The organism is Nocardiopsis coralli, from assembly GCF_014892575.1.
GTDB classification, from domain to species: domain Bacteria; phylum Actinomycetota; class Actinomycetes; order Streptosporangiales; family Streptosporangiaceae; genus Nocardiopsis; species Nocardiopsis coralli.
Window position 1 is genome coordinate 1 of the sequence record NZ_JADBGI010000036.1, and the last position, 41,187, is coordinate 41,187.

The 41,187-nt window shown below is 72.0% G+C and carries 31 protein-coding genes, 2 tRNA genes and 1 pseudogene; 22 read left to right on the top strand and 12 right to left on the bottom strand.

Going from position 1 to position 41,187, the window contains the following annotated elements; translation table 11 throughout:
• Positions 1–276: 276 nt before the first annotated feature.
• Positions 277–2,487 (top strand): NB-ARC domain-containing protein, encoded by a 2,211-nt coding sequence (locus tag IDM40_RS26250; RefSeq protein WP_193124766.1) that lies wholly within the window; start codon positions 277–279, stop codon positions 2,485–2,487.
• A gap of 39 nt (positions 2,488–2,526) precedes the next feature.
• Here IDM40_RS26250 and IDM40_RS26255 read toward each other — a convergent pair whose 3' ends face one another.
• From IDM40_RS26255 to IDM40_RS26285, 7 genes are all read right to left on the bottom strand, one after another.
• On the bottom strand, positions 2,527–4,251 hold the full coding sequence (locus tag IDM40_RS26255; protein WP_193124767.1) for a UDP-N-acetyl glucosamine 2-epimerase: 1,725 nt from the start codon (positions 4,249–4,251) through the stop codon (positions 2,527–2,529).
• 109 nt (positions 4,252–4,360) lie between these two features.
• Positions 4,361–5,245 (bottom strand): alpha/beta fold hydrolase, encoded by an 885-nt coding sequence (locus IDM40_RS26260; protein ID WP_193124768.1) that lies wholly within the window; start codon positions 5,243–5,245, stop codon positions 4,361–4,363.
• A 115-nt stretch (positions 5,246–5,360) separates the two neighbouring features.
• Positions 5,361–5,702, bottom strand: coding sequence for a DUF4873 domain-containing protein (locus IDM40_RS26265; protein WP_193124769.1), 342 nt, complete (start codon positions 5,700–5,702; stop codon positions 5,361–5,363).
• 12 nt (positions 5,703–5,714) lie between these two features.
• Complete coding sequence (locus IDM40_RS26270) at positions 5,715–7,229, bottom strand: flavin-containing monooxygenase (protein WP_193124770.1); 1,515 nt, start codon at positions 7,227–7,229, stop codon at positions 5,715–5,717.
• A gap of 238 nt (positions 7,230–7,467) precedes the next feature.
• Positions 7,468–8,379, bottom strand: a complete 912-nt coding sequence (locus IDM40_RS26275; RefSeq protein WP_193124771.1) for an AurF N-oxygenase family protein — start codon at positions 8,377–8,379, stop codon at positions 7,468–7,470.
• Between the two features lie 12 nt (positions 8,380–8,391).
• Positions 8,392–9,246: an SDR family NAD(P)-dependent oxidoreductase gene (locus IDM40_RS26280; RefSeq protein WP_193124772.1), complete on the bottom strand. Its 855-nt coding sequence runs from the start codon at positions 9,244–9,246 to the stop codon at positions 8,392–8,394.
• A 164-nt stretch (positions 9,247–9,410) separates the two neighbouring features.
• Complete coding sequence (locus IDM40_RS26285) at positions 9,411–10,340, bottom strand: AurF N-oxygenase family protein (RefSeq protein ID WP_193124773.1); 930 nt, start codon at positions 10,338–10,340, stop codon at positions 9,411–9,413.
• Positions 10,341–10,504: 164 nt separating this feature from the next.
• On the opposite strand from IDM40_RS26285, the gene IDM40_RS26290 reads away from it, so the two are divergent.
• Positions 10,505–11,287 carry a MerR family transcriptional regulator gene (locus tag IDM40_RS26290; protein ID WP_193124774.1) on the top strand — a complete coding sequence of 261 codons (783 nt, stop codon included), beginning with the start codon at positions 10,505–10,507 and terminating at the stop codon, positions 11,285–11,287.
• Between the two features lie 102 nt (positions 11,288–11,389).
• On the opposite strand, the gene IDM40_RS26295 is transcribed toward IDM40_RS26290, so the two are convergent.
• Positions 11,390–13,324: a GMC oxidoreductase gene (locus tag IDM40_RS26295; RefSeq protein ID WP_193124775.1), complete on the bottom strand. Its 1,935-nt coding sequence runs from the start codon at positions 13,322–13,324 to the stop codon at positions 11,390–11,392.
• Positions 13,325–13,546: 222 nt separating this feature from the next.
• On the opposite strand from IDM40_RS26295, the gene IDM40_RS26300 reads away from it, so the two are divergent.
• The 3 genes from IDM40_RS26300 to IDM40_RS26310 are packed head-to-tail and all read left to right on the top strand — an operon-like array spanning position 13,547 to position 15,673.
• Entirely contained in the window at positions 13,547–14,191 is a 645-nt protein-coding gene (locus IDM40_RS26300) for a DUF6230 family protein (RefSeq protein WP_193124776.1), read from the top strand.
• 4 nt (positions 14,192–14,195) lie between these two features.
• Complete coding sequence (locus IDM40_RS26305) at positions 14,196–14,816, top strand: DUF6114 domain-containing protein (protein WP_235997960.1); 621 nt, start codon at positions 14,196–14,198, stop codon at positions 14,814–14,816.
• Complete coding sequence (locus IDM40_RS26310) at positions 14,813–15,673, top strand: DNA primase (protein WP_193124777.1); 861 nt, start codon at positions 14,813–14,815, stop codon at positions 15,671–15,673. Before IDM40_RS26305 ends, IDM40_RS26310 begins: the two co-directional genes overlap by 4 nt.
• 1,024 nt (positions 15,674–16,697) lie before the next feature.
• Here the strand turns inward: IDM40_RS26310 and IDM40_RS26315 are convergent.
• Positions 16,698–18,464: a UvrD-helicase domain-containing protein gene (locus IDM40_RS26315; RefSeq protein ID WP_193124778.1), complete on the bottom strand. Its 1,767-nt coding sequence runs from the start codon at positions 18,462–18,464 to the stop codon at positions 16,698–16,700.
• Positions 18,465–19,396: 932 nt separating this feature from the next.
• Between IDM40_RS26315 and IDM40_RS26320 the strand changes: the two genes are divergently transcribed.
• The 3 genes from IDM40_RS26320 to IDM40_RS26330 all read left to right on the top strand — a co-directional run bounded on the left by IDM40_RS26320 (position 19,397) and on the right by IDM40_RS26330 (position 22,232).
• Positions 19,397–20,023: a DUF1707 SHOCT-like domain-containing protein gene (locus IDM40_RS26320; protein WP_328807135.1), complete on the top strand. Its 627-nt coding sequence runs from the start codon at positions 19,397–19,399 to the stop codon at positions 20,021–20,023.
• A gap of 55 nt (positions 20,024–20,078) precedes the next feature.
• The gene (locus IDM40_RS26325; protein ID WP_193124779.1) at positions 20,079–20,678 is read left to right on the top strand and encodes a SanA/YdcF family protein; all 600 of its coding nucleotides are present in this window, start codon (positions 20,079–20,081) and stop codon (positions 20,676–20,678) included.
• A 102-nt stretch (positions 20,679–20,780) separates the two neighbouring features.
• A complete protein-coding gene (locus tag IDM40_RS26330) occupies positions 20,781–22,232 on the top strand; it encodes a hypothetical protein (RefSeq protein ID WP_193124780.1) in 1,452 nt (483 codons plus the stop codon).
• Between the two features lie 1,255 nt (positions 22,233–23,487).
• Here IDM40_RS26330 and IDM40_RS26335 read toward each other — a convergent pair.
• Positions 23,488–24,177: a SanA/YdcF family protein gene (locus tag IDM40_RS26335; RefSeq protein WP_193124781.1), complete on the bottom strand. Its 690-nt coding sequence runs from the start codon at positions 24,175–24,177 to the stop codon at positions 23,488–23,490.
• Between the two features lie 93 nt (positions 24,178–24,270).
• Here IDM40_RS26335 and IDM40_RS26340 point away from each other — a divergent pair, with 93 nt between their 5' ends.
• A complete protein-coding gene (locus tag IDM40_RS26340; RefSeq protein ID WP_193124782.1) occupies positions 24,271–25,887 on the top strand; it encodes a DUF885 family protein in 1,617 nt (538 codons plus the stop codon).
• 343 nt (positions 25,888–26,230) lie between these two features.
• Here the strand turns inward: IDM40_RS26340 and IDM40_RS26345 are convergent, their stop codons facing one another.
• Positions 26,231–27,205: an N-acetylmuramic acid 6-phosphate etherase gene (locus IDM40_RS26345; protein WP_193124783.1), complete on the bottom strand. Its 975-nt coding sequence runs from the start codon at positions 27,203–27,205 to the stop codon at positions 26,231–26,233.
• Between the two features lie 36 nt (positions 27,206–27,241).
• The gene (locus IDM40_RS26350) at positions 27,242–28,201 is read right to left on the bottom strand and encodes a MurR/RpiR family transcriptional regulator (RefSeq protein WP_193124784.1); all 960 of its coding nucleotides are present in this window, start codon (positions 28,199–28,201) and stop codon (positions 27,242–27,244) included.
• Positions 28,202–28,406: 205 nt separating this feature from the next.
• Between IDM40_RS26350 and IDM40_RS28435 the strand changes: the two genes are divergently transcribed.
• The 13 genes and pseudogenes from IDM40_RS28435 to IDM40_RS28980 form a co-directional block, all read left to right on the top strand.
• Positions 28,407–31,043 carry a BTAD domain-containing putative transcriptional regulator gene (locus IDM40_RS28435; RefSeq protein ID WP_328807136.1) on the top strand — a complete coding sequence of 879 codons (2,637 nt, stop codon included), beginning with the start codon at positions 28,407–28,409 and terminating at the stop codon, positions 31,041–31,043.
• A gap of 147 nt (positions 31,044–31,190) precedes the next feature.
• On the top strand, positions 31,191–31,376 hold the full coding sequence (locus tag IDM40_RS26360; RefSeq protein ID WP_193124785.1) for a hypothetical protein: 186 nt from the start codon (positions 31,191–31,193) through the stop codon (positions 31,374–31,376).
• Positions 31,377–31,505: 129 nt separating this feature from the next.
• Positions 31,506–31,578, top strand: a tRNA-Lys gene (locus tag IDM40_RS26365).
• Between the two features lie 152 nt (positions 31,579–31,730).
• Positions 31,731–31,806: transfer RNA gene (locus IDM40_RS26370), tRNA-Lys, on the top strand.
• Between the two features lie 585 nt (positions 31,807–32,391).
• A complete protein-coding gene (locus tag IDM40_RS26375) occupies positions 32,392–32,868 on the top strand; it encodes a septum formation family protein (protein ID WP_193124786.1) in 477 nt (158 codons plus the stop codon).
• A gap of 203 nt (positions 32,869–33,071) precedes the next feature.
• Entirely contained in the window at positions 33,072–33,683 is a 612-nt protein-coding gene (locus tag IDM40_RS26380; RefSeq protein ID WP_193124787.1) for a septum formation family protein, read from the top strand.
• A 219-nt stretch (positions 33,684–33,902) separates the two neighbouring features.
• Positions 33,903–35,000 carry an ABC transporter permease gene (locus tag IDM40_RS26385; protein ID WP_193124788.1) on the top strand — a complete coding sequence of 366 codons (1,098 nt, stop codon included), beginning with the start codon at positions 33,903–33,905 and terminating at the stop codon, positions 34,998–35,000.
• A 12-nt stretch (positions 35,001–35,012) separates the two neighbouring features.
• Positions 35,013–35,891: an ABC transporter permease gene (locus IDM40_RS26390; protein ID WP_193124789.1), complete on the top strand. Its 879-nt coding sequence runs from the start codon at positions 35,013–35,015 to the stop codon at positions 35,889–35,891.
• A gap of 5 nt (positions 35,892–35,896) precedes the next feature.
• The gene (locus IDM40_RS26395; RefSeq protein WP_407940049.1) at positions 35,897–36,961 is read left to right on the top strand and encodes an ABC transporter ATP-binding protein; all 1,065 of its coding nucleotides are present in this window, start codon (positions 35,897–35,899) and stop codon (positions 36,959–36,961) included.
• Between the two features lie 50 nt (positions 36,962–37,011).
• Positions 37,012–38,037 carry an ABC transporter ATP-binding protein gene (locus IDM40_RS26400; protein WP_193124794.1) on the top strand — a complete coding sequence of 342 codons (1,026 nt, stop codon included), beginning with the start codon at positions 37,012–37,014 and terminating at the stop codon, positions 38,035–38,037.
• Positions 38,038–38,042: 5 nt separating this feature from the next.
• Positions 38,043–38,234, top strand: coding sequence for a hypothetical protein (locus IDM40_RS26405; protein WP_193124795.1), 192 nt, complete (start codon positions 38,043–38,045; stop codon positions 38,232–38,234).
• On the top strand, positions 38,231–40,042 hold the full coding sequence (locus IDM40_RS26410) for an ABC transporter substrate-binding protein (protein WP_193124791.1): 1,812 nt from the start codon (positions 38,231–38,233) through the stop codon (positions 40,040–40,042). Before IDM40_RS26405 ends, IDM40_RS26410 begins: the two co-directional genes overlap by 4 nt.
• An 841-nt stretch (positions 40,043–40,883) precedes the next feature.
• Positions 40,884–41,187: pseudogene (locus IDM40_RS28980) on the top strand (ATP-binding protein); the annotation flags it as partial.

Consider the following 41,187-nt stretch of genomic DNA (forward strand, 5'->3'; position numbering starts at 1 on the left):
TGTGGGTTGCGCGCAGGGCCGGCCGGGCTATCGTCCCCGGCCCCGACGAACCACCGACCCCGAGGCACCACCAACGACCCCCCACCCCAGCCCAGTCGCCACCGAGGCAACACCAACGAACCCCCCACCCCAGCCCAGTCGCCACCGAGACAACTGAAGCAACCTCAAACACCACAGGACCCCTCGCCCGTTCGAACGCAATCCCCATCAACGATCTAGGATCGGCGGTGGCCCTCGACCACCGCCGCGCCGGCGCGCAGACCCCCAGGAGGCCCGGTGTCCAACCCCCCGCACCACAACGAGTCCTCGGGCGACCCCGAGACCCTGTTGCAGTTCCGGGACGCCAACGGCGTTGTCAACGTCAACCAGTACATCCGGCCCCCCGAACCCCCGTCCCCTCCGCGGCAGGCCCCTGCTGCGGACAGCCGGTTCACCGACCGCACCGCCGAGCTCACCGAAATCGAACGCATCGCGCGTGAGGCCGCCGTGGCCGGCCGGGGTGCGGTCGTGGTCCTGGTCGGTGACGAGGGCGTCGGCAAGAGCGCCACACTGGCCGAGATCGCACACCGGCTCCACGGCCCCTTCCCCGACGGGGTGCTCCACCGGGACCTGGCCCAGTGGCGCGACGGAAGGGGCATCCTCGACCACGAGGCGGTCCAGCGCAGCCTCCTGCGCGACCTGCACGCACAGGACGTCACCGGAACCGCCACTGCCGACCGGTTGCGCACGGCCACCGCAGGCAGCGGCGTCCTGCTCCTCCTGGACGGGGTGGCGAGCTCCGCCGAACTCGAGGCCGTCTCCCTCGGCTCGGGCCCGCACCTGGTCGTGGCCACCGGTCCGCCGGAACTGGTCCGGGACGAAGAGCTGGTCGGGCGGGTCCGGCGCCTCTTCGACCTGCGGGAACTGCCGCCGAACGACTCGATGGAGCTCCTGCGTTCCTTCCCCGGGGTCGACCGGCGCCTGTCCGACCCGGACGAGCACGCGAGCGCCCGGCGGCTCGTCGAGATCTGCGGCCACCTCCCCGCAGCGGTCCGCATGGCCGGCGGCCACGTGGAGGCACAGGGCCTGAGCGTCACCGCACTGGTCCGTGCCCTGGAGTCCCGCCTGGCGACCGTCCCACCGCCGACCGGTGTGGACGCGGTCATCGAGCTCGCGCTGTCCGGGCTGGGCGAGACCGAGTACCGCGTTCTGGAGCTTCTCTCCGCCTACCCCGGCCGCCGGGTCCCCGGAGAGCTCGGACCTGCGGAACTGGGGGAGCCGGCCGCGCGGGCCCGCGCCGAGCTCGAGGGTTCCGGCCTGCTCCACCCGGGCGAGGCGGCCGAGACCGGCGTGGTCGAACTCGTCCGTGCCCGGGTCCGGGCGGACGCAGGGCCGCGGGCGCGTCTCGACACCGACGCACTCGTCCGCTTCTTCACCGTCACCCACCATCTGGCCGATCGTGCGAGCCTCGGTGAACGTCTACGCCTGGTCGATCACCTCGACGCCGACGACCTCACCCTCCCGCCGACCGGCCACCGGGCCCCCTTCACCACCCGTCGTGAGGCCGGTGACTGGCAGGACCGCCACCTGGCCGCCGTCCCCGAACTGCTCCGCCTGGCGGGGGAGAGGGAGGACCCGGCCGCCGTCTCGGCCGCCTACGTCCTGGCCGAGGCGGTCTGGCCGGTCTGTTACGGCCGGGGCCGCACCGCGGTGGGGACGCAGGTGTACGGGTACGCGCTCCAGGTGGCCCGCACGTACGGCCACCACCGGGCCCGCCTGCGCATGGCCTGCTATCTGGCGCGCCTGTGGGCCGAGGCGGGTGCGGGCGACCGTGCCGCGGCGGCCCTGGCCGGGGCCGAGGAGGCGGGTGGAGCTGCGGAGAGCACGGAGGGCCTCGACGGCGCGGTCCTGTGCGAGACCCGTGCGCTGCTGCTCCAGCGCTTTCCGGACGCGGTCGGCGGCGGGCAGGGAACCACCGAGGAGCTGCTTCTCCGGGCCCGCGACATCCACCGGGCCCACGGCCGTCCGCGCGGCGACGCCCTCCAGACCTACCAGCTCGGGAACGACGCCCGGGAACGCGGCGACCTCGACGGGGCCGAGCAGGAGCTCTCCCGCGCCCGGCGGATCACCGACCGGCGGATCGACGAGCTCGAGCGCGCCGGACGGGACGCCCCGCGCGGCGCTCTCGAGGACTGGAACCTGATCCGCGCCAAGGTCCGGCTCGCGCAGGCCAGGGTCCACCTCGAGCGCGGGGAACCCGACCCGGCCGACCACGAGGCGGGCCAGGCCCAGAAGGTCTTCTGCGAGTACCTGGAAACGGTCCGGTGGGTGCGGGCCGTGCGCCTGCTCGCCGAGGCGTCCGAGCTCAGGGGCGCACCGGACGAAGCCCGGGACCGGTTGCGCGAGGCGGGCAGGATCTCGCGGTACTTCCGGCTCGAGGAACAGGGCCGGGAGATCCTGCACCACTGGGAACGCCTGGACCCGGGCAACGGGTCCGGGGAGCGCTGACCCCAGCCGTCCGCGACGGACCCCGCCTCCGCCCACTGCTCACACGAGGGCCTGAGAGAACCCGAAATCGGGCGGGGGGGGGGTGGCCTCGACCAGCACCTCACGCTCGCCCACCACCAGCCGGACCCTGTCGTGCCACGCGCGCCACGGCAGGCCCGCCCGCGCCCACGCCACCGCCGCCGAAGCCACGAGCGAGGCGTCCGGGCCACCGGCTTCCGGGGCCGAGTACCACCCGGAATCCTCGTCGAGCGGGGTCCGGACCAGCATCGCCCCACCCGAGCGGTGCAGCACCAGAACGCCGTTCCCGCCGGGCCCGGATGCCGCAGCGGCCGCCACGACCGCCTTCGGGTACGCCTCCAACCGGTCCGCCGACCACGCCGCCGCGCCCCGGCCGGGCCTCGGGCGACGGTGCGACCAGGCGTCCGCGGCGGCCCAGTGCGGCATGGCGGTGTCCTCGGCGTCGACCACCAGGGGCAGCACCGCGGCCCGCTCCGGACCGGCCGACCCGGGGGCCGATGCGGGGCGGCGCCGCAGGTCCACGACACGGGCGTCGCCATCGGTGCGGGCGTCGACGCGCCAGGCGGTCACGTCCTCCGGGCGGTCGGGCAGGTCGGGGAGCGAACGGTACCGCGCGGGGCCGAGCCGGTCCTCCGGCAGGTCGAGAAGGTCGTAGAGCACGGAACGCACCCGCGCGGCCGACCCGCCGGGGTGTTCGATGAGCAGGTCCGCGACCGGGGCCGGCGGGGTGCGCGCCGCCCGGTCGACCTGCGCGGCGAGGTCCTCTCCGCCGTCGATCCGCGGCAGCCGGCCGCCGAACTCCAGCAGCGGGGAATCCGGGTCGAGGTCCCCGGTCTCGAAGGCGGCGAGCAGGACCGGACGCCTCAGCGCGGCGGCGTAGTAGGTGACCGATCCCTGGTCGCCGACGACCACGTCCGCGGCGATGAGCGCGGCCCGCCACCCCTCGGCGTCGGGGATCAGCGCCAGGCCGGCCTCGACCTCGTCGACGAACCACAGCTCGAGCTGGGACGGGTCGTGGTGGCGGTGCACGTTGGGGTGGGCGACCAGCGCCACGCGGTACTCGTCGTGGGGCAGGCGGGCCAGCAGTTCCCTGATCAACGCACGCCGCGAACCCAGCAGCGACCCCCGGTTCCACGTGGACGAGACCACCACCAGGCGGCGTCCGCGCAGGTCGAGGGCGTCACGGTAGCGGTCGCGGCGGCCGAGCGCGGCCAGCATCCGGTCGTGGGCCGGGTCGCCCACGACCACACCCCGCCCGCGCGCCGAAGGGAGCGCGGCGTCGAGGCGGGCGCTCTGCTCGGAATGGGAGAACAGGAACCGGGACGCGATCGGCTCGCCCCCGTGCAGGAGTTCCGCGGCGTCCAGCCCCGAGGCGTGGGTGAGCGAACCGGGGGCGGAGCCGACCCGGCGGTTGTGGCCGGCGCCGTGCGGCATGAGGACCAGGCGGGTTTCCAGCCGGTGCAGGCCGCCCTTGGTGCTGGCCGCCAGGGCGAGGTCGAAGCCTGAGGAGCGCTCCACCGCCTCTTCCCACGGCAGGATCCGCTCGACCCCTGCCGCGCGCAGGGCCGGGACCACGCCGCTCTCGGAGACCGAACCCGGGGTGACGGTGTAGGTGAGGCCGACCCGGTCGTCGGCCAGGAGCCCGGCCACGTCGAGGAGCCGCCCCGCGACGGGGACGCTGCGGACGACGGCGAGCACGTGGCGGTCGGGCTCGACGGTGGCCCACGGGTCGGATGGGGACTGCACGGAGGTCGGGGGCTTCCTCACTCGGGGCGGATACGGGGGCCGGTCGGGCCCGGTCCCGGAAGGTACGGGCGCCGACCGGTCAGCCTACCCCCGCCCGCCCCGGGCGGCGTCAGGCGGCGACGTGCTCGTTGGCGAGCTTGCCCACCTGCTCGGCCAGGTACTCCGGCATCTCCAGCGGTCCCATGTGGCCCACGCCGTTGATCTCCATGGGCAGGTCCGCGCCCGGGATCACCGACGCCATGTGGTGCGCGTGCCACGGCGGCGTCATCTTGTCGGCGGTCCCCGCCACGACCACGGTCGGCGCTGTGATGCGCGACGCACTGTGGTCCACGTCCAGTTCGTTCATCACCGCACCCCAGCGGCCGCGCACGATCCCGTTGCACTCGTGCACCATGCGCACGCACAGCTGCACCATGCGCGGGTCGGAGTCCTTGCCCATGGTGATGTACTTCAGCGCGGCGGTCGTCGCGGCGTTGCGCGGGCCCAGCGGCAGCGGGGCCTCCAGGAACGTCTTGGCCGCCACGGTCCCGAGCGGCCCGGGCAGCGGGAAGACGGTGGAGCGCTGCGGCAGCTCGACCGCGCCGGTGTTGGTCAGCAGCACGCCGCCGACCTTGTCGCGGAAGGTCTCCCGCGCACCGGAGGCCATGATCGTCATCCCGCCCATGCTGTGCCCGGCCACGACGGCCCGACGGCCCTCGGGCACGGTCGCCTCCAGCACGGCGCACAGGTCGTCTGCGAGCTTGTGCGGCCCGTATCCGGCCTTGGTCAGCGGGACCTGGGAACGCCCGTGCCCGCGCTGGTCGTACAGCACCACGCGCAGGTTCGGGTCGAGCTCCCGCACGACCGGGCCCCAGGAGGCCAGCGACGTCGACCAGCAGTGGGAGAAGACCACGGTCGGCCCGTCCTCGGGGCCGCGTACCTCCACGTGCAGGAGGGTGCCGTCGTCGGAACGGACTTCGAGTTCGCGGGCAGCGCCCACGTGTCGGGTTGCCATCGGGGGTACCTCTCGCTCGGGGGTCAAGAGAAGGGATCCCCCGGGCCGGCGCGTGGCCCGGGGGACGTTCACGGGGGACCTGCTCGGTGCACGGGGGATGTGCCGGGGGACCTGCTCAGTCGTCGATCACGATCTCCGGGACCGCGAAGGGCGGCGTTCCGGCCCCGCTCACGGGGTGTCCGCCCCACAGGTTGGGCTCGTCGAGGGTTCCGGAGCCCTCGTGCCCGTCGGGGGTGCGGAGCAGCACCTTGCGGACCCCCTTCTTGTACGCGGCGGTGAGGTCCTCGCTCGCCGCCAGCCGCCCCTTCCAGCGGTAGTCGCCGGTCAGGGGCGAGAAGTGGCCCGCGAGGTGGGCCCGCACGTCGACGGTCCCGATCTCCTCGCCCTCCTCGCTCTGCGGCAGGACGATCGTGATGACGCCCTGGTATTCCTCTTCCTCGTCGCCGAACCCGCTCATCGTCGTCCTTTCTCAGGCGGCCACGTGTGCGCGCCGGGTCCGCGAGCGGTCCACCCGCAGGTCGTAGTTGTGGGGGTCGAACCACCGCGTGCGCAGCGCGAAGTTCCAGGTGAAGGTGGGCCACAGGGTCGTGTTCCGGCCCTGCTCGTTCAGGTACCAGCTGTCACAGCCGCCGGAGACCCAGACGGTGCCCTCCATGGACTTGGCGACCATGTCGTTGTAGCGGCGCTGGGCCTCGGGGTGCACGTCCATGCGGTCGAGCCCGTTGCGGCACAGGTACTTGAGGGCCTGCATCGTGTACCGGATCTGGGCCTCGATCATGAACACCTGCGAGGTGTGGCCCAGCCCGGTGTTGGGGCCGGCGAGCACGAAGGCGTTGGGGAACCCGGCCACGGTCGTGCCGCGGAAGGCCTGCACGTCGGTGCCCCAGTGGTCGGACAGCGAGCGCCCGTCCTCGTTGAACACCCGCTTCGCCACGGGCGGGTCGGAGACGTGGAAGCCGGTGCCGAGGATGATCGTGTCGACCTCGTGCTCGGTCTCCTTCCCGGAGGCGTCCCGGGTGACCACGGAGTTGGCGCGCACCTCGACGATGCCGTCGGTGACCACGTCCACGTTGGGCTGTGCCAGCGCGGGGTAGTAGTCGTTGGACATCAGGATGCGCTTGCACCCGGCGCGGAAGTTCGGGGTGAGCTTGGCGCGCAGCTCCGGGTCGTCCACGCTCCGGTTGATGTTGGAACGCCCGAGCGCCTCCACCACCTTGAGGAGCTTGGGGTTCTTCGCGAACCCGAAGATGTAGTTCTCGCGGCCCCAGTAGATGCTCTTGCGCGCGACCTGCTGCGCGCCGGGGATGTTCTGGTAGAGCCAGCGCTCCAGCTTGGTGATGTCGCGGTCGTGGCGGTACATCACCCAGGGGGCCGTGCGCTGGAAGAGTGTGAGCTTGCCGGCCTTCGGCTGGATCTCGGGCACGAACTGGATCGCGGAGGCGCCGGTGCCGATCACGGCGATCTTCCGGCCCTCGAGGTCGTGCTCGTGGTTCCACTGCGCGGAGTGGAACATGGTCCCCTCGAAGGTGTCGATGCCCTTGATGTCGGGGACCGACGGGTCGGCGAGCGGGCCCGCGCCGGTGACCAGGAACTGTGCGGTGAGCGTGCCCTGGTTGGTCTCGATACGCCAGCGGTTGTGCTCCGGCTCCCAGTGGGCGGAGGTCACGTCGTGGTCGTAGAGCACGTGGCGGGGGATCTCGTACTCGCCGGCCACACGCTTCATGTAGTCCCAGATCTCGGGCTGGGGGGAGAAGGTGCGGCTCCAGGTCGGGTTGAGCGCGAACGACCACGAGTACAGGTGCGAGGGCACGTCGCAGGCGGCCCCCGGGTAGTCGTTGTCGCGCCAGGTACCACCGAGGTCCTTCGCGCGTTCCAGGATGACGAAGTCGTCGAGGCCGGCCTGCTTGAGCCGGACCGCCATCCCGATCCCGGCGAACCCGGAGCCGATCACGGCCACCCGGTGGTGAGGGGGTGCTTCGGTCACGTTCAGGTCCCTTCGTGCGAACCGGCCCGGTGCTGCGTCGGGTCGGGGGTGTGTGACCCCCCGGGGGCGTGGCGCGTTCCGCCCCCGGGGGAGAGGTTCCCCGGCAACGGCGTGGCGCGTTCCGCCGCCGCCGGGGAGAGTGCCCCCGGGAACGTGGCGCGTGCGTCCCCGGGGAGGGGGTCCACCGCCGGAAGACGTGGCGCGTTTCGCCTTCCGACGGTGGAGTCTGGGGGAAGGGCTAACCGAGGAGGCCGGCCTTCTTCCAGAAGTACTTGCCGAGGCCGGTGATGGCCTCGCCGGTGTTGAGCGTGGCAACGACCTTGCGGGCGGCCCAGGTCTTGGTCTCGATCCAGTGCGGGTTCTTCTTGGCGACCTTGTAGGCCTCCTTGGGGTCGAGCCCGACCTGCTCGTAGACCTTGGGGTTGATCAGCCGCGTGGCGGAGTAGTAGGTGATCAGGCCGAGCACGATCTTGCTGTAGGCCTTGTCGATCGGGCCGCGGTTCTGCCAGTCGCGGGCGAACTCCTCACGGGCGTAGCGCATGTGGCGCGCTTCCTCGACCACGTGGATGCGGGCGACCGAACGCACCAGCGGCAGGATCTGCTCGTCCGGGATGGCCTCGCGCTGGATCTGGTCGAGGACCTCCTCGACGAAGAGGGCCCCGGCGAAGATGAGCGGGCCGTGCGCGATGGTCTTGAAGAGGCGGCCGAGGTGGAAGGCGACCGGGTCCAGGCGGTGGGTGTGCCACCCGAGCTTCTCGACCATCTTCGCGAACATCACCGTGTGCCGGCACTCGTCGGCGATCTCGGTGTAGGCGTACTGGACGTGCTGGGTCGTGGGGTCGTTGTGGTACGCGTGCCGCACCAGCATCTGCATCAGGATCGTCTCGAACCAGATGCCGATGGTCGCGATGGAGGCGACCTCGAGGCGGGACAGCTCCTTCTGCTGGGCCTCGGTGAGCTGGTCCCACAGGTGGGTGCCGTAGAGCGAGATGCGCTCGGGGCGGATCCCCCACATGTCGGGGTCGACGGGTGCGTCCCAGTCGATCTCGATGAGCGGGTCGTAGGAGGCCTTGGCCGAACCGCGCAGCAGTCGCTTGGCGATGTCCTCGCGGTCGGTGATCTTGGGCTTGGCCGTGATCTCTGCGGTCATTGTCGTCCCTCCTCAGGACACGTTCTGCTGGGCGGCGGGGGTGCCGTGGCGCGCGTGCAGGCCCTGGGCGATCTCCGCGTCGGCGAAGGTGCCGTCGTTGAGGAGCAGCTGCATCTGCAGGGCGACGATGTTCTCGGTCGCCGTGGGGAAGTGCCGCGTCAGGTGCAGGGCCGCGGTGCCGAGGGCGGTCGAGGCCACGTCGCGGGGGGCGCGCTTGGCGGCAGCGGCGCGGACGACGGCCATGACGGTGTCGCGCTTCTGTTCGGCGGGGACGAGGCCGTCCAGGGAAGCGCCGGTGGCGCGCGAGCTGTCGTGGATCGGGGTGTCGACGTATCCGGGGTAGACCGTCGTGACGCCGACGTGGGTGCCGTACTCGGCCCGGAGCATGTCGGAGTAGGCGGTGACCGCCCGCTTGGAGACGACGTAGGCGCCGGCGAGGGGCAGCTGGAGGTTGGCCAGCAGCGACGCGGTGACCACGACCCGGCCCCGACTCTCCATCAGTGCGGGGAGCGCGGCGGCGGTCACGCGCCAGGTGCCGAGGAGGTTGACCTCGAGGGCCTGGTGGGCGTGGGCGTCGGGCATCCGGCCGATGTCCACGGAGGGGCCGACCCCGGCGTAGTTGATCAGCAGGTCGAGTCGGCCGTCGAGCTGGTCGACGGCCTCGGCGACGGCGTCGCGCACCTGGGCGTCGTCGGTGATGTCGCACCCGATGACGCCGGGTCCGGGCTTGCGGTCGATGCCGACGACGTTCACACCGATGTTCCGGAGGACGTCCACGGTGGCGCTGCCGAAGGCACCGGAGGCACCGGTGACGATGGCGTTGAGGCCCGGCAGACGGCGCAGGTGGTGCGGCAAGGGGGTCGTCATGTGATCTCCTCCACAGTCATTGCCGGAACGTTACAACGGGCATTGTCACAATGCAATGGGATGTCATCGGATATTTACCGGCGAGTAGGTTGTGCGGATCGCCCCTGCGCACCACCGGGACGCCGCCCCTCGGCAGGCGCCACCGGTGCTGTTGCAGGTCGGAGCTATCGGGGGTCGTGTCCGCGGCTGCTGGTGCCCAGGAGGCCGGCTCGGCGCCAGAAATATGCGCCCAGGCCCGAGATCGCCCCCGCCGTCGACAGGGTTCCGACGACCTTGCCGGCCAGGTCGGTCTTGCTCCGGACGTAGCCGGCGTTGTGGCGGGCGGCGCGGGCGGCCTCGCGGGGGTCGAGCCCGACCTCGGCGTAGACCTTCGGGTTCACCAGGCGGGTCGCCGAGAAATAGGCGATCAGGCCCAGGGCGATCCGGGAGTAGGCCTTGTCGATCGGGCCGCGGTTCTGCCAGTCGCGGGCGAACTCCTCGCGGGCGTAGCGCATGTGCCGCGCCTCCTCCACGACGTGGATGCGCGAGGTGGCCCGCACCAGGGGCTCGACCGAGTCGTCCTTGACGACCTCGCGTTGGAGGCGGTCGAGGATCTCCTCGACGAAGAGCGCCCCGGCGAAGATCAGGGGGCCGTGCGCGAACGTGCGGCACAGGCGGCCCAGGTGGAAGGCGAGCGGGTCGAGCTTGTGGGTGTGCCAGCCGAGCTTCTGCACGGCCTTGGCGAACATGACCGTGTGCCGGCACTCGTCGGCGATCTCGGTGTAGGCGTACTGGACGTGTTGGGTCGTGGGGTCGTTGTGGTACGCGTGCCGCACCAGCATCTGCATGAGGATGGTCTCGAACCAGATCCCCGTGGTCATGATGCTCGCGAACTCCAGGCGGCTCAGTCGGCGCTGCTGTTCCTCGGTGAGCCGGTCCCACAGCGGGGTCCCGTGGATGGAGACGCGTTCGGGGCGCATGCCCCACTTGTCCTCGAGCGGGGCGTCCCAGTCGATCTCGACGAGGGGGTCGTACGAGGCCTTCGCGGATCCGCGCAGCAGGCGCTTGGCGATGTCCTCGCGGTCGGTGAGCTTGACTCCGGTCGGTGTGGCCATGAGCGCTCTCCTCTGGTCGGGGGGTGGGGGGCCGATCGCGCCAGTGTGACCCCATTCACTATTCGTTTCACGAACGTTACAATGGCTGTTGTATCGGTGCAATGGGGTAAAGGGCGGCACGCTTACTGGGAAGTAACCTTCGCGGGGGTCTCTAGGCTTGGTCCATGGCCGAATACCGCATTGACGAACTCGCCCGGCTCGCCGAAACCACCGTGCGCAACGTCCGGGTGTACCAGGACCGTGGCCTTCTCGCCCCACCCCGGCGGGAAGGGCGCGTCGGTCTGTACTCCGAAGCCCACCTGGCCCGCCTGCGCCTGATCGGCCAGCTCCTGCGCCGCGGCTACACCTTCGCCAACATCGGGGAGATGTTCGAGGTGTGGGAGCGCGGCGGCGACCTCTCCGACATCCTCGGGTTCGAGTCCGCGGTCGGCGACGCCTGGAGCGACGAGATCGCCGACTACCTGACCCTCAACGACCTGAGAGGGCTCTTCGGCAAGGGCGTGACCCCACGGACGATAAAGCGGTCCCTGGACCTGAAGGTGATCGAACGCGACGGCCTGCGGTTCCGTGTGCCCAGCCCCCGCCTGCTGCACGCCGGCAGCGAGCTCGTCAAACACGGCATGACCGTCGACTCGGTCCTGGACATCGCCGAGAACCTGCGGGACAAGGTCGGCGACGTCGCCGAGCACATGGTCCGCCTCGTCGCCGATCACATCCTCTCCGAGCACCCCGTCATCACGACGATGGGGAGCGAGGAGATCGCCGAGGTCGCCGAACTCATCCGCCACGTGCGACCCCTCGCACAGCAGGCCGTGGACGCCGTCCTGGCCCAGGCCATGGCCGACCACATGAACGACGTCCTGGGCGAGCACTTCGCCGACGCGATGGAGGAGCTGCGCGCCGAACCGGGCGACCGCGACGGGGACAGCGCCGTGGGCACGTCCTGAACGTGTCCCTGCACAGCCCCGCCCCGGCCGCCCCCGATGCGCCGGTGAACCGCGTGGGCCCCGCCCGGGTGGGCGGTCCGAACGGGGCCGTCGGGTTCGGGGTCAGTCGGTGTCCGAGCCCTCCTGAGAGGTGGATCCCCCGTCCGCCGCGGACCCGTTCGCGGCCTGCGCACGCGCGGCCTCCAGCGGGGCGTCGGCGGTGACCGTGCCGCCGGTCTCGCCGTCCTCCTTCGAACCGACCACGGTCAACGGCAGCAACGTCGTGTAGCGCAGCTCGGCGAAGGCCCCCTTCGGCACGGCCGGGTCGTGCGGGTGCACCGGCTTCAGGCGCCGGTACCCCTCGCTCTGCGGCGGCCGGGCGTCCTCCTCACCCTTGTTCGGCCACAGCGACATCGCCCGCTCGGCCTGGGCGGTGATCGTCAGCGACGGGTTCACGCCCAGGTTCGCGGTGACCGCGGAGCCGTCGACCACGTGCACACCCGGGTGCCCGTACAGGCGGTGGTACGGGTCGATGACCCCGCTGTCGGGGGTGTCACCGATCGGGCAGCCCCCGAGGAAGTGCGCCGTCATCGGGATGTTGAAGACGTCGCCGATGGTGCCGCCGGGGAACCCGTCGATGCGCTCGGCCAGCCGGGTGGCGGCCTCCTGCCCCTCGGGGATCCACGTCGGGTTGGGGTCGCCGTGGCCCTGGCGCGAGGTGAGCTTCTTGCGCCCGCCGAACAGACCGCGCTTGACCGAGGTGGTCAGCGAGTTGTCCAGCGACTGCATCACCAGGCCGATGATGATCCGCTCCGACCAGCGCCGGTTGGAGAAACTGCGCGCGAAGACGTACGGGTGGCGCACGGCCTTGGCGAGGAAGTGCAGCCAGCGCGGCACCGGGCCGTCGCCCGGCACCTGCATCGCGGTCAGCAGCCCCATGGCGTTGGAACCCTTGCCGTACCGCACCGGCTCGATGTGGGTGTTCTCGTTCGGGTGGATCGACGACGTGATGGCCACACCGTGCGTGAGGTCCTCGTGCCAGGGCACGTGCCGGCTCATGGCGCCCACGAGCGCCTCGGAGTTGGTGCGGGTGAGGGTGCCCAGCTTCTCGGACAGGCGCGGCAGCAGTTTCTGGTCGCGCATGCGGTGCAGCAGCGTCTGGGTGTTGTAGGTACCCGCGGCGACCACGACCTGGCGGGCGGTGAAGGTGTGCGCGTGCTTGCGGCGGCGGGGCTTGTCGGTCCGCAGGGTGTCGACGGCGAACCCGCCGCCCTCGGCCTCGGTGAGCTCGCGGATGCGTTCGACGCTGGTCAGCGGGTGGACACGGGCGCCGCCGCGCTCGGCGAACCAGAGGTAGTTCTCCGTGAGGGTGTTCTTGGCGCCGTGGCGGCAGCCGGTCATGCACTCGCCGCACTCGGTGCAGGCCTTGCGGTCGGGCCCGGCCCCGCCGAAGTAGGGGTCGCCCACGGAGTCGCCGGGGGAGGCGCTGTTGCCCTCGCCGTCCTGGCCGTCACCGAAACACACGCCCACGGGGGTCAGGCGGAAGGTGTCCTCCACACCCATCTCGCCGGCCACGGCGCGCAGGTGCTTGTCTGACGGGGTGACGGTCGGGTTGGTGCGCACACCCAGCATGCGGCGGGCCTGGTCGTAGAAGGGCGCCAGCTCCGACTTCCAGTCGGTGATGTGCTTCCACTGCGGGTCCTCGAAGAACGCGTCCATGGGGTGGTAGAGCGTGTTCGCGTAGTTGAGGGAGCCGCCGCCGACCCCGGCCCCGGCCAGGATCATCACGTCGCGCAGCAGGTGGATGCGTTGGATGCCGTACATGCCGGCCTGGGGCGCCCACAGGAAGTTCTTCACGTCCCACGACGAGGACGGCAGGGTCTCGGGGGTGAAGCGCCGGCCGGCCTCCAGGACTCCGACGCGGTAGCCCTTCTCGGTGAGGCGCAGGGCGCTGACCGAGCCTCCGAAGCCCGACCCCACGACGAGCACGTCGTAGTCGAAGCGGTCGTCGGCGTCTGTGTTCTGAGCGGATGGAGCGTTCTGGGGGTCTGGGGACACGGGTTGTCTCTCTCCTGGTCAGTTGCGGTCGACCCGTGATGCGCCGGACACGAGTCCGCAACATTGAATGCGCCATCTGGAAATGTGACAATTCATATTGTAATCTCCCTCACTACCGCCGAGTAAGGTGTGTTCCACGTAACACGCGAGGCGTGCTTCGGCGCAAGTTTCGCTCCCCCTCACCGCCCGTCCCCCGGGCGGTGGAACTCTGGAGGTACTCCCATGGCCAAGGCTTCCGACGAGGCCGAAGTGTCTCAGGCTGGGCCTGAGCAGGCCGACGGCAGCGGTGGCACCAGGTGGCGCCGCTTCGCCCTCGTGGCGATCCCCGGGTTCGTGGCCGCCGCCGTGCTCGGCGGCATGACCACCCAGGGCCTGCTCGCCGCCTCGTTCGCCGTCTCCGGCGACAGCTTCAAGATGGCCGCGGACCAGCTCCGCGGTGACGGCTTCGCCCAGTACGGGGACGTGGCCGAGTCGGTCGACGGCGAATCCCGCCCGGTCGGCCTCTCCTACGTCGACAGCGCCGAGCTCGACAATCTGTGCATGTCCTCGCTCTGGGAACTGCCCATCGGTGAGGCCACGCTGGTCATCACCGCCGGCGAGAACAACCCCGTCGAGGGTTCCTCGATGGTGATCGACATCGAACAGCTCCAGGGCAACGCCGAGTTCAGCGAGATCGAGATCGGTCGCGACGCCAGCACCCTCGACAAGGCCGACGGTGCCCAGGGTCCGGCCGGTGGTTTCGGTCTGCAGTCCGACAACATCACGGTCGACGACATGGAGCTCACCTCCTGGGCCGTGACCGCCGGAACCCTGCGCCTGTCCGGCCTCGGGCTCGCGATCCAGCCCGGAAACAACGAGTGCTTCTGACGCCATGGCCGACGTAATGACCACGCTGCGCTCAGGGCGCACCCGGTTCCGGGACTGGCGGCGGGGCCGCCCGTTCTGGGGCGGCGCCCTGCTCGCGGCAGCCGGTATCGAGCTCCTGGTGGCCCCCGCCGCGCAGAGCCTGATCCTGCCCATCGACCTGATCATCTACGCAGGTATCGCCGGGATCTCCGGCAACCTCATCGGCGTGCTCCTGATCGGGATCGGGGTTCTGAGCTGGTTCCAGCCGGCACAGAACTCCTTCTTCGGGATGGTCGGGATCATGCTCGCCCTGGTGTCCTTCGTGACCTCCAACTTCGGCGGGTTCGTCATCGGGATGCTGCTCGGCATCGTGGGCGGGGCCCTCGTCTTCGCGTGGGGACCCTCGGCCCGGAAACCGCGTCCCGAGGGGCGCCACCGGGAGCAGGGTTCCGATGCCCGTGACGAGGACCCGACCGGCGACGACGGGACCGGCGAGGACACCGGTGAGGACACCGCGTCCGACGATCAGAACACCTCCGCCGGGGACGAGGACCCCGGCACCCGCACCGCGGAGAACCCGCCCTCGGACGAGGGCGGGCGCTCCCCGAAGTGGACTCGCCTGACCGGTATCCGGAGGCGAACGTGAGACGACCCCCCACGGAGAACCGGGCCCTCGCGGCCGCCGCGCTGCCCCTCGCCCTGGCGGTCACCCTGGCCTCCGCCCCGGCTCCCACTTCCATCTGGGACTGGCTCCTCCCCGACGACGAGGAGGAGCAGGGCGAGGAGGAACAGCCCTCCGAGGAGCCCACCGACGGCACCGAGGACGACGAGGAGCCAGAGGAGAGCCCCGAACCCGACCCCGAGGACGGCGACGACGACCCCGAGGAGGACGACGGCGCCGAGGAGGACGAGGAAGAAGAGGACGGCGACGAGGACGACGAGGAGCCCGACGCCGTCGAGTGCGAGTACCGCGTCGGCGAGGAGGGCCTCGTCGAGGACGAGGAGCAGTTCCTCGAGGCGGTCGAAGCCTGCCAGGCCGCCGAGGAGGACGGCACCCTTCCCGAGGTCGCCGTGGACGAGACGGACGACTGTTTCACCGGTTCGACCCGGACCTCGGGGCTGACCGCCGACCGGCTCACCATGACGGGGGCCAGTTACGACGGCGTGGTGGAGTGCTCGACCGACGAGGGGCCCCAGCGGTACCTCCGGCTCAGCATGAGCACGGCCGACCTCGTCGAGGGCGAGCTGTGGTTCGAGGACGCCGGGACCCGGATGTCCCTGGACCTTCCCGAGCTGTCCATGGACGGTGACGTGGTGCTGCACGTGACCGAGATGAACGTGAGGATCCTGGGGATCCCCCTGACCTTCACGCCGGACTTCCCGCCGCCCCTGCTCCTGCCGATCATGATCGTCACGGACGTCGACGTCAGCGACCCCCTCGCCGCCACCGACAGCATGACCATCCCGGGCCTCAACGCCCGGCACAACCCAGAACAACAGTGAGGGCCGCCGGTACGGCCTGAACGCAAGGGGGTCGGGGGCGCCACCGCGCGGTGGCGCCCCCGACCCGTGTGTGCGGCCCCGGCCGCCGGAGCTTGCCCCGTGCGGCCTCCGGCCGCCATTGGTGCGGGATCCCGCTGCTGCGAGCTCGGTCGTTCGGATCCGGTTCCTGCCGGGCCCGCTCGTTCCGGTCCGGATGATCTGCGGGCACCCCGGACACCCGTCGCCCGGTTCGGATCCTCCTCGGCTCGGCGGCCTGTGGCCGTCGTCGGCCTTGATCCTGACGTCGGGAACGTGAGCGGATTGCGGTCGCGGCCAGTCCGCATGGCGAAGGCCTCGCTGGAGCCAGGGGCCCGGTATCCGGCGGTGGGGCCGGTTCGGACTGCCTTCGGCCGTCTTCGGTAGCGAGCCCTGCGGCTCAGACGTTGGTGCCGTTCCCGGGAGCCCGGCCCAGGCAGCTTGCGGCCGCCGTTGGTGCGGGATCCCGCTGTTACGGGCTCGGTCGTTCGGACCTGCAGTCGGGCTGCGGCCTTCGGCCGTCTCGCATTCCGGTGTCTCGCCGTCCTGGTCGGGACAGCCGACCCCCCTCCCGGCGCCCCCCGGGAGGAGGGCCGGCGGAGTGGTTCAGGCGGAGCTCGTCGGGCTCTCGTGCAGGCCCCGGACGTCCGGACTGCGGTCCGGGCGGCCTGTCGGCCGAATGCTGCAGCCGACTCCGGTCACCTGGAGGTGCGGCCTCAATGGTCGTGACCGTCGTCGGCCGTGATCCTGACGTCAGGAACGTGAGCGGACCGCGGTCGCGGCCAGTCCGCATGGCGAAGGCCTCGCTGGAGCCAGGCGGCGCACCGCGCGGTGGCGCCCCGACCCGTGTGTGCGGCCTCCGGCCGGCCTTCGGCGCATGCCGGCTGCCCCGGACCTCTCCTCGTGCGGCCTTCGACCGCCGCCGGTCCGGTGCTGCCGGAGTGCAGTCGGTCGGGGCCGGCCGCGGCTTGCGCCGGAGCCCGGGGGTGCGGGCTCCGGCGACGGTGGCTCAGAGGGCCTGGGGCTGCACCAACCGGCTCGCGGGCCCCACGTGCGAGACGTAGAGGGCGTCGCGCGCCCGCGTGCAGGCCACGAACAACAGCATGCGCTCCCGCTGGACCGCCTGCTCCAGCGCCACCTGGTCACCCTCGGCCGCCTCGATCGCGGCCTTGGGCGGCAGCAGGTGGTCGCTCACACCGACCAGCGCCACACACCGGAACTCCTGGCCCTTGAGCCGGTGCATCGTGCCCACCCGCACCGCGTCGGCCCGGCCCGAGGTCTCCGACGGCACCGTCGGGACCCCGCGTGCCTCCAGCTCCTTGGCGACCTTGCGGACCACCCACTGGTTGCGGCCGGCGACCGCGATCCCGTCCGGGGCCACCCCCGCCTCCAACCAGACACGCACCCAGTCGCCCAGGGCACGCATCTCCTCGGCCGGATCGGAGCACCCGCGCACGACCGGCGCCGGGCCGCGCAGCAGCGAACGGTAACCGGCCAGGGTGTCGGCGTCGTCGTCCATGCCCAGCGCAGGGCGGTGGCCGAGCAGGGGCGTGGCCCAGTCGAGGATCTCCTGCGTGACCCGGTAACTGATGCGCAGCCGGTGTCCGCGCCCGCGCACGTTGATGCCGAGCGAGGCGAGCGAGACCCGGTTGTCCGACACCCGCTGGTGGGGGTCGCCGACCACGAACAGGTCGTCGGGTCCCTCCGGGACGGCCGCGCGCAGCATCCGCCACTGGGCCGGGTGGAGGTCCTGCGCCTCGTCGACGACCACGTGCCGGAACAGCGGCGCCCTCCGTCCGAGGATCAGGGCGGCCTCGGCGGCCAGCTGCGGGTGGGTCCACACGCCCTCGACGCGCATCGCGCCCACGAAGCGGCGCACCGTCTCCCACACCTGCCGGCGGTGCTCCGGCGCCAGGTGCTGCACGCGTCCGCTGCGCTCGCACCGGATGTAATCGGGCAGGGTCTCCAGGCCCTGGGCGAGCAGGACCTGTTCCCACTCGTCGACCAGGAAGCGCCCCGAGAACGGCAGCCCGTCGGACACCGCCACCGCACGCCAGCGCCGGGCGAGCTCGTCGCGGTCGATCAGCTGCGGGGCGGTGCGCATGTGTGAACGCACCACCGAGTGCGCCACCGCGTCGATCGTGTGCACCCGCACACGTGCGCGCACGGCGGGGTCGGGCAGGAGCTGGTCGAGACGGTCGGACAGCGTCTGGGCCAGCGCGCGGTTGTAGGTCGTGAGCAGGACCGATTCCCGGACCTGCTCGGGGTGGGCGGCGGCGTCGCGCACGGCCAGGTGGGCCGCGCGGTGCAGGGCGATGACGGTCTTCCCGGTCCCGGGGCCGCCGGTGACCTGCGCGGAACCGTTGTAGTGCGCCTCGGTGATGCGGTGCTGGTCCGGGTGGAGCGTCACCTGCCACTGGTCGAAGGGGGCCGACAGCGCGCCGGAGAGCTCGGGCGGGCCGGTCGGGGTCGGGTCGGTGGGGGTGGCGTCCAGGGGTTCGGGGAGCACACCGCGGGCGAACTCCAGCGCCTGGGCGCGCGGGCGCACGGTCAGCAGCCGGTAGTGGTCGTCCTGATCGGGCACGACGACGCCGGACCAGTCGGGTGCGACGCCGACGACCCGCACGCCGGGGTCGGCGGCGCCCGGGACCGGTTCCATGTCGGGGGTGTGGCCGGAACTGTAGGCGCGCATCACGGACAGGGTGCCGAGCTGGATCTCGGGGTCCAGGTGGTTGAAGTCGCTGAGGAACGCCGGGGCGATCGCGAGGGCGGACACGTGTGGTTTCCTCCGGTCGTCGACCTGGGAGCAGGGTGCGTGACCCCGCGTCTTCACTGGTCATCGTGCTCGCGGCCAAATTCCGGCAAACGCTGCGAGAAGGGCCTTCGGGGGCCTTTTCCGGAAGGGCTTGAGAGTCTGCGTTTGCGCAGCTCAGGAACGGTCTTTCGTAGCTGCGTTCGAGGGGTTCGAGGAAGGTCTTGCGGGCGTTCTGCGTGACCTGCGGTTCTGCGACCGGAGCTGATGTCCGAATGGGGTTTTGTGGCATGACCGGAACCCGGGTCCTCGGGCCGGGCGAGGGTCGCGCGTGCGCCTTCCGTTCGGTTGTGCGGAGGGCGTGGTCGCGGGAGGTGGGGGAGTGCGCGGGGTCCGTAGTGGGGTGGCCGAAATGCGCAATGGGGTCGAGCGCAAAGCTCTCACTCCGTGGCCACAACCGGACACCCTCTGTGCTGAACCCCGGGATTGCGGGATCGTTGAGCGGCGGGGCGGCACCCGGCCCCGCTGGCTCAGGGCCCTGCCGGGGTCCGTCCTACCCCGGCAGAGTCCTCAGCCGTCCCGGCGCACCGGGCAAAGCACTGTAGAGAAGCGGTACCCGCACCACGCCGCGGTCAACACGCGGTCACGGCGCCGTTTGCCCGCGCAGGGCGGTCGCGGGGCCGCGTCCGGGCGCCGCCCGCGGCCTCTGCCCCGGTGTCCGAGGGCGCAGCAGTGCGGGGCCCGCGCCCCGTGGGGGTGTCCTGGGGCCTGGATGTTCCATTGACTGTTGGGAACGCAGCGAGAGTGCCGCGGGGGCGTCGCGCAGCCGGAGGGGCTGCGCCGCCAGGCGCCGTTCGAGGGTTGGTGGCGGGTGACGGTGCGGGCCGGTGTCCGCCGAACAGGCCCTAGTCTTGGGGAAGCAAGGGACGAAGGAGCCGAGAGGACAGTCGAGGACAGTGGCCCCCCACGACAACAGCCGCATGCGTGTCTCCGACGCCGACCGCGACCAGGTCGCCGCCGTCCTGCGCGAGGCCGCCGCCCAAGGACGCCTCACCTTCGAGGAGCTCGACGAACGCCTCGACCGCACCTACAAGGCCCAGGTCTACGCCGACCTCACACCCCTGGTCGTGGACCTGCCCGACGACGGCCACGGCGTCCCGGGAGGCGTCCAGGCCCCCGGCCCGGCCCCCGCGGCGCCGGGGCAGGGCGGCGGGCAGCCCATGGTCATCAACGCCAAGGGCGACGAGGCCACCCGCAAGGGCGAGTGGGAGGTCCCCGCCCGGATCGAGGTCAACGCCCGCTGGGGCTCCTGCAAGCTCGACCTGCGCCGGGCCCGCATCACCTCGCCGGTCACCGAGATCCGGATCGACGTCACCGGCGGCGAGGGCGACATCATCCTGCCCGACGGCGCCACCGCGCAGGTCGACGTCGACGCCTCCTGGTTCGGCAGCCTCTCGACCGACGTCGACTCCGTCCGCAAGCACGGGTCCCCGCACCTGGTCATCACCGGCGAGGCCAAGGGCGGCGAACTCCGGGTGCGGTACAAGAAGCTCTCCCGGTTCACCGGCCTCTTCGGCGGCTGACCTTCCCTCACACGGCACGCCCCCGCGTGCCCCGGAACAACGGAAAGGCGGCCCCGTGGGAGCGTGGTTCGCGGTCGGCGCGGCAGTGGTCTGCGCCCTCACCCCCCTGGCCTGGATCCGTGCGGCGGCCCTCGGCCGCGCCCACACCGTCGCGGACGTCCCCGCACGCCCGACGGCCGTCGTGCTCGGCGCCGCGGCCTGGGACGACGGCCCCTCCCCGCTGCTGGCCCGGCGCCTCGACCTCGCCCTCGCGCTGTACCGGGAAGGGCGTGTGGAGCGCATCGTCGTCTCCGGCGACAACCGGGAGATCTCGCGCCGGGAGACCGACACCATGACCGCCTACCTCGTCGGCCACGGGGTTCCGGACGAACACGTCGAGGCCGACCGGTACGGCTACCGCACCTGGGACACGTGCGTGCGCGTGCGCGACCTCTACGGGGTGCACGAGGCCGTCATGGTCACCCAGGCCTTCCACCTGCCGCGCACCATCGCCCTGGCCCGAGCCGCCGGTATCGACGCCGTCGGGGTCGGTGACCGGAGCATGGGGGCGCGCCGGCGTTCCACGGTGATCGGTTACGCGCGTGAGGCAGGGGCGTCGCTCAAGGCCCTGCGGGACGCGCTGCTGCGCCCGGCGCCCGCGCACACGGAGGTCTGAGGTCCCGAACCGGGCGCGTGGCCTCGGATCTCCTGGAACCGAGACCCGAGGCACCCCGGATCCGGGTTCGCAGCTCGTCCCCGAGACGGGATAATCGGGGCCATGAACGCCACCACCGGAAACGACGCCAACGACGTCCCCAGCGGGGCACACGACGTGGACTGGGCCTCACTGGCCCCCGAGGGCGGTGACCGCATCCCCGACCTGCTCGAACAGCTCGCGGGCAGCGACACTGCCGTCTCCGAACTCCACGACATCATCCACTTCCCCGCCCCCGGGCACCTGGCCGCGCCCCGCGTCGTCGACTTCCTCGTCGACATCGCCTGCGCCGAGTCCACCCCGGCCACCGACCGCTACCGCCCCCTGAGCCTGCTGCTCGAGCTGGTCAGCGCGCACGCCGAGGACCGCTTCCCCGAGGCCCGCGACCTCGACCAGTGGCGGGACGAGGTCTCCTGGGCCACCGCCAACGACGCGGAGAAGGTCCGCGAGCAGTACCGCGAGTGGGCCGAGGAAGCGCCCGACGAGCAGCACCACCGGCGTATGCGCAACCGGCTCGCCGTCATGGAACAGGACCAGGGGTCCGCGCTGCTCCAGGCCGAGCTCGACACCCACCTCGCCGTGTGCGCGCGGGTGCCCGACCTCGTCGACCTGCTCAAGGGCGGCTCGAACCGCGGCGGCATGGACCGCGCGGGGGAGTGGGTCAGCTACCTGCTGGCGTTCCTGCCCTCGCAGTCCGAGCGCATCGTCTCCGAGATCACCGGCGCCTCCCACGTGCTGCTCGCCAAGGACCTGCGTCCCACCCCGCAGCAGCCCACCAGCTTCCGCGAGGCGATGAGCCAGGTCATGGACGGCGGGGAGCCCCTGCCCGCCGAGCTGTTCGCGCTCGGCCTGCTCGCCGACCCCGCCGACATCGACACCGGCATCGGCCTCACCCACCAGATGGGCGGCGGCAACCTGTACAACTCCTTCGCGGCCTCGGTCGCCATGGTGCTCGTGCACGGCGAGAACACCCCGCGCGAGGCCCTGCGCCGCATCGGCCGCGGCGGGGGCACGAACATGGGCTACGAAGGGCTCTTCAACGAGTCGTGGCCGCACTGCGGCAACCGTTCCCCGCAGGTGCTGGGCTTCCTCGCCCTGGGCCGGGCCGGTGAGCGCGCCCGCCGCCTGCGCATGGACATCCTGCCCGGGCTCATCAAGGGCGAGGAGGAGTCGCGCGCCCTCGTCACCGGGGTGGGCCTGGAGCTCGTCCTGGGCCCGCGGTCCAAGGAGCACACCGCCGAGGAGCACGCGAGCGCGGAGTACGACGAGGAGACGCTCAAGGTCCTGTGGACCATCGCCGAGCTGCCCGCCTCCGCCTGGGAGGACGAGGAGCTGCGCGCCACCCTGCGGGCCTGGGCGCTGCCCGACAACGCCGAGGACTACTGCGAGCTGGTGGGTGCGGAGCCCGAGCCCGAGGAGGCGGCCGATGAGCCCGCCCCGGTCGAGCAGGCCCGCCCCGTGGAACAGGAGCGGCCCCAGGGGCTGCTGGGGCGGCTGTTCGGCGGCGGTCGCTGACGCTGCCGTGCCGCGGGCGCCCCGTCGTTCCCCTCGAGGGACGGGGCGCCCGGATCCTGACGGGGTCCTGGCGAGCGCTCGGCGCTCACCCGTGCCGGATCCGGTGACCGGGGTCGGCCCGCCGGACACCCGGACACCCTCGGCAGGCACCCGGGGGCGCGTTCCAGCGGCGTGTTTTCCGGTTTCCGGGGCGGCCGATGGCCGGGCAGCTGCGGCGGGCGTTCTCCGGCTCACGCCGGCCGGGGCGCCCAGGGGGCGTGTTCTACCGGTGTGTTTTTCGGTTTCCGGGGCGGCCGATGGCCGGGCAGCTGCGGCGGGGCTTCCTCGGCTTACGCCGGCCGGGGTGCCCAGGGGGCGAGTTCCACAGGGGTGTTCTTCGGTTTCCGGGGCGGCCGATGGCCGGGCAGCTGCGGCGGGGCTTCCTCGGCTTACGCCGGCCGGGGTGCCCAGGGGGCGAGTTCCACAGGGGTGTTCTTCGGTTTCCGGGGCGGCCGATGGCCGGGCAGCTGCGGCGGGGCTTCCTCGGCTTACGCCGGCCGGGGTGCCCAGGGGGCGAGTTCCACAGGGGTGTTCTTCGGTTTCCGGGGCGGCCGATGGCCGGGCAGCTGCGGCGGGGCTTCCTCGGCTTACGCCGGCCGGGGTGCCCAGGGGGCGAGTTCCACAGGGGTGTTCTTCGGTTTCCGGGGCGGCCGATGGCCGGGCAGCTGCGGCGGGGCTTCCTCGGCTTACGCCGGCCGGGGTGCCCAGGGGGCGAGTTCCACAGGGGTGTTCTTCGGTTTCCGGGGCGGCCGATGGCCGGGCAGCTGCGGCGGGGCTTCCTCGGCTTACGCCGGCCGGGGTGCCCAGGGGGCGAGTTCCACAGGGGTGTTCTTCGGTTTCCGGGGCGGCCGATGGCCGGGCAGCTGCGGCGGGGCTTCCTCGGCTTACGCCGGCCGGGGTGCCCAGGGGGCGAGTTCCACAGGGGTGTTCTTCGGTTTCCGGGGCGGCCGATGGCCGGGCAGCTGCGGCGGGGCTTCCTCGGCTTACGCCGGCCGGGGTGCCCAGGGGGCGAGTTCCACAGGGGTGTTCTTCGGTTTCCGGGGCGGCCGATGGCCGGGCAGCTGCGGCGGGGCTTCCTCGGCTTACGCCGGCCGGGGTGCCCAGGGGGCGAGTTCCACAGGGGTGTTCTTCGGTTTCCGGGGCGGCCGACGGCCGGACAGCTGCGGCGGGCGTTCTCCGGCTCACGCCGGCCGGGGCGCGCGGCCGCTTCTGCCGATCACCGGCTCGCGAGTGCGTCGTCCACGCCGGTCTCGTAGTCGCCCAACAGCTGCGGCTCCGGCAGCGACCGGGCCGTCACCGCCGCCGACAGCGCCGCGGGTACCTCGCGCAGCCATCCGTACACCGTGCCCGTGCTGCGCTCGTCCATGAGGGACTCGCCCACACCCACCGCGTCGATCCCCGCGGCCCGGCACAACCGCACCGCCCGCGGCACGTGGAAGTCCTGCGAGACGACCGTGGCCTCCTCCACCCCGAAGATCTCCGCCGCCCGCGCGCAGGTGTCCCACGTGGAGAAACCCGCGTGGTCGCCGACGACGTGCTCCTCCGGAACACCCGCCTCCACCAGGTACGCGGCCATCGTGTCGGTCTCGTTGTAGTGGTCGTCGCCGTTGTCTCCGCTGACCAGCACCACCTCGACGCTGCCCGCCTCGTAGAGCTCCACGGCCACGTCGAGGCGGTGGGAGAGCATCCGGCTGGGCTCACCGTCCGAACGCACGCCCGCGCCCAGCACCACGGCGACGGGGCGGTCGGGGACGTCGGCCGCGGCGTGGCGGTGGTCCGACGTGGAGTTCAGCTGCCACACGAACGCCACGGTGCTCAGCACGGCGACGGCCGCGCACACGGCCACGGCGGCGCGCAGCACCAGGCGCGCGCGGGAAGGGCGGGAAGAGGGTTCCGGGTCGGTCACACCCGGGTGGACGAGCGGGACCGCGCAGAGGTTCCTGGCCGGAACCGGCAATCCTGCTGCGCCCGCGATCCCCGCCCAGCTAGGGTCTCCCGCATGTCCCACGAGTCACCGAGATCCCCCCAGTACCGGCAGATCGACGCACTGCCGCGGCGGTTGCGAGCCCTGACCGACCTCGTCCCCGGAACCATGCGGGAAGGGGTCGGCATGCACGACTACGACGGGGTCGTCGCCGATCTCTCGCCCGGCGGGGTGGAGGCCGGGATGCGCCGCCTCGACACCGAGGCCGTCCGCGCGTACGGGGACCCCCACGACGAGGCGCACGCCACCGCGTTCGAGGACGGGCTGCGCCTGAGCAACCTGCAGCTGGAGGAGTACCGCTCCAACCCGCTTCTGCACGTGTCGGAGATGGACCTGTCCGGCTACGACCGCGAGTACGCACCGCGGGAGCAGCGCGAACGGGCCAAGCGCGAGCACCTGCGCCACTGGCCGCGGCTGGTCGAGAACGCGCTCACGTCGTTGGACCGGGTCCCGGCGCCGGTCGCACGTTCGCTCATGGGCGCGGTCGAGGGCGTGGGTGCCGACGTGCCCGCTGACCTGCCCCCGCAGGAGAAGGAGACCGCCCTGGCCGCCCACGCGCGCCTGGTCGCGCACGTGCGCGAGGCCGCCGAGAACGGGCCCGCCGAGGCGACGCTGGGCGCGGACCGCCTCGCCCGGCTCATGGGGGTCCCGGAGGCCGCCGACGTCGACCTGGCCGCGCTCGCCCGCCGGGCCGACGAGGAACGCGACCGGCTCCTGGACGGCCTGGGGGAGGCCGCCGCACGCCTGGAGCCCGGGCGCGACGCCATGGACCTCACCCGCGAGCTCACCGCCCGCCACCCCTCCGCCGACCGGGTGCTCGACGCGGCCCGGGAATGGACCCGGCTGGCCCGCGACTTCACCGCCGAGCGGGGCCTGGTTCCGGACGACACCGGGGACTGCCGGGTGGAGGAGTCCCCGGAGTCGCAGCGCTGGGCCACCGCGATGATGGCCGGCGGCGGGCCCTGGGAGGGCGACACCCCGTCGTACTACTACATCACCCCGCCGCAGCCCACGTGGTCGCCGCAGGAGAGCGCCGAGTGGCTGGAGATGTTCAGCCACACCACCCTGCCCGCCGTGAGCGTGCACGAGGTCGCGCCCGGCCACTTCTCGCACTGGCGGTCGATGCACGCGCTGGAGAGCCCCGTACGTGCCGCGCTGCACTCGATGACCTTCGCCGAGGGGTGGGCGCACTACGCGGAGGAGATGCTGCTGGAGGAGGGCTTCGGTGCCTACGCCGCCGAGCGGGTGGCCGGCGCCGGGTTCCTGGACGGGCACGACTGGACCCCGACCCACTACGAGATCGGGGTCTACGTGGAGGCCCTGATCCGGGTCACGCGCCTGTCGGTGGCGATCGCGATGCACACCGGCGGCGCGAACGTCGCGGAGGGGGCTGCCCGGTTCGAGGCGGACACCCCGTTGCGGGGACCGGCCGCGCTCTCCGAGGCCCGCCGCGCGACCTTCGACCCCACGTACGGGCGGTACACGTGGGGCAAGCTCGAGATCCTGGAGGTGCGCGAGCGCGCCCGCCGTGCGTGGGGTGAGGGGTTCTCGCTCGCACGGTTCCACCGCGCCCTGCTCGCGCTGGGTTCGCCGCCCATCGGGCTGCTCGGGAACGCGCTCGAACGGGGGTGACGGGCGCGCGGGACGTTCCCAGGGCGAGGGCTCCGTGCCGTGTGGTGCGGAAGCGCTCGATCCAGGTTTCGGGGCGGCGTGGCCGGATCGCCCCGGGCTCGCCGCACCTGTCGGGTGGCGGCTTCGAGGGTGTAGGTGCCGTCGGGTCCTTCCGTGTGACGCGGCCCCGGGCCGCGTCACACGATTCTCTGGGCCGGACCCAGGTCGGGTGCGGGCCGGGGACGTGGGCCGGTGCTCTGCAGGCTTCCGTCCCGGAGGACCCCGGTCCTGGGGCCGGGGCCCTTTAGGTCCGCGTCCCGGGCCGGTCTCCCGTCGGACCCCGGCCCGGGCCCGAACAGGTAGGTCAGGCCGAGGGCGCACGGCCGGGGAGGCCGAGCTCGGCCAGTGCTGCTCGCACGCGCCCCTGCCCCCGGTCCAGTGCCTGCGCGGCGCGGTCGGCGTCCACCTCCGCCAGCAACGACACCAACGCGGTCCGGGTGTCGCCGCCGGCCGCGGTCAGGGCGCGGGCGCACTCCTCCTCGCCGAGCCCCGTGGCCTGCACCAGGATCGTCACCACACGCCCGCGCAGCTTCCCGTTGGTGGCGTCCACACCCACCATCAGGTTCGAGTAGGTGCGACCCATCCGCACCATCACCGCGGTCGAGAACGAGTTCAGCGCCAGCTTCTGCGCGGTCCCGGCCTTCATGCGCGTGGAACCGGCGATGACCTCGGCCCCGGTTGCCATCCCCACGTGCACGTCGGCGGCGTCGGCGAGGGGCGCGTCCGGGTTGGCGCTGATGAGTACCGTGCGGGCTCCGCGTTCCCGAGCCGCCTCCAGCGCACCGCCCACGTACGGGGTCCGACCGCTCGCGGCCAGCCCGACGACCAGCGACCCCGGGGTGACGACGGCGGCGTCCACCCGCCCCGTCTCCCAGTCGTCCTCCACACCCTCGACGGCGCGCTGGACGGCCTCGTTGCCGCCCGCATGGTGCGCGACGACCCACTCCGGGGGCACCCCGTAGGTGGGAGGGAGTTCCGCCGCGTCCTGGGTCGCGATCCGGCCCGAGGTCCCGGCGCCGAAGTAGTGGATGGCGGCCCCGCTCGCCAGAGCCGCCACCCCCGACTCCACGGCCCGGGCCAGCTCCGGCAGGACGGCGCCCACCGCGCGCGGGACCGTCGTGTCCTCGGCGTTGATCTCCCGCAGGATCCCCAACGCCGGCAACAGGTCGATGTCGTAGGTGCCCGAGTTCCGTTCCTCGGTGGGGGCGCGCACGATCACGGCCTCACCCTCGGCCGTCCCGTGGTCCCCGTTCCGGGACGGGGTGTCACCGTCGTCCACAGCCCTCTCCTCTTCGGTCCGCACCCGGGTTCTCCCTCACTCTGCTGCGCCGCCGCGGCGGCGTCTGCGGTCGTCGTGCATCCGGAGTCCGCGGACCGCCTCGTAGGTCGTCTCCAGGGCGGTGCGGCTGTCTGCGTAGCGGAGCTGGGCGAGACCGACGAACAGGCAGTCCACCACCGTCAGCTGGGCGAGCCGACTGGCGGTGGCCCCCGACCGGAACGTCGTCTCGCGGGCCGCCGTGGTCAGGACGTGGTCGGCGAACCCGATGGCCGAACGCGGGAAGTTGGTGATCGCCACGGTCTTGGCGCCGCGGCGGCCCGCCTCCGTCAACGCCTGCACGGTGTCCAGGGTCGCGCCGCTGTGGGAGATGCCGATCGCGACGTCGTCCCCGCCCAGGAGTGCGGCGCTGGTGAGCATCACGTGCGCGTCCGACCACGAGAACGAGGCCAGCCCGATCCGGTGCAGCTTCTGTTGCAGGTCGGCCCCGACGAACGCGCTGGCGCCCACGCCGTACACGTCCACGCGCCGTGCCCCGGCCATGGCGTCGATGACCGCGCGGAGCTCGTCGACGTCGAGGGCGGCACCGGTCTCCTCCACGGCCTTGGCGTCGGTGTAGGCGATCTTGTGCACCACGGACGCGAGGGTGTCGTCGGGGTTGATGTCGCTGGAGGGCTCGGCCGTGGTGGACCGCGCCCCGCGCACCTGCCCGGCCTCGGTCGCCAGCGCCAGGCGCAGCTCGCGGTATCCGCTGAAGTCGATGGTGCGGCAGAACCGGATGACGGTGGCCTCGGAGGTGGCGCAGTCCTTGGCGAGCTGGGTGATGGAGGAGGCGGCGGCGCGTTCGGGGTCGTCGACGATGCGCTGCGCGACGCGGCGCTCGGCGGGGGCCAGGGACGGCAGCAGCGAACGGATCCGCAGGACCGTCGTGGGCACCGGGGACGCGGCCGTCTGCTCGGTCTCCTCGTGCTCGTCGGTCGGCTTCGGGATTTGCGCCATGGAGGAAAGTTTCTTTCGGTCGTGGTGCAGAGTCAACGCGGTGAGGGGAAAAATCGGGAGAATCCAGGATTCCAAGTGCGGCCCTGTGCGGCAAGTGCCCCGGATCCGTTGCGCCGTCCCAGCTCAGCGGGCACGCTTGGTCACGTACAGGCGCGACGGGCCGGCGCGGAGATGCCCGCGAGCGCCGTCGCAGGGGGGATGCGGAGTGTCGCTGGGCGGCCGGGCCGAGCCGCGGGTGCGCGTGGGGTTGTTGGGCCGCCTCACCGTCGAGACCGGGGGAGAACCCCTGTTGCTGCGCGGGAACAAACGCCGTGCCCTGCTCGCCGCCCTTCTGTTGCGTGTGGGCCGTACGGTACCCGCCGGTGTGCTGGCCACCCGGATGTGGGGACACGAGGCGGCGGGAACGGACCGCAGGGGCGCGCTCCAGGTGCACGTGGCCCGTCTGCGCGCGCTCTTCACCGAGCAGCTGGGGACGCCGCTGGTGCTCGGGGACGACGGCGGATACCGGGTCGAGCTCCGCGACGAGGACTGCGACCTGCTGCGGTTGCGTTCGCTCGTGCGGGCGGCGCGCGAGGCCGGGCGCCGGGGGGACCGCACGGGGTGCGCCGATCTCTTCGCGCGGGCCCTGGAACTGTGGCGCGGCCCGGTACTGGTGGACGTGCCCGGGCAGGTGCTGCACGAGGAGGACGTCGCGCCGCTCACCGAGGAGCTGCTGGGCGCCGCGGAGGAGGGGTGTGCCGCTGCCCTGGCCCACGGCGACCACGAGCGGGTGGCGGTGCGCATCCGCGACATCAGCGCCGATCACCCCGAACGCGAGCCGTTGGTTCGGATGCGGATGAGGGCGCTGCACCGGAGCGGGCGCCGCGACGAGGCGCTGCGGGTGTACGAGCGGACGCGGGCGGCCCTGGCCGCGCGGCGGGGCGCGGAGCCCGGCGACGAGCTGTGCTCGGTGTACCGGGCGGTGCTGTTGGACGACGCCGGCGCGGGTACTGGGCCCGGTGCCGGTGCGTGGCGCCGCGGGGTCGACGGGGTCGCTGCGCGCCGTGAGCCCGGCGCCGTTACGGGGGCGGCCGGCGCTGCAGGCGCTGCCCATCGTTCCGGTGGCGGAACGGCCGGCGGCCGCAGTGATGCGGGAGCCCCCGGGGCTTCGGAATCGGACGTCGGCGGGTCGCCCCCGGTTCCTCGCCCGCGGGAGCCCGGTGTTCGAGGCGAGCCGGGCGCCCCAGGGGTTCTCCCGGGCCACGGGGATCACGTAGATCACGAGGGCCACACGTGTCACGCGGGCCACGGGCAGCACGCAGAATGCGCAGGCCACGCAGGCCACACGTGCCAAGAAGGCACTGGGTGCCCCGGTCGCGCGGTTCCCGAACGCTCGGGTGCGCCGGGCGGCCCCGGTGTTGCCGGGGCTCACGTGGGCCCCGAAGGCCCTTCACCGAGCCCCGGGGGCCCTGCGCATACGAACCCCGTTTCCGAAGGCCCCACGGACCCCGCAGGTCGTGCGGGCGCGTCGTCCGGGGCCGAAGGCGGACGCCGGCCGGTGCCGGCGCAGGCACACGCGGGCCCGTCCGTGGCGGGCCCCGGGGCGCCGTCGAGCGAGGGGGCAGATCACGCGCACGCGTGCGCGGGTGGTGCTGCCTGTCGAGGAGAGTGCGCGCCCGAGGGCCCTACTGCGCACGGTCGGGGACCGGAACCGGGTGTCGATGCGACGCCTCCTGGTGTGCAGGCGCATGGGCACGCCCCGGCACAGGAACAAGGCGCCGCGGCCGCGTCCACCCCGCGCGGGAACGCGCAGGCGCCGGGCTCAGGCCCCGTGCCCGCCTCCGGCGCCGCGCACGGGCGCGGGCCGGGACCGGCCCCGGTGGCGCGCGGTGCGACGCATGGGCACGGTCAGGCGGTGGAACCCCACGCGGGGGATGCGCCCGCGGCCGGGCCGGCGCAGCGGCAGGACCCGACCCCGCGCGGCGGGCTGGTGCGGCTCCCGGAACCGCGCGCGCCGAAGGTGCCCGCCGAGCTCCCCGCCCCGCCGGGGCCGGTGGTGGGACGCAACGCGGCGCTGATCGAGCTGGACCGGCTCGCCGACCCCTACGGCGCCCGGCCCCGTCCCGTCCTGCTCCGCGGCCCCCTCGGAACCGACGCGAGCGCGCTCGCCCTGCACTGGGCGCACTCCGTCCTCGACGCGTTCCCCGACGGCCAGCTCTACGTGGACCTGCGCGAGGCCGACCGTGCCCCGCGCCGGACGATCGACGTGCAGCGCTGCCTGCTGCGGGCCCTGGTCCCGGACCCGTCCGCGCACCGTCCCCGCGACACGGTGGAAGGCGCGGCCCTGCTCCGTTCGGCGCTCGCGGGGCGGCGCGTCCTGGTCCTCATCGACCACGCACGCTCCGCCGACCAGGTCCGCCCCCTCCTCCCGGGCGCCGGGTGCGCGGTCCTGGTCGTCAGCCGGATCCGACTCACCGACCTCATGGCGTTCGAGGGGTTCCGTACCGTGAGCATCGGCCCGCTCGGGGACGGCGACGCCGTACGTGTGCTCGCCGACCTCCTCGGCCGCGGGCCCGACCCGGAGCTCGAGCTCCTGGCGGGCATCTGCGACGGCCTTCCCCTCGTCCTGCGCATGGCGGCGGCGTGGCTGCGCGCCAACCCCGAGCAGACCGTTCCGGAACTCGTGCGCAGGGTGGGGGAGGTGGACCCGGCGCGGGCTCGCACCCCGGTGGCCCGAATGGCCTCCGTCCTGAACGCCGGGCCCGTGGCGAACCGTCGCGACCGCGGGGAAGTACCGACCGCTCCCGGCCCGCCTGAGCAGAGTGTGCGCCTTGCGTCTTACGTCCGGCTTTCACCGCGGTGACATGGGCACCAAGGCCCAGCCACCGGGGTCAATCGGGAACCGGGTCGCGAGGCCTGCGAGGGGCCGGAGGTCAACGGCGTTTGTGAAATCGGCCAGATCTTCTTCGAGGGGTCCTCAGCGCTCACGCGAGTCGCTAGTGTCAGGTCCATGGCACAGAACAACGAACCCAACCCTGACCCGGCGGGCACCACGCAGCACTTCCGCCGCTTCGTCGACGACAACCCCGAGCCGGAGGAGACCGCCCGGCGCCCGATTCTGCCGTTGGTCCTGGCCGGGGTGGGCGTCGTGCTCGCGATCGGCATCATCGTCGCACTGGTCCTGGCCTTCGCCTAGATCCGGTACGGCGAACCGGTCCCGGGTCGGTTCTGCGTCGATTCGCGGCCGTCCCGAGCTCCTGCTAGAGTTGATGACGTCGCCAGGGAGGCCGCCCGGAAGGGCAGGAGCCACCCGGACGAGCGGCAGGCGTCATTAGCTCAGTTGGCAGAGCAGCTGACTCTTAATCAGCGGGTCCAAGGTTCGAGTCCTTGATGACGCACGAGCACGGTGACCTCGGTCGAAACACCGGGGTCACGCTTGTGCCGCACGGAGGCCCTGTGTCCCAGATCGCCTCCGGTGCGAATCGGAACACTCCGGAGTTCCGGTAGAGTGGGAACGGCGGAAGGGCCCGGCCCGGACGCCACACAATAAGCGCCATTAGCTCAGTTGGCAGAGCAGCTGACTCTTAATCAGCGGGTCCAAGGTTCGAGTCCTTGATGGCGCACCACACAGCAGAGGCCCCGGTCGTCCGACCGGGGCCTCTGTCGTGTCCGGGGTTCCCCGTGCCCCCGGCGCTTCCCGCAGAATCCGTGCGTCTTCGCCGGAACCGGAACGCCGCCGGCGGCGTCACAACCCATCGGAACCCCTTCCCCCGGANGCGCACCACACAGCAGAGGCCCCGGTCGTCCGACCGGGGCCTCTGTCGTGTCCGGGGTTCCCCGTGCCCCCGGCGCTTCCCGCAGAATCCGTGCGTCTTCGCCGGAACCGGAACGCCGCCGGCGGCGTCACAACCCATCGGAACCCCTTCCCCCGGAACGCACACAGCACTGAACTCGCCGTTCTGAAAACTGCGCGGCACTGCTCGAATTCGGTTCGGTGCCGGCGCCGTTCCCGCGCCATTTCCCCATGGCGCCCGCGATCCGCCGTTTCCAGGTGGAGCACGGTCTCGACCAGGCACGACGGGTGATCGTCCGAGTGTTCTCGGTACAGGGGAATGGCTTGCAGAACGGAATTGACACTCGTGCGCCGATGGGTAATTCTTGCCTTCTCCCGTTGCACGGGAGCCCCCTTCGAAACCCCCTGGAGTACATTCATGCCCTCAGTCCTCAACGCACGACGTGTCGCCGCCTCCACCCTCGCCCTGGGCGCCGTGGGCGCACTGTCCGGTTGCGGTGTTCTGACCGGTCTCCTCGGCGGCAACGTCCTCTCGGTCGAGGTCGGCGACTGCTTCGTCGTCTCGGACATGGAACAGTCGCTGTCGGAAGGCGCGGTCACGGACGTTCCGCTGGTCGACTGCGACGAGCCGCACGACGGCGAGTTCTTCTACGCGGAGGACCTGCCCGACGGCGACTTCCCCGGCGAGGCCGCCGTCGACGAGCAGGCCATGGAGCTCTGTGAGGGACAGGCCTTCACGGACTTCGTCGGCACCGACTACATGACGAGCGAGATCTGGGCCAGTTACCTCGTGCCCACCGAGGAGAGCTGGGACCGCGCCGACGACCGGGAGATCCTCTGCTACCTCGAGACCATGGAGACGGTCACCGGCAGTCAGGAGGGCGCCGGCATCTGATCGGGCCGGACCCGGCCGGACCCCGCCGAACCCCCGCATGAGCCGCCGTGACCTGCACAGTCACGGCTGCGGGGGAGAGGCCCCCGAGCAGATCGCCCGATTTGCACACCCCTGCGACGGAACCAGCGGCCGGGTGTGCGCATCATTACGAGTGTCACCGGTTGTCAGGCCGGTACATGACCGAACCGAACAGTGGAGTGCCCATGTTGTCCGAATCGCGCCGCTCGCTGCCCGGCCGCATCGTTCTCGGGACCCTCGCAGCCGGTGCCGCGCTGTCGCTCTCGGCGTGCGGCCAACTGCCCCTGCTGCCCCCGGCCCTGAGCGGTGACAGCGCGGACGAGAGCCCGTCGCCCGAGCCCACCGAGGAGGAGTCCCCCGAGACGGAGGAGCCCACCGAGGAGCCCGTCGAGACCGAGGAGCCCCCGGAACAGGTGGACCCCGAGGACACCGACGTGTTCACCCTCCGCGTCGGCGACTGCCTCAACGAGATGGAGTCCAACCCCGACGAGACCGTCTCCGAGGTCCCCAAGGTCGACTGCGAGGAGCCGCACGACTTCGAGGTCTACGAGACCACGGACCTGGACGGCGACAGCACCTTCCCCGGTGAGGAAGAGGTCGCCGGGCTTGCCGACGAGGCGTGCGTCGACGCCTTCGAGGGCTTCGTGGGTGTGGAGTGGGAGGAGTCCACTCTGGAGTACACCACGCTCTTCCCGACCGCCGAGGGCTGGGAGGACCACAACGACCGCGAGGCCCTGTGCCTGGTGTTCGACCCCGCGGGCCAGACCGAGGGGACCCTCGACAACGCCCGGTTCTAGGACCGGCCGGTTCTGAGGCCGGCCGCCGCCGACGGCCCTTCACGTGAACCCCCGGAGCAACGCTCCGGGGGCTCCGTCGTGTCCGGGGCAGGTCTCCAACCGGAAACAAACGCGTGCTCCCCCTGGTGCGGGACATCGGGCTCGGTTACTGTGACCATCTATTAGGAAAGTTTCCTATTAGTCCCCCCGATACCCCCCGCCCGAAGGAGCACCCCTCCCGTGGCAACCGACATCGCGGCCACCCCTCCGCCGCCCGACCCCGGTGGCGGCGCCACGACCGCCCGGGACGACGGGGCCCGCGTCCCGCCGCTGCGCCGGATCTGGTCGAACTACGTGTTCGTGAAGGTCCGCAAGGCCTTCGTCGTCGTGTTCGTCGTCGCCAACGTGACCTTCTTCCTCGGCAGGGCCATGCCGGGCGACCCCGTCGACGTCATGGCCGGCCGCCTCACGCAGGGCGGCATGTCCATGGACGAGGCGCGCGCGGTCGCGATCAACTCCCTGGCCTACGACCCCGACGCCCCGCTCTGGAGCCAGTGGTGGGAGTTCATCTCCGGCCTGGCCACCCTCGACATGGGCAACACCATCAACCGGCCCGGGCAGACCGTGGCCGAGGCGATCGGCGCGTACCTGCCCTGGACCCTGTTCAGCATCGGCGTCGGAACGCTCGTGGCCATCGTGCTCGGCCTGGCCCTGGGCATGGTCATGGCCTACTGGCGCAACCGGGTGCTCGACCACGTGCTCAGCGTCGTCGCCTCCGTGCTCGGTGCGGTGCCGAACTACCTCATCGCGATGCTGCTCGTCACCGGCGGCGGCATGTACCTCGGCTGGTTCGACCCCATCGACCTGCGCGGCACCCTCAGCCCCGGTGTGGAACCCGGGCTGACCGCGGAGTTCGTCGGCGACGCCCTCTACCACGCGGCCCTGCCGATCGTCACCTACGTGCTCGCCATCATCGGCACGTGGATGCTCGTCATGAAGGCCTCCACCACCGAGGTGCTCGGCGAGGACTACGTCACCGTCGCCCGGGCCCGCGGGCTGCGCGACCGCCGCATCGCCTTCTCCTACGTCGGCCGCAACGCCGTCCTGCCGTTGGTCGCCCAGATCGCGATCTCCTTCGGGACCCTCGTGGGCGGCGCGATCTTCGTCGAGCAGGTCCTGGTCTACAAGGGCGTGGGCGGGCTGCTCCTGGACGCCGTCAACTACCGCGACTACCCGCTCCTGCAGGGGCTGCTGGTCATCATCACCACGTGCGTGGTGCTGGCCAACCTCGTCGCGGACCTCCTCTACAGCCGTCTCGACCCGCGCATCCGAACCTGAGGGGGCACCTGCATGGCCGTCACCACCTCCGCCCCCGCCGCCGGCGTCTGGGGCACCATCGCACAGGGCCTCACCCGCACCACCAGCGGGATCATCGGGCTCTGCCTGGTCCTGAGCGTCCTGGCCTTCGCGTTCGTGGGCCCCTACCTCGTGGACCCGCACAACCCCACCGACACCACCGCCATCTGGGGCCCCATCAGCTCCGAACACTGGCTGGGCACCAACCACGAGGGAAAGGACACCTTCGTCCAGCTCGTCATGGGCGGGCGCGAACCCATCTGGGTCGGAGTCGTGGCCGCGCTCATCACCGTCGCCATCGCCGTGGTCCTCGGCGGGATCGCCGGGTACGTGCGCGGACGCGTCGACCACATCCTGCTCCAGATCACCGACATCACCATGACGATCCCGTTCATCGTCCTGATGCTGGTCGTGGCCTCCTTCTACCGCACGTCCTCGCCCCTGGTGGTCTCCTTCATCATCGGGCTCGTGACGTGGCCGTTCCTCATGCGCTCGATCAGGGCGCAGGTCCTGACCCTCAAGGAACGCGAGTTCGTGGAGGCCGCCCGCCTGCAGGACCTGGGCACCGCACGCATCCTCTTCGTCGAGGTGCTGCCCAACATGGCCGGCTACATCTTCATCAACTTCATCATCGCCATCACCAACGCGATCTACGCCGTCGTCGGCATGTACCTGCTCGGCCTGCTGCCCAGCACCGCCGACAACTGGGGCCTGATGATCCAGCAGGCCTGGGACAACAACGCGTTCCTGCTGCCGTCGGCGGCGCCGTTCCTCATCGCGCCGATGGTGATGATCATGCTCTTCCAGATCGGCCTGGTCACCATGACCCGGTCCCTGGAACAGGCCCTCGACCCCCGACTCCGGGACAGGTGAGCCCCGTGACCCCCACACCCCCCGCCCCGGCCGCCGACGGGCCCCTGCTGTCCGTGCGCGGCGTCGACGTCGGGTACCGCACCGGACGCCGCACCCGGCTCACCGCGGTCCACGACGCGAGCTTCGACCTGTACCCCGGCCAGTCCATGGCCCTGGTCGGCGAGTCCGGCTGCGGAAAGACCACCCTGGGCCTCGGGCTCCTGCGCCTGCTGCCCCGCACCGGGACGGTCTCGGCCGGGCAGATCCTGTTCCGGCGCAAGAGCGGGGACCAGGTCGACGTGCGCACCCTGGCCAAGGAGGACCTGCGCCGCTTCCGCTGGAACGAGGCGGCCATGGTCTTCCAGGGCGCCATGAACGCCTTCAACCCGGTCCTGCGCATGGAGGAGCACTTCCTCGACACCTTCCGCGCCCACGAACGCCGCACCCGCAGGCCCCGCGCGGAGATCCTCGAGGAATCGGCCGAGCTCCTGGAGATGGTGCGCCTGGACCCCGCCCGGGTGCTGCCCAGCCACCCCCACGAGCTCTCCGGCGGCATGCGCCAACGCGCCCTCATCGCGCTGGCCCTGGCGCTGCGGCCCCAGCTGCTGATCCTCGACGAACCCACGACCGCGCTGGACGTGCTCACCCAGCGCTCCGTGGTCGAGCAACTCACCGAACTGCGCGAACGCCTGCGCTTCTCGATGGTCTTCATCACCCACGACCTCGGCCTGGCCGCCGAACTCGCCGACCGGGTCGGAACGATGTACGCCGGGCGCCTCATCGAGACCGGCACGACCCGGGACCTCTTCCACCGGGCACGCCACCCCTACACCTCGGCGCTCATCGGCTCCGTGCCCCCGGTCGCGGGCGACCGGCACGTGCCCGAACCCCTGCCCGGCGGGCCGCCCGGGCTCAACGCACTGCCCCCGGGGTGCTCCTTCGAACCCCGCTGCCCCCGGGCGACCGAGGAGTGCACCGCCACCCGCCCGGAGCTGAGGGTCCTGCACCCGCGGGACGAGGGGCTCAGCCACGCGGCCGCCTGCCTGCACGCCGACGGCGCCGAGCTCCCCACACGAGGAGGCCACCCGTGATCGAACAGCCCGTACCGGACACCACACCCGCACCCCGACCCGGCCGCGCGGTGTCCCCCGCCCCGGAGGGACGCGGTCCCGTCGACCGCCGCACCGAGCCGTCGGTGCTCAGCCTGCGCGGCGCCCGCCAGGTCTTCTCCACCCCGCGCGGCGACGTGCCCGCGGTGGCCGGCGTCGACCTGGACGTGCGCCCCGGGCAGGTCCTGTGCCTGGTGGGCGAGTCCGGCTGCGGCAAGACCACCACCGCGCGCATGGCCGCCGGACTGGCCGAACCCACCGGGGGAGAGGTGCTCTACCGCGGCACCGCGCTGCGGGCGCTCGGAAAGCAGGAGCGGGCCGGGTTCCGGCGTGCGGTCCAGTACATCCACCAGGACCCCTACGCGTCCCTGAACCCGGTGCGCACCGTGCACTCCACGCTCACCGCAGGGCTGCGCCGCCACGGCCTCGCCAAGGGGCGCGACCAGGCCCGCCGCGCCGCCATCGACCTGTTGGAACGCGTCGACCTGACCCCCGCCGAGGACCACCTCGACAAGTACCCGCACCAGCTCTCCGGCGGCCAGCGCCAACGCGTGGCGGTCGCCCGCGCCCTGGCGATGGACCCCGAGGTGATCATCGCCGACGAGTCCACCTCGATGCTCGACGTGTCGATCCGCGTCAGCCTGCTCAACACCCTGGGGGCGCTCCGCGACGACCTCGGTGTCGGGTTCTGCTTCATCACCCACGACCTCGCCGTGGCCAAGTACTTCGCCTGGGACGGCGAGATCGCGGTCATGTACCTGGGCAAGGTCGTGGAACAGGGGCCCACCCCCGACGTGGTCAACGACCCCCGCCACCCCTACACCCGCGCCCTGGTCTCGGCGGTGTGCGAACCCGACCCCGACCTGGCGCGCACCAAGGAACGGGTGCGGCTCCGCAGCGCCGACATCCCCGACCTGACCGACCTGCCCTCCGGATGCGACTTCCACCCCCGCTGCCCCCTGTACGAACAGGGCCGGTGCGACACCGAGCGGCCCCCGCTGGTGGAGACCGGGGGACGCCGCCTCCTGGCCTGCCACGTCGTCGACGGGCCCGGGTGAGCGGGGTGTTCCTCCTCATCGGCCGATTCGGCCTCGCCGTCGGCGCCCTGCTGGTGATCGGCGGTGCGCTCACGGTGTTCCTCAACCCCCCGGGCTCGGCCGAGTCCGTGATCAGCGTCGTCACCGTCGGGATCGGTGCGCTCGTGGTCGCCCTCGGCCTTCTCGCCCTCCTTCTCGAAAGGAAGCGCCACGAATGACCTCCATCCCCCAGAAGCACGCGCTCCTGCCCGACCTGAGCCGGCGCCGCCTGCTGCGCGCGGTCGGTTTCGGCACCGCCGGTGCGGCCGGTGCCGGGCTCCTGACCTCCTGCGCCGGCGGTGACTCGGCCGGGGACGGGCCCACGCAGTTCACCGGGGTCTTCGACTTCGACCTCGACTCCCAGACCCGCAACGTGCACACCGAGGACGGGGCGCTGTTGCTCAACTCCGTGTACAAGGACCTCTTCCTGTGCACGGGTGCGATGTTCAACTGGGACACCCACGAGTGGGACCACCTGCTGCTGGAGGGCCACGAGTGGGACGGCGACGACCTGCTCGTCACGCTCCGGCCCGGCCTGCACTGGAGCGACGGCGAGAGCCTGAACGCCGACGACGCGATGTACAGCTACGCGATGCGCATCCTGGAGGCCCCGCCGTGGGGGTTCGGGTTCCCGCAGGTGGAGGAGCTCGAGAAGCTCGACGACCTCACCGTGCGCCTGGGCATGGAGGAGCGCTTCGACGGGCTGGAGCGCAGCATCCTCAAGCACCGCATCGTCTCCAAGGTCACCTACGCCGACCTGGGTGAGCGCGCCCTGGACCTGGTGCAGGACGGGGTGCGCCAGGGCGACGACGAGCACACCGAGTGGAACGCGGAGTACGTCGAGTTCGCGCCCGACGAGATCGTCTGCAGCGGCCCGTACAAGTTCGACGAGGCCCAGATGTCGGACGCGCGCATCACCCTGGTGCGCAACGAGGACGGTTACCAGGGCACCGAGGTCCACTTCGACGAGGTCGTCGTGCACAAGGGCGACAACCGGCAGTCGGCGCTGCTGGTGCAGCAGGGCGAGGTGGACTACTCGACCCTGGCGCCGTCCGCCGCCGACCAGCAGGCCTTCGAGGAGGTCGAGGGCTTCACCTGGATCGAGCACGCCGGGTACGACGGCGTCGGCCTGATGTTCAACTTCGAGGCCAAACCCGAGCTGGAGGACGTGCGGGTGCGCAAGGCCCTCGCCCTCGTCCTCGACGGGGAGCAGATCGGCCAGGTCGCACGCGGCGAGGGCTACCACCGCATCGAGCACTACACGGGGCTGGTCGACCGGCAGGCCCAGGAGCTCATGTCCGCGGAGGAACTGGACGCTCTGGAGACCTACGACCAGGACCTCGACAGGGCGGAGGAACTGCTCGAGGAGGCCGGCTGGACCAAGGAGGACGGGGTCTGGCACCTGCCCGACGGGTCCGAGTCCGGGTTCGAGGTCATCGGTGTCGCCGGGTGGAACGACTTCGAGCTCACCGCGACCCAGGTCGAGGAGGCCTGGACCGACTTCGGGATCCCGACGACCGCGCGCAACGTGCCCGAGGACAACCCGTGGGGCATCTGGGGCGCGGGCGACTTCGAGGTGGCGGTGCGGCAGTGGGGCAACCCCGAGCAGCCCGACTACTGGGGTGCGTTCCAGATGAACTTCCTGACCGAGAACGACCCCGGCAGCGACGCCCCGGGACAGTCCTTCGAGCTGGAGGTGGACAGCCCCACGCACGGCGAGGTCGACCTGCGGGAACTGGTGGACACCGCCCAGCGCGGGGACTCGGAGGAGGAGCGCACCGAGGCGCTGCGCACGATGATGACGGTCTTCAACGAGCTGCTGCCGCGCATCCCGGTGTGGGGTTACACCTACCTGTCCCCGGCGGTCGAGGGGATCCGGGTGGCGGGTTTCGACCACGACCACCCGGCCGGGCAGAACGAGCAGTACCAGGACAACCACGTGATTCTGCAGCTCATCCAGGGGGACCTGCGTCCCGTGGAGGGCTGAGCACGGTATTTCCGGTCACGGGTTCCCGCGATTCCTGCGGGTGCCCGTGCCTTCTGGTGTCCGGAATCTCTCCTCGCGGGGGGTGGATTTTCGGTCGTCCGGAGGATCAGAACCAGGAAGTAACCTCGGACAGAAAACGGACATACCACCACAAAGCACTCCAAATCCTGTGCGCTGCGAGGTCCCTGTGCAGGGCGTTCTCGCATGTCAGGGCGGGAATCTCCGGTTCGCTCCCCGTCGATCTCCGATTCTTCTGTCAAGGCGGTCCGGCTTTGTTAGTCTGGCGAACCGAACGACGGTTCTCGGCGTAAGTACAGGAATTGTGCGGGGTATGGATACTTGTCTCCCGGCCGGCTCGCTGAGCCGGGCCGACACCCGCCCCTCCCGTGCACACACCGCACAGAACCGTCGCGGCGTTCCCCCGGCGAACGGGGCACCCGGTCGAGACGACGGGGGCCCGGTCGCGGTCCCCGGCACGGCCCCCTCCCCTCGGAGGGCGACGGCAGCGGACCACCGCCGCCCCGCCCACCCGAGTCGAGGAGACGAGATCGTGGCACAGGCGCAGTCACCGCACGACGGCGACGACCCCCTCCTGTCCCGGACGGCGTCGACGGAGGATGGGCACGCAACCAGGCGGGAGGGACGGCTGCGCCGGGCCATCTCGCGGATGGTCAGAGCGTACGAACCCCCGGAGACCGAGCAAGGATTTCCCGTGCATCAGCCCGTGCATCCGCACTCGCAGAATCCAGGTGGCCACCCGTCCGGGACCGGGGGCGGAGACGCCACGGGACCCCACACCCGGTCCGCTGAGGACGGATACCGGCCAGCAGCACCGACGAGTGTGCCCAACCCCTACACGACCCCGCGCGCCGAGGTCGACGACGTCGACGACGGCACCGCCCAGGTCGGAACCTGGCGCGGGGTCGGACTCGACGAACCCGAGCCGCGCAGCCCGCAGCCCCACGTCACGACGACGGACACCATGACCGACACTCCCTTCTCATCAGAGAACGCCGAGACCGACGACCACCGCGGGCAACCGGCCCCCGGGCACACGGGCTCACCCGCGCAGGGCGCCCACGCCGGACCCCCGGCCGCCCAGGCGCCGGCCCCGGCACCCGGCCGCCCGCCCGCGGACCCGCAGC

Coding starts and splice junctions, on each gene's coding strand:
- IDM40_RS26260 (WP_193124768.1), bottom strand. CDS start 5,245: ATGGCAACCCGACACGTGGGCGCTGCCCGCGAACTCGAAGTCCGTTCC.
- IDM40_RS26265 (WP_193124769.1), bottom strand. CDS start 5,702: ATGAGCGGGTTCGGCGACGAGGAAGAGGAATACCAGGGCGTCATCACG.
- IDM40_RS26275 (WP_193124771.1), bottom strand. CDS start 8,379: ATGACCGCAGAGATCACGGCCAAGCCCAAGATCACCGACCGCGAGGAC.
- IDM40_RS26280 (WP_193124772.1), bottom strand. CDS start 9,246: ATGACGACCCCCTTGCCGCACCACCTGCGCCGTCTGCCGGGCCTCAAC.
- IDM40_RS26285 (WP_193124773.1), bottom strand. CDS start 10,340: ATGGCCACACCGACCGGAGTCAAGCTCACCGACCGCGAGGACATCGCC.
- IDM40_RS26290 (WP_193124774.1), top strand. CDS start 10,505: ATGGCCGAATACCGCATTGACGAACTCGCCCGGCTCGCCGAAACCACC.
- IDM40_RS26300 (WP_193124776.1), top strand. CDS start 13,547: ATGGCCAAGGCTTCCGACGAGGCCGAAGTGTCTCAGGCTGGGCCTGAG.
- IDM40_RS26305 (WP_235997960.1), top strand. CDS start 14,196: ATGGCCGACGTAATGACCACGCTGCGCTCAGGGCGCACCCGGTTCCGG.
- IDM40_RS26330 (WP_193124780.1), top strand. CDS start 20,781: ATGAACGCCACCACCGGAAACGACGCCAACGACGTCCCCAGCGGGGCA.
- IDM40_RS26340 (WP_193124782.1), top strand. CDS start 24,271: ATGTCCCACGAGTCACCGAGATCCCCCCAGTACCGGCAGATCGACGCA.
- IDM40_RS26350 (WP_193124784.1), bottom strand. CDS start 28,201: ATGGCGCAAATCCCGAAGCCGACCGACGAGCACGAGGAGACCGAGCAG.
- IDM40_RS26360 (WP_193124785.1), top strand. CDS start 31,191: ATGGCACAGAACAACGAACCCAACCCTGACCCGGCGGGCACCACGCAG.
- IDM40_RS26375 (WP_193124786.1), top strand. CDS start 32,392: ATGCCCTCAGTCCTCAACGCACGACGTGTCGCCGCCTCCACCCTCGCC.
- IDM40_RS26380 (WP_193124787.1), top strand. CDS start 33,072: ATGTTGTCCGAATCGCGCCGCTCGCTGCCCGGCCGCATCGTTCTCGGG.
- IDM40_RS26390 (WP_193124789.1), top strand. CDS start 35,013: ATGGCCGTCACCACCTCCGCCCCCGCCGCCGGCGTCTGGGGCACCATC.
- IDM40_RS26410 (WP_193124791.1), top strand. CDS start 38,231: ATGACCTCCATCCCCCAGAAGCACGCGCTCCTGCCCGACCTGAGCCGG.